This is a genomic window from Streptomyces sp. UF-297 (genome assembly GCF_058245575.1).
This window is the reverse complement of the sequence record NZ_JBSIBZ010000009.1, coordinates 54701-112371: the sequence shown is the minus strand read 5'-3', so window position 1 is coordinate 112371 and position 57671 is coordinate 54701. Positions and strand designations below refer to the sequence as shown.

47 protein-coding genes (2 of these 47 running past the window's edge) are annotated in these 57671 nt (G+C 73.4%); 22 read left to right on the top strand and 25 right to left on the bottom strand.

The window, feature by feature from the left end; translation table 11 throughout:
* On the bottom strand, positions 1–38 hold the 5' portion of the coding sequence (locus AC4IJH_RS08235; RefSeq protein ID WP_490850891.1) for a ferritin-like domain-containing protein. Its footprint begins 1072 nt before the window's first position; 38 of the gene's 1110 nt are visible here — the first part of the coding sequence; the start codon lies at positions 36–38; its stop codon lies beyond the left edge, outside the window.
* 176 nt (positions 39–214) lie between these two features.
* Here AC4IJH_RS08235 and AC4IJH_RS08230 point away from each other — a divergent pair, with 176 nt between their 5' ends.
* From AC4IJH_RS08230 to AC4IJH_RS08205, 6 genes are all read left to right on the top strand, one after another.
* Positions 215–1147, top strand: coding sequence for an AurF N-oxygenase family protein (locus AC4IJH_RS08230; protein ID WP_490850890.1), 933 nt, complete (start codon positions 215–217; stop codon positions 1145–1147).
* Between the two features lie 71 nt (positions 1148–1218).
* Entirely contained in the window at positions 1219–1974 is a 756-nt protein-coding gene (locus tag AC4IJH_RS08225) for a TetR/AcrR family transcriptional regulator (protein ID WP_490850889.1), read from the top strand.
* 54 nt (positions 1975–2028) lie between these two features.
* The gene (locus AC4IJH_RS08220) at positions 2029–2292 is read left to right on the top strand and encodes a DUF8847 domain-containing protein (protein WP_490850888.1); all 264 of its coding nucleotides are present in this window, start codon (positions 2029–2031) and stop codon (positions 2290–2292) included.
* A gap of 210 nt (positions 2293–2502) precedes the next feature.
* Positions 2503–3633, top strand: coding sequence for a chitinase (locus AC4IJH_RS08215; RefSeq protein ID WP_490850887.1), 1131 nt, complete (start codon positions 2503–2505; stop codon positions 3631–3633).
* A gap of 194 nt (positions 3634–3827) precedes the next feature.
* On the top strand, positions 3828–4943 hold the full coding sequence (locus AC4IJH_RS08210) for a C40 family peptidase (protein ID WP_490850886.1): 1116 nt from the start codon (positions 3828–3830) through the stop codon (positions 4941–4943).
* Positions 4944–5093: 150 nt separating this feature from the next.
* A complete protein-coding gene (locus AC4IJH_RS08205; protein ID WP_490850885.1) occupies positions 5094–6641 on the top strand; it encodes an alpha/beta hydrolase in 1548 nt (515 codons plus the stop codon).
* Here the strand turns inward: AC4IJH_RS08205 and AC4IJH_RS08200 are convergent.
* From AC4IJH_RS08200 to AC4IJH_RS08180, 5 genes are read right to left on the bottom strand one after another with little or no spacing between them, the layout of a single operon-like run.
* Positions 6631–7863 (bottom strand): styrene monooxygenase/indole monooxygenase family protein, encoded by a 1233-nt coding sequence (locus tag AC4IJH_RS08200; protein ID WP_490850884.1) that lies wholly within the window; start codon positions 7861–7863, stop codon positions 6631–6633. The two genes, AC4IJH_RS08205 and AC4IJH_RS08200, sit on opposite strands and share 11 nt — an antisense overlap.
* A gap of 41 nt (positions 7864–7904) precedes the next feature.
* Positions 7905–8603 carry a GTP-binding protein gene (locus AC4IJH_RS08195; RefSeq protein ID WP_490850883.1) on the bottom strand — a complete coding sequence of 233 codons (699 nt, stop codon included), beginning with the start codon at positions 8601–8603 and terminating at the stop codon, positions 7905–7907.
* Positions 8584–8991: a DUF742 domain-containing protein gene (locus AC4IJH_RS08190; RefSeq protein ID WP_490850882.1), complete on the bottom strand. Its 408-nt coding sequence runs from the start codon at positions 8989–8991 to the stop codon at positions 8584–8586. The genes AC4IJH_RS08195 and AC4IJH_RS08190 overlap by 20 nt, the downstream gene beginning before the upstream one ends.
* Positions 8988–9479, bottom strand: a complete 492-nt coding sequence (locus tag AC4IJH_RS08185) for a roadblock/LC7 domain-containing protein (protein ID WP_490850881.1) — start codon at positions 9477–9479, stop codon at positions 8988–8990. Before AC4IJH_RS08185 ends, AC4IJH_RS08190 begins: the two co-directional genes overlap by 4 nt.
* Complete coding sequence (locus AC4IJH_RS08180) at positions 9476–12511, bottom strand: sensor histidine kinase (protein WP_490850880.1); 3036 nt, start codon at positions 12509–12511, stop codon at positions 9476–9478. Before AC4IJH_RS08180 ends, AC4IJH_RS08185 begins: the two co-directional genes overlap by 4 nt.
* Before the next feature lie 635 nt (positions 12512–13146).
* Here AC4IJH_RS08180 and AC4IJH_RS08175 point away from each other — a divergent pair.
* Positions 13147–13992, top strand: a complete 846-nt coding sequence (locus AC4IJH_RS08175; RefSeq protein WP_490850879.1) for a hypothetical protein — start codon at positions 13147–13149, stop codon at positions 13990–13992.
* 33 nt (positions 13993–14025) lie between these two features.
* On the opposite strand, the gene AC4IJH_RS08170 is transcribed toward AC4IJH_RS08175, so the two are convergent.
* Positions 14026–14517: a MarR family winged helix-turn-helix transcriptional regulator gene (locus tag AC4IJH_RS08170; protein WP_490850878.1), complete on the bottom strand. Its 492-nt coding sequence runs from the start codon at positions 14515–14517 to the stop codon at positions 14026–14028.
* 275 nt (positions 14518–14792) lie between these two features.
* On the opposite strand from AC4IJH_RS08170, the gene AC4IJH_RS08165 reads away from it, so the two are divergent.
* Positions 14793–15644 carry a lysozyme gene (locus AC4IJH_RS08165; protein ID WP_490850877.1) on the top strand — a complete coding sequence of 284 codons (852 nt, stop codon included), beginning with the start codon at positions 14793–14795 and terminating at the stop codon, positions 15642–15644.
* A gap of 63 nt (positions 15645–15707) precedes the next feature.
* Here AC4IJH_RS08165 and lon read toward each other — a convergent pair whose 3' ends face one another.
* Complete coding sequence (gene lon / locus AC4IJH_RS08160; protein ID WP_490850876.1) at positions 15708–18122, bottom strand: endopeptidase La; 2415 nt, start codon at positions 18120–18122, stop codon at positions 15708–15710.
* A 135-nt stretch (positions 18123–18257) separates the two neighbouring features.
* The gene (locus tag AC4IJH_RS08155; RefSeq protein ID WP_490850875.1) at positions 18258–19034 is read right to left on the bottom strand and encodes a rhomboid-like protein; all 777 of its coding nucleotides are present in this window, start codon (positions 19032–19034) and stop codon (positions 18258–18260) included.
* A gap of 163 nt (positions 19035–19197) precedes the next feature.
* Here AC4IJH_RS08155 and AC4IJH_RS08150 point away from each other — a divergent pair, with 163 nt between their 5' ends.
* From AC4IJH_RS08150 to AC4IJH_RS08135, 4 genes are all read left to right on the top strand, one after another.
* The gene (locus AC4IJH_RS08150; RefSeq protein ID WP_490850874.1) at positions 19198–19950 is read left to right on the top strand and encodes a spermidine synthase family protein; all 753 of its coding nucleotides are present in this window, start codon (positions 19198–19200) and stop codon (positions 19948–19950) included.
* 103 nt (positions 19951–20053) lie between these two features.
* Positions 20054–20794, top strand: a complete 741-nt coding sequence (locus AC4IJH_RS08145; protein WP_490850873.1) for a response regulator transcription factor — start codon at positions 20054–20056, stop codon at positions 20792–20794.
* Positions 20791–21915, top strand: a complete 1125-nt coding sequence (locus AC4IJH_RS08140; protein ID WP_490850872.1) for a sensor histidine kinase — start codon at positions 20791–20793, stop codon at positions 21913–21915. Before AC4IJH_RS08145 ends, AC4IJH_RS08140 begins: the two co-directional genes overlap by 4 nt.
* Before the next feature lie 272 nt (positions 21916–22187).
* Entirely contained in the window at positions 22188–25982 is a 3795-nt protein-coding gene (locus AC4IJH_RS08135; protein WP_490850871.1) for a multifunctional oxoglutarate decarboxylase/oxoglutarate dehydrogenase thiamine pyrophosphate-binding subunit/dihydrolipoyllysine-residue succinyltransferase subunit, read from the top strand.
* An 84-nt stretch (positions 25983–26066) separates the two neighbouring features.
* Here AC4IJH_RS08135 and fxsT read toward each other — a convergent pair whose 3' ends face one another.
* The 7 genes from fxsT to AC4IJH_RS08100 all read right to left on the bottom strand — a co-directional run bounded on the left by fxsT (position 26067) and on the right by AC4IJH_RS08100 (position 38145).
* Positions 26067–29069 carry an FxSxx-COOH system tetratricopeptide repeat protein gene (gene fxsT / locus AC4IJH_RS08130; protein ID WP_490850870.1) on the bottom strand — a complete coding sequence of 1001 codons (3003 nt, stop codon included), beginning with the start codon at positions 29067–29069 and terminating at the stop codon, positions 26067–26069.
* 93 nt (positions 29070–29162) lie between these two features.
* Positions 29163–30338 (bottom strand): FxsB family cyclophane-forming radical SAM/SPASM peptide maturase, encoded by a 1176-nt coding sequence (locus tag AC4IJH_RS08125; protein WP_490850869.1) that lies wholly within the window; start codon positions 30336–30338, stop codon positions 29163–29165.
* A gap of 230 nt (positions 30339–30568) precedes the next feature.
* A complete protein-coding gene (locus AC4IJH_RS08120) occupies positions 30569–30832 on the bottom strand; it encodes a YxD-tail cyclophane-containing RiPP peptide (RefSeq protein WP_490850868.1) in 264 nt (87 codons plus the stop codon).
* An 89-nt stretch (positions 30833–30921) separates the two neighbouring features.
* Positions 30922–34272, bottom strand: a complete 3351-nt coding sequence (locus AC4IJH_RS08115) for an SAV_2336 N-terminal domain-related protein (protein ID WP_490850867.1) — start codon at positions 34270–34272, stop codon at positions 30922–30924.
* A 5-nt stretch (positions 34273–34277) separates the two neighbouring features.
* Entirely contained in the window at positions 34278–35318 is a 1041-nt protein-coding gene (locus AC4IJH_RS08110) for an AAA family ATPase (protein WP_490850866.1), read from the bottom strand.
* Positions 35319–35503: 185 nt separating this feature from the next.
* Positions 35504–37690, bottom strand: a complete 2187-nt coding sequence (locus tag AC4IJH_RS08105; RefSeq protein WP_490850865.1) for a VMAP-C domain-containing protein — start codon at positions 37688–37690, stop codon at positions 35504–35506.
* Positions 37690–38145 carry a CU044_2847 family protein gene (locus AC4IJH_RS08100; RefSeq protein WP_490850864.1) on the bottom strand — a complete coding sequence of 152 codons (456 nt, stop codon included), beginning with the start codon at positions 38143–38145 and terminating at the stop codon, positions 37690–37692. The genes AC4IJH_RS08105 and AC4IJH_RS08100 overlap by 1 nt, the downstream gene beginning before the upstream one ends.
* A gap of 152 nt (positions 38146–38297) precedes the next feature.
* On the opposite strand from AC4IJH_RS08100, the gene AC4IJH_RS08095 reads away from it, so the two are divergent.
* The 4 genes from AC4IJH_RS08095 (at position 38298) to AC4IJH_RS08080 (ending at position 41716) form a co-directional block, all read left to right on the top strand.
* On the top strand, positions 38298–38477 hold the full coding sequence (locus AC4IJH_RS08095) for a DUF6104 family protein (protein ID WP_004937694.1): 180 nt from the start codon (positions 38298–38300) through the stop codon (positions 38475–38477).
* A gap of 137 nt (positions 38478–38614) precedes the next feature.
* Positions 38615–39553, top strand: coding sequence for a DUF4097 family beta strand repeat-containing protein (locus tag AC4IJH_RS08090; protein WP_490850863.1), 939 nt, complete (start codon positions 38615–38617; stop codon positions 39551–39553).
* A 3-nt stretch (positions 39554–39556) separates the two neighbouring features.
* Positions 39557–40654 carry a PadR family transcriptional regulator gene (locus AC4IJH_RS08085; RefSeq protein ID WP_490850862.1) on the top strand — a complete coding sequence of 366 codons (1098 nt, stop codon included), beginning with the start codon at positions 39557–39559 and terminating at the stop codon, positions 40652–40654.
* Positions 40655–40834: 180 nt separating this feature from the next.
* The gene (locus AC4IJH_RS08080; protein ID WP_490850861.1) at positions 40835–41716 is read left to right on the top strand and encodes an SCO6745 family protein; all 882 of its coding nucleotides are present in this window, start codon (positions 40835–40837) and stop codon (positions 41714–41716) included.
* Between the two features lie 129 nt (positions 41717–41845).
* On the opposite strand, the gene AC4IJH_RS08075 is transcribed toward AC4IJH_RS08080, so the two are convergent.
* Both AC4IJH_RS08075 and AC4IJH_RS08070 read right to left on the bottom strand, forming a co-directional pair.
* The gene (locus tag AC4IJH_RS08075; protein ID WP_490850860.1) at positions 41846–42388 is read right to left on the bottom strand and encodes a Clp protease N-terminal domain-containing protein; all 543 of its coding nucleotides are present in this window, start codon (positions 42386–42388) and stop codon (positions 41846–41848) included.
* On the bottom strand, positions 42388–42597 hold the full coding sequence (locus AC4IJH_RS08070) for a helix-turn-helix domain-containing protein (protein WP_069865957.1): 210 nt from the start codon (positions 42595–42597) through the stop codon (positions 42388–42390). The genes AC4IJH_RS08075 and AC4IJH_RS08070 overlap by 1 nt, the downstream gene beginning before the upstream one ends.
* Before the next feature lie 143 nt (positions 42598–42740).
* On the opposite strand from AC4IJH_RS08070, the gene AC4IJH_RS08065 reads away from it, so the two are divergent.
* Positions 42741–43439 (top strand): antibiotic biosynthesis monooxygenase, encoded by a 699-nt coding sequence (locus AC4IJH_RS08065; protein WP_490850859.1) that lies wholly within the window; start codon positions 42741–42743, stop codon positions 43437–43439.
* Positions 43440–43482: 43 nt separating this feature from the next.
* Here the strand turns inward: AC4IJH_RS08065 and AC4IJH_RS08060 are convergent, their stop codons facing one another.
* The 6 genes from AC4IJH_RS08060 to AC4IJH_RS08035 form a co-directional block, all read right to left on the bottom strand.
* Positions 43483–44352, bottom strand: coding sequence for a hypothetical protein (locus tag AC4IJH_RS08060; RefSeq protein WP_490850858.1), 870 nt, complete (start codon positions 44350–44352; stop codon positions 43483–43485).
* 334 nt (positions 44353–44686) lie between these two features.
* A complete protein-coding gene (locus AC4IJH_RS08055) occupies positions 44687–45313 on the bottom strand; it encodes a HutD/Ves family protein (RefSeq protein WP_490850857.1) in 627 nt (208 codons plus the stop codon).
* Positions 45314–45343: 30 nt separating this feature from the next.
* The gene (locus AC4IJH_RS08050) at positions 45344–48106 is read right to left on the bottom strand and encodes an ABC transporter substrate-binding protein (RefSeq protein WP_490850856.1); all 2763 of its coding nucleotides are present in this window, start codon (positions 48104–48106) and stop codon (positions 45344–45346) included.
* A 287-nt stretch (positions 48107–48393) separates the two neighbouring features.
* Positions 48394–49356 carry a zinc-binding dehydrogenase gene (locus AC4IJH_RS08045; RefSeq protein WP_490850855.1) on the bottom strand — a complete coding sequence of 321 codons (963 nt, stop codon included), beginning with the start codon at positions 49354–49356 and terminating at the stop codon, positions 48394–48396.
* A gap of 75 nt (positions 49357–49431) precedes the next feature.
* A complete protein-coding gene (locus tag AC4IJH_RS08040) occupies positions 49432–50997 on the bottom strand; it encodes an alkaline phosphatase D family protein (RefSeq protein WP_490850854.1) in 1566 nt (521 codons plus the stop codon).
* Positions 50994–51617, bottom strand: a complete 624-nt coding sequence (locus AC4IJH_RS08035) for a phosphoesterase (RefSeq protein WP_490850853.1) — start codon at positions 51615–51617, stop codon at positions 50994–50996. The genes AC4IJH_RS08040 and AC4IJH_RS08035 overlap by 4 nt, the downstream gene beginning before the upstream one ends.
* Before the next feature lie 223 nt (positions 51618–51840).
* On the opposite strand from AC4IJH_RS08035, the gene AC4IJH_RS08030 reads away from it, so the two are divergent.
* Positions 51841–52773, top strand: coding sequence for an ATP-grasp domain-containing protein (locus AC4IJH_RS08030; RefSeq protein ID WP_490850852.1), 933 nt, complete (start codon positions 51841–51843; stop codon positions 52771–52773).
* On the top strand, positions 52770–53564 hold the full coding sequence (locus tag AC4IJH_RS08025; RefSeq protein ID WP_490850851.1) for an ATP-grasp domain-containing protein: 795 nt from the start codon (positions 52770–52772) through the stop codon (positions 53562–53564). The genes AC4IJH_RS08030 and AC4IJH_RS08025 overlap by 4 nt, the downstream gene beginning before the upstream one ends.
* 89 nt (positions 53565–53653) lie before the next feature.
* On the opposite strand, the gene AC4IJH_RS08020 is transcribed toward AC4IJH_RS08025, so the two are convergent.
* A complete protein-coding gene (locus AC4IJH_RS08020) occupies positions 53654–54877 on the bottom strand; it encodes an NAD(P)-dependent malic enzyme (protein ID WP_490850850.1) in 1224 nt (407 codons plus the stop codon).
* Positions 54878–55420: 543 nt separating this feature from the next.
* Here AC4IJH_RS08020 and AC4IJH_RS08015 point away from each other — a divergent pair.
* The 3 genes in view from AC4IJH_RS08015 to AC4IJH_RS08005 are tightly spaced (at most 59 nt apart) and all read left to right on the top strand, a layout consistent with a single transcriptional unit that may run on beyond the window.
* Positions 55421–56395, top strand: coding sequence for an ABC transporter substrate-binding protein (locus AC4IJH_RS08015; protein WP_490850849.1), 975 nt, complete (start codon positions 55421–55423; stop codon positions 56393–56395).
* 59 nt (positions 56396–56454) lie between these two features.
* Positions 56455–57396, top strand: a complete 942-nt coding sequence (locus AC4IJH_RS08010) for an amino acid ABC transporter permease (RefSeq protein ID WP_490850848.1) — start codon at positions 56455–56457, stop codon at positions 57394–57396.
* Between the two features lie 59 nt (positions 57397–57455).
* Positions 57456–57671 carry the start of an amino acid ABC transporter ATP-binding protein gene (locus AC4IJH_RS08005; RefSeq protein WP_490850931.1) on the top strand. Its footprint extends 537 nt past the window's final position, so only the first 216 of its 753 coding nucleotides appear in the window; the start codon lies at positions 57456–57458; the stop codon falls past the right edge of the window.

The window sequence follows — 57671 nt, the reverse complement described above, 5'->3', positions numbered from 1 at the left end:
TCCTTGGGGCCGTTGGCGTACAGATCGAGGACCGGCATGGACGCCTCCTTGGGTCGATGTCACGTCAAACCCCGGGCCGGGGGCGGTCGTTGGCAGGCTCACACGTCACTTACCAGCGGGTCAATAACTCGTGCGCAGGGGATTGACGTCCTTACTGACACGCAGTCTCATAAGATGTGACCGCGGGTAACCCACTAGCGAGGTAACCACAGCCATGACGACCGCGACGACCCAGCACACCGCCCTGCGGGACGCGCTCGGGCTGCTCAAGGACCGGGAGCAGGTGGCCGAGCGGCTGCTCGAATCCTCCGCCAGGCACTCCTTCGACCCGGACACGGAGCTCGACTGGGACGCCCCCGCCGAAGAGGGCAAGTGGTACTGGCCCCCCGAGCTCCTCTCCCTCTACGACACTCCCCTGTGGCACCGCATGTCGCAGGAGCAGCGCATCGAACTCTCCCGGCACGAGGCCGCGTCGCTGGCCTCGCTGGGCATCTGGTTCGAGATCATCCTGATGCAGCTGCTGGTACGGCACATCTACGACAAGCCGCTGACCAGCGCGCACGTGCGGTACGCGCTCACCGAGATCGCGGACGAGTGCCGGCACTCCAAGATGTTCGCGCGCATGATCCACAAGGGCGGGGCGCCCGAGTACCCCGTCTCGCGCCTGAACCACAACCTCGCCCGCATCCTCAAGACCGTCTCCACCACGCCCGGTTCGTTCGCCTGCACCCTGCTGGGCGAGGAGATCCTGGACTGGATGCAGCGGCTGACCTTCCCCGACGAGCGGGTGCAGACCATCGTGCGCGGTGTGACCCGTATCCACGTCGTGGAGGAGGCCCGCCATGTGCGCTACGCCCGCGAGGAGCTGCGCCGCCAGATGATCACCGCGCCTTTGTGGGAGCGGGAGTTGACCCGCCTCAGCTGCGGCGAGGCGGCCCGCGTCTTTTCCATCGCCTTCGTCAACCCGCAGGTCTACACGAACGTCGGCCTGGACAGGCGCGAGGCGATGGCCCAGGTCAAGGCCAGCGGCCACCGCCGCGAGGTGATGCAGTCCGGCGCCAAGCGGCTCACCGACTTCCTGGACGAGATCGGTGTGATGCGCGGGGCGGGCCGCAGGCTCTGGAAGAGCTCGGGGCTGCTGGCGTAGCGGGTGCTCCGCGAACACCTGGTCCAGGCCTGCCCGCCGGACCGTACACCCGGCCGGTTACGCTGCTGTTCATGAACGGCAGCGGCACCGCCCCAGCAGTCCCCCGCCCGGCGTACCGGCGGCTCAGCGTCCAGGAGCGGCGCTCCCAGCTCATCACCGCGGCGCTCGGTCAGTTCTCCCACCGCCCGCCCGAGGACGTCTCGTTGGACGATGTCGCCAGCGCCGCCGAGGTCTCGCGGCCGCTGGTCTACCGCTACTTCCCGGGCGGCAAACAGCAGTTGTACGAGGCGGCGCTGCGCAGCGCCGCCGACATATTGGAGCGCTGCTTCGCCGAGCCCGAAACCGGGCCGCTCACCCAGCGCCTGGGCAACGCCCTGGACCGCTATCTGGCCTTCGTCGACGAGCACGACACCGGCTTCACGGCGCTGCTCCAGGGCGGCAGCGTCGTCGAGACGGCGCGCACCAGCGCGATCGTGGACGAGGTACGGCGCGCGGCCGCCGGGCAGATCCTGCTCCACCTGGGCGTCGCCGAGCCGGGCCCGCGGCTGCGGATGACGATCCGTACCTGGATCACCGCCGTCGAGGCCGCCTCCCTGATCTGGCTGGACGAGTCGCCCTCCCGCGAGGAGCGCCACCCCGCCCCCCGGGAGCTGCGCGACTGGCTGGTGGACCACTTCGTCGCGCTGCTGACCGCGACCGCCGCCACCGATCCGCAGACCGCGAAGGCCGCCAGGGCCGCGCTGGCCATGGAGCGCGCCGACGGCCCGGCCGGCCTGCTGGCCCGGCGCATCCTGCCCGTCGTCAGCGACGCCGCGCACCTGCTGTGACCTGCGGGCTCCCTTTTCGCGGGGCCCGAGGAAGCACAATGTGACACTGGTGGGGTGAGAAGCGAGAACACCCCGTTCGTCGGCGGGCCGCTGGACGGACGCGTGCTGCCGGTGCTCGTCGGTGCCACCGGCCAGCCGCCGAAGACCTACGAGATCCCGGTCCCCAACGACGACGGGCGCCCCCCGACGGTGCACGTCTACCGCCGGGAGCCCGGGCGGGTGGGGCGGCTGGGGCTGCCACGGGGCTGGAAGTACGCCTACGCCCCCGAGGGCGAGCCCTCCCGCGGCCCCAAGTGGCCCTGGAGGAAGCGCCGTTGACGGACGCCACCGCTCTCTCTTCTTTCGCCCATCTTTGTTCCAACTCTGGTCCGGACCATTGACAGCACTGGTCTAGGCCTGTTTGCTGCCTGGCCAGGGGGAGCCGTCCCCGCGCCTCCCTGGCAGGCCCCACACCCCGCAGGGACGGCCCCTCCATCCATCGACACGCATGTACGCCCCCTCCGTACCGCCGTCGACAAGGAGCCCCCCATGCGCCGTCGCCTGCCCCGCCACAGACGCCCCCTGCTGACCGCCCTCGCGGCCGCCGCGGCCCTGGCCGCCGCCGCGCTGCCGGCCTCCCCCGCCCAGGCCCGCCCCTCGGCCCTTCCCGACCACGCCCTGGTCGGCTATCTGCACACCAGCTTCGCCAACGGCTCCGGCTACACGCGCCTGGCGGACGTCCCCGACAGCTGGGACATCATCGACCTCGCCTTCGGCGAACCCACCTCCGCCACCTCGGGCGACATCCGCTTCTCGCTGTGCCCCGCCTCCCAGTGCCCGGGGGTGGAGAGCGAGGAGGAGTTCAAGGCGGCGGTCAAGGCCAAGCAGGCGGCCGGCAAGAAGGTGCTGATCTCCATCGGCGGCCAGAACGGACAGGTCCAGCTGACCACCACCACGGCCCGCGACGCCTTCGTCCGCTCGGTCGGCGCGATCATCGACCGCTACGGGCTCGACGGGCTGGACATCGACTTCGAGGGCCACTCGCTGTCCCTGGCCAAGGGCGACACCGACTTCAAGAACCCCAAGACCCCCTCGATCGTCCACCTCATCTCGGCCGTCAGGGCCCTCAAGGCCAAGTACGGCGCGGGCTTCACGCTCACCATGGCCCCGGAGACCTTCTTCGTCCAACTCGGCTACCAGTACTACGGGTCGGGCCCCTGGGGCGGCCAGGACCCGCGCGCCGGCGCCTACCTCCCCGTCATCCACGCCCTGCGCGAGGACCTGACCCTGCTGCACGTCCAGGACTACAACTCCGGCCCGATCATGGGCCTGGACGACCGCTACCACTCCATGGGCGGCGCCGACTTCCACATCGCCATGACCGACATGCTGCTGACCGGCTTCCCCGTCGCGGGCAACAGGGCCGACCTCTTCCCGCCGCTGCCGCCCGAGAAGGTCGCCATCGGCCTGCCCGCCTCCTCGCACGCGGGCAACGGCCACACCCCGCCCGCCGAGGTGAACAAGGCGCTGGACTGCCTCACCAGGAAGACCCGCTGCGGCGACTACGCCACCCACGGCACCTGGCCCGCGCTGCGCGGCCTGATGACCTGGTCGGTGAACTGGGACCGCTTCGGCGGCTGGGAGTTCCAGAAGAACTTCGACACGTACTTCGGGACCTGAGACACCCTCACCCGCCCCTCCCGGCAAGGCCCCAGGGGGCGTCACCGGGGCCGAACGGGTGACCCTGTTGCCCCGCTTCGCCCACTCCCCCGGCGAAGATACGACCGCCGTGGCACGATCCGAACCGTCTGAAGGTCGGCGCGGTTGTCGGAGGTGGGTCGGTGTCGGGACGTTTTCCACGGTCGGTGTGCACGGTGGCCCTACTGAGCGCGGTCGCGCTGGCGGTGCCCTCGCCCGCCGCGCTGGCAGCCCCCGCCGACCCCGCGCCCGCCGTACCGCTGAGCCGGCTGCTGCAGCGGCTCCAGGAGCTGTACCGCACGGCGGAGGAGGCCACCGAGGCGTACAACGCCACCGAGGAGGACCTCAAGGCGGCGCAGAAGCAGTCGGAGGAACTCAACTCCCGCCTGGCCAGGGCCCGTACACGGCTCGCCGACGGGCAGGCGGACGCCGGGCGGCTGGCCCGTATGCAGTACCAGGGCGCGGGTTCGGCCGCGCTCTCCTCCTACCTGCGCCTCCTGCTCGCCAAGGACCCGCAGGAGGCGATGGACCAGGGGCATCTGCTCAAGGAGGCGGCCGAGGACCAGGCCGCCACCGTCGCCCGGCTCAAGGGCGGCGCCAAGCAGGCCGGGGTGCTGGCCAAGCAGGCGCGGGCCGCGCTGGACAACCAGCAGGCGCTCAGCGACCGGCGCAAGAAGCAGCGTGACGCGGTGGAGGCGCAGCTCAAGCAGGTCGAGGCGATGCTGGCCTCGCTCTCGGACGAGCAGCTGGCCGAGCTGAGCCGGCTGGAGCAGCAGGACATGGACGCGGCCCAGCGCGCGCTGCTGGCCTCCGGCGCGCTCAGCGGCGCGCGGGCGCCGTCCTCCAGCGGCGACCGGGCCATCTCCTACGGCCTGGAGCAGGTCGGCAAGCCGTACGTGTGGGGCGCGGAGGGGCCCCACTCCTTCGACTGCTCGGGGCTGACCTCCCAGGCCTGGTCGCACGCCGGGCGGGCGATCCCGCGCACCAGCCAGGAGCAGTGGAAGCGGCTGCCGCGGGTGCCGCTGCACCAGCTGCGCCCCGGCGACCTGGTGATCTACTTCCCCGGCGCGACGCATGTGGCGATGTACCTCGGCGACGGCATGGTGGTCCAGGCCCCCCGCCCCGGCGCCAAGGTGAAGGTCTCCCCCATCGCGGCCAACCCCCTGCTGGGCGCCGTACGCCCCGACGTCGGCGACCGCGCCCTGCGCTCGTACGTCCCACCGAAACTGCCGCGCGGCGCCGTGGCGGGCTCCGACACGGGCTACAGCTCGGCGGCGGCGCCGGGCCGCTGACCGGGGCTGCGCCCCGGGCCCCTCGCCGGGTGCGGGGGCACGACCGGGCGGGCACCACTGCCACCCGCAAAGGTGGCACCAGTGGGATGGTGCCCGCCCCGGCCGCCGGATGATCATCGATCCCCTGACCGACTGTCCAGGGGAGGACCGATGTTCACAGCCCGAAAGCGCCGGACGGCGCGCACCGTCGGCGGCGCGCTGACGCTGGCGTTCGCGGCCACGGCACTGCCGGCGACGGCGCACGCCGCGCCCACCGCGCCACCGCCCCCGGCCCGCTACACGCACCAGAGGCTCAGCTGGCACCCCTGCGCGGGCGCATCGGCGCTGGAGTGCGCCGAGATGACCGTGCCGCGCGACTGGCACCGCCCGCAGGCGGGCAAGGACCTCACCATCGCCGTGTCCCGGCACCGGGCCACCGTCCCCGGACGGCGCCAGGGCGTGCTGATGACGGCCGCAGGGGGGCCGGGCGGCAAGGGCCTGCTGCGGCCCAAGGACTTCGCCGAGCGGTCCCCCGCCGTTGCCGCCGCCTACGACGTCGTCAGCTTCGACCAGCGCGGGACCGGCGAGAGCACCCGGCCGGCGTGCGAGAGCGAGCAGGAGTTCGCGGACTTCTTCGCCGGTGACCACCGCGACCGCTCGCCCTCGGCGATCCGCCGCGTAGTGGACCGCTCCCGGCACTACGTCCGCGCCTGTCAGCGGCGCAGCGGGGATCTGCTGCCGTACCTCACCACCGAACAGACGGTGCGGGACATGGACCTGTACCGCTCGCTCCTGGGCGAGAAGAAGATCGCCTATTACGGGGCGTCCTACGCGACGATGATCGGCGCCTACTACGCGAGCGTGTTCCCCGAGCGCGTGAACCGCCTCGTCCTGGACAGCAACATCGCCTTCGCCGGGACCTGGGAGGAGCACGAGAAGGGCCAGCCGCGCAGCTTCCAGCGCCGCTTCGAGCAGGACTTCCTGCCCTGGCTGGCCAAGAACGACGCGGTCTACCACTACGGCCGCACCCCCGCTAAGACCAAGGCCACCTGGGAGCGGCGGCGGGCCGCGCTGAGCGCACACCCGCAGGACATCGGCCCCAAGAAGGTCGACGCCGACCAGCTGGACAGCAGCACGATGAAGGCGATCTACAAGGCCGGGGAGGGCTTCGCCCCGCTGGCGACGGCGCTGTCGGCGCTGGAGCACTGGGACCGTGCGACGCCAAAGGAGAAGGCCACGGCGAACATGGTCTTCCAGGGCTACCTGACGGCCGGCTTCGCCGCCGAGTACTTCGCGGTCACCTGCAACGACACCCCCTGGGCCCGGGACATGGACCACTGGGTGCGCCACTCCGCCGAGGACGCCGCGGCCCATCCGCTGGTCGGCGCGCGGGAGTTGGCGTTCGCCTCGGTGTGCGCCGCCTGGCCGCCCTCGGGCGCGCCGCGGGTGAGGGTGACCGGCAAGGGCCTGCCGGCCACCCTCATGCTCAACTCGCTGCACGACCCGACGACGTACTACGAAGGCGCGCTGCGGGCCCACCAGAAGCTGCGGGGCTCGCGGCTGGTCACCGTGGCGGGCGGCGACCACGGCACGTACCGCGACGGCAGCCCCTGCGTGGACGGCATCGTGGACCGCTATCTGCTGACCGGCCGGGCCCCGGCGCACGACACGGCGTGCGGCACCGGGGCGGCCGGGAGCCAAGGAACCGTCACTGCGTGAGCGAGGCGAGGTAGGCGGCCGTCTTCTCCGGCTCGTAGAAGAAGTTCTCGAAGTCACCCGGGTCGTTGAAGCCGTTGGCGAACCGGTCGGCCGCGGGCTGGAGTTGACCGGCCGCGCCGATGAGGTTCAGTACGTGCTCCGGCGGCGGGGAGAGCATGGCGTTGGTCCACTTGGTGACGTACTGGGCGGTGTTCCAGTAGCGGTCGAAGGCCGACTGCATCCACGCGGCGTCGAAGGGCGCGTCGCCGTGGCCGACGATCGAGGAGAGGTAGGAAGCGGCGCACTTGGCGGCGGAGTTGGAACCCTGCCCGGTGATCGGGTCGTTGGCGACCACGACGTCGGCGACGCCCAGTACCAGGCCGCCGGAGGGGAGGCGGCCGATGGGGTTGCGCACGGTGGGGGCGTAGCGCCCGGCCAGCGTGCCGTTGGCGTCGGTGAGTTCGACCTTGGTGGCGCGCGCGTACTCCCAGGGCAGGAACTTCTCCAGCAGCTCCAGGGTCGTGGCCAGGTGCTCGTTGGGGTCCTTGATGCCCTGGAAGACGTCCAGCGGGCCGCCGGGCACGCCCTCCCAGAAGAGGATGTCGGCCCGGCCGGAGGTGGTGAGGGTGGGCATCACGAACAGCTCGCCCACGCCGGGTACGAGGTTGCAGCGCACCGCGTCGAACTCGGGGTGCTCGGGCCGCGGGCCCAGGCCGTGCACATAGGCGACCGACAGGGCGCGCTGCGGGGCGTCGAAGGGCGAACGGGCCGCGTCCCGGCCGAACATGGACACCAGCTCGCCCTTGCCCGCCGCCACCATCGTCAGGTCGTAGCGGCTGGCGAAGAAGTCCAGGTCGGAGACGGCGGCGCCGTGGATGACGAGCTGGCCGCCGCGCTGCGCGAAGGTCTCCATCCAGCCGGCCATCTTCACCCGCTGGTCCACGGACTGGGCGTAGCCGCTGAGCTTGCCGCACCAGTCCACCGCGCGGGAGGAGTCGGGGGCTGCCACCGAGACGCCCAGGCCCTCGATGCGCGGGGCCTGGCTCTCCCAGAAGTTGATCTGCAGATCGCGCTCGTGCTGGAGAGCGGTGTGGAACATGCACTGCGTGGACATGACCCGGCCGGAGCGGATCTCGTCGGCGGTGCGGTTGGACATGAGGGTGACCTCGTAGCCCTTGGACTGCAGCCCGAGGGCGAGCTGGAGGCCGGACTGGCCGGCTCCGACGATGAGTATCTTCCGCATGGTTGTGCTCTCTTTTCCCTGGTACGGAGGGGGGCGGCAGGCTATTCGGGGGTCGCGTCCAGGGCGTGCCCGACGAGTTCGAGGAGCGACTCTATGACCGTGATCCGCTTGCGCGCGTCCATCACCACGACGGGCACATGGGCCGGCACGGACAGCGCGTCGCGCACATCCGCCACGTCGTAGCGCTCGGTCCCCTCGAAGTGGTTGACCGCGACGATGTACGGCAGCCCGCAGCTCTCGAAGTAGTCCAGCGCGGGGAAACAGTCCTCCAGGCGCCGGGTGTCGGCCATCACGACCGCGCCGATCGCACCGCGCACCAGGTCGTCCCACATGAACCAGAAACGCTTCTGCCCGGGCGTGCCGAACAGATAGAGCACCAGGTCGGACTCCAGCGTGATCCGCCCGAAGTCCATCGCGACCGTGGTCGTGGTCTTCTCCGGCGTCGCCGAGAGGTCGTCGGTGCCCTCGCTCGCCTGCGTCATCACCGCTTCGGTCTGCAGCGGGGTGATCTCGGAGACCGAGCCGACGAAGGTCGTCTTGCCGACGCCGAAGCCGCCCGCCACCACGATCTTGGTGGCGATGGGGGCGCGCGTACGGTCCATCTGCCAGCTCTGCAGCCCTTCCTCGGCAGCCGTCTCCCCCGGGCCCGCCACACCGTCCGTCGCGCGCACGCCCGTTGGGGCCGAGGCGCCCGAGGACGTGCCGAACAGCGATTCCGTATCAGAGCCTGCGAAGTCCACCCAGCACCCTTTCCAGCAGCGCGCGGTCGGGCCGGCCGGTGCCGTGACCGGTGCCGTAGACCCGTATCTTTCCCTGGTCGGCGAGGTCGCTGAGCAGCACCCGCACCACGCCGAGCGGCATCTTGAGCAGCGCGGATATCTCCGCGACCGAGCGCATCCTGCGGCACAGCTCGACGATCGCCCGCATTTCCGGCATCACCCGCTCGCCCCAGTTGCCGGACGTGAGCTCGCGGCGCTCCTCGGGGGCGTCCAGCGCCGCCACGAAGGTCTCCACGAGCAGCACATGGCCGAAGCGGGTCCGGCCGCCGGTGAGGGAGTACGGGCGCACGCGCGAGGGTTTGCGGTCCCCGCCGCGTATCGGAAGTTTGGACGCGGGGCTGCTGCTCACTGGGCACTCTCCATGGATTTGCGCAGCTCACTGCGGAGTTCGGGGGTCAGGACATGGCCGGCCCGGCCCACGAAGAGCGCCATGTGGTAGGCGATGACGCTCATGTCGCAGTCGGGTGTGGCGTGCACACCGAGCAGCGAGCCGTCGCTGATCGCCGTCACGAACAGCGAGCCCTCGTCCATCGCGACCATGGTCTGCTTGACCGCTCCGCCGTCCATCAGCTGCGCCGCGCCGCAGGTCAGGCTGCCCAGGCCGGAGACGATGGTGGCGAGGTCCGCGCTGGACCCCCGGGGCCCGCCCTCCTGGCCGGCCGCGGCGGCGGCCTGCTCCACCCGCTCGGGGTCGGAGGACAGCAGCAGCAGTCCGTCGGAGGAGACGACGGCGACCGAGCGGATGCCCGGCACCTCCTCGACCAGGTTGGTCAGCAGCCAGTGCAGATTGCGTGCCTGGCTGCTCAGTCCGTAAGCGGTGGGCGCTTGCGCCTTCAATCGCGTGCCTCCTCGACAACGTGTCTCTCTCCCGGCGCCCCCGCTCCGTCGGTGTCCGTCTGTGGGTCGGTCTGCTGTGGGGTGGACGGCCCCCCGTGCGACGTGCTCTGCCCGGTCACTTCGCCCGTACGCCCGGCGATCTCGGCCTCGACGTCGCGGCGGCCCTTGCGGGCGCCCGACTGGAAGCCGCCGAGCCTGCGCCGCAGTTCCTCCGCGTCCACGCCGCCGGCCCTGCGCGGCGCCACGGCCTGCCGCTGGGGTACGAGCCGGGGCGTGCGCTTGGGCAGGGGGGCGGCGCGGCGCGCGGCGCCCGCGGCCTCGTCGGCGGGCGGCTCGGTGCCGGCGCCGGAGGGCGAGGCGGGTGGCGCCGTGGCGCCGTGGGCGTGCGCGCGTATGCCGCCGGGCGCCTCGTCCTGCTCGCCCGCGCCCGCCGCCTCCCGCGACGGCTCGCGCGTGCCCGTGGGTGCGTCCGCAGCCGTGGCGTGGGCGTCCACGGGCGTGCCCGGCATCCGCCGCGCGGGCAGCCCGGCGGGCGGGCGTACCCCCTCCTGCGGGCGGGCGTGCCGCCCGGCGGGGGGCGTATCGAGCCCTGCGGAGCCGGCGGCGGGCCGGGTGTGCTCGCCGGGTGCGGGCTCACCCGTGTGGTCGGTGCCGGGTGCGTACGGCCCCAAGGACAGCGGCCCGTACGCGTCCGGCTCCGGCTCGTCCAAGGGCTGCGCGCCCAGTCCCGCGGCGTCGATGGCCCGCTCGGCGGCGGCCACGAAGGGGTCGGCCTGCGCGGGGTCGGCGGGGTACGGGATCGCGGCGGGCGGCAGCGCGTCGGCGGGCACGGCGTCGGCCGGGCCGGGGTCGGCGGGTCCGGCCTCGTACCCGCCCGTTCCCTGAGCGCCCGCTGCGGGCCCGGCGCTCTCGACGAGGGCGCCGCTGCCCGGCTCCACGCGGACCGTACGGATGGGCAGCGTGTTGGAGTTGGCCTCCGCCACCGAGCCGGGCAGGGTCTGCGGGGCCAGGCGCTCGCCGGGAACGGCGGCCGGGTCCGCGGCGGGTGCCGGGCGGGTGGGCAGGATGGCGGCGGGCAGCACGACGACGGCCGTGATGCCGCCCTGCTGCTGGTCGCGCAGCTGGACGCGGACGCCGTGCCGGGCGGCCAGCCGCACCACGACGTACAGGCCCAGGCCCAGCGCGTCCTCGGCGCTGCCCAGGGTGTCGGAGGCGGCGGAGGCGGCCGGGTCCGCGAGACGGGCGTTCAGCTCCGCCAGGCGGTCGGGGGTCATCCCGATGCCCTCGTCCTGGACGGAGAGCATCAGCTCGCCGCTCTCCAGCAGCCAGCCCGACAGCTCGACATGGGCGTCGGGCGGGGAGAAGGCCGTGGCGTTCTCCAGGAGTTCGGCCAGCAGGTGGCTGATGTCGTCGGCGGCGAACCCGGCGACCTGGGAGTGCGGCGGCAGCGACTGGATGCGCACGCGCTCGTAGCGCTCGATCTCGCTCATGGCGGCGCGCAGCACGTCCAGCAGCGCCACCGGTCCCGAGTGGCTGGTGCCGTGCTCGGCGCCCGCGAGCACCAGCATGTTCTCGCTGTTGCGGCGCATCCGCGCGGCGAAGTGGTCGAGCTTGAAGAGGGTTTCCAGGCGCTCGGGGTCCTGCTCGCGCTCCTCCAGCGACTCGATGACGGTCAGCTGCCGCTCGACCAGGCCCAGGGTGCGCAGCGAGAGGTTGACGAAGCGGCCGTGCACGCCGGTGCGCAGCGCGGCCAGCCGCTCGGTGAGTTCGGCGCTCTCCTTGCGCAGCGCGGTGCGCTCCTCCTGGAGCACCTCGCGCTCGGCGACCAGCCGCTGGCGGCCGCCCACCAGGCGGGTGCGCTCGCCCTCCAGTTCGGCGGCGCGGCGGCTCAACTGGCCGGCCTTTGCGTGGAGTTCGTTGACGTACCGGACGGTTTCGGCGTATTCGTCGTCGCGGCCCTTGAAGGAGACGGGCGCCTCGGCGGCCGGGTCGGCACACACCCGCCGGGCGCCGAGCCGCAGCACGGCCAGCGGCCGGGTCATGGAGCGGGCGGCCCCGACGCTGATGCCGACGGCGAGCAGCAGGCAGACGGCGAGCAGCGCGATACGGATCTCCAGCGCGCTCACGTCGTCGTCGCGCAGCGTGCCCAGGCGCTCGATGTCGGCGGTGGCCATGGAGGACTCGACGCTGCGCATCAGGGCCAGCCGGGAGGTGAGCGTGGTGCGCACCCGGTCCTGGCTCAAGGTCAGGTCCGCCGCGTCCAGGCGCGGCTGGTCGGTCAGGCGGGCCAGGTAGCGCTCGGCGGCGGTGACATCCGTGCCGTTGACGGTGCGTACGTAGCGCTCGCGGGCCTCGGGCCCGGCGTCCTGCTCGAAGTCGGCGAGGGCGGCCTGTTCGCGTACCGAGGCCTTCTGGGCGGCGGCGGTCAGCTGGGGCTGCGGGCCGCCGCCGGCCAGCGCGGCCAGCAGCCGGCCGCGGGCGGCGGAGGCCTGGTCGGTGGCGCGGCCCAGGGCGGGCAGCGCGCGGACGTCGGGGGCGATGGCGTCGGCGCGGGCGGGCAGGCCGCGCGCGATGTCCTCGCCTATGGCGCCCAGCGCCTGGACGGCCTGGGTGTACGCCTCGAAGATCTCGGTGGTCTGGCCCTGTCCGGACAGCGCCTTCTGGCGGACCTGGGGCAGGGCGTTGAGGAGTTTCTCGGCGGCGGCGTAGGCGGGGGTGGCGCCGGAGGCGTCGTGCGACTCGGCGCGCAGTTCGCCGATCTGACGGTCCACCCGGGCGCGCTGGGAGCGCAGCGAGCCCTCGTCGGCGCCCGCCGTCCGCCCGGCCGCGGCCTTGACGGCGTGCTCGGCCACCGCGTCGCGCTCGTCGGCCAGGGAGTGGGACAGGGACACGGCGCGGGCGTTCAACTCGGCGAGGTCGACCAGCCGCTGGGAGTCGTGGAGGTCCTGCACGGACGAGACGACGGCGGGGGCTCCGGCGCCCAGGACGGCGACGGCGACCACGGCGACCGCGCCCACCAGGCGGTTGCGCACGCGTGCGCGGGCCCGCGGCACGGGCGCGCCGGCAGGGGAACCGGCATGGGAAGGGGCATGGGAAGGGGCATGGGAAGGGGCACCCGAAGGATCCGGACCCGTAGCCGAACCGGCCGGTGTCACCGGCTCCACCGCGCCGCCCCGAAGCCGCTTCTTCCGCACCGCTGCTCGCAATCCTGTCTCGCCTGCCCACGCCGTGGCCTTGCGGACCCGGCCCGTCCCCCGCCCCTTGCCCGCGGGCGGGCCCGCGCGCGGAGCGGTGGTGGAAACAGCCCGGTAGTACGCGTCGCGACGAGTGCCTTGGCCCCACCCCATGATCCGGACAACGACCATTCCACCGGCGCCGCGCAGCGGCTCGGCAACGCATGCCCGGCCACTCGAATGAGTGAACATCAATCGGAAGTTGACCATCAACTTCCGTCCCGGCCCGCAACCCCGTGCAACCCCCGCACGGGTTTGGAGAACCGTACGCCTCCTGGAAAGATGCGCGCCCGCACCTTCCCGGGGCCCCCGAGCGGCCGCCACGCGCACTCGTAGGCCGCCTCGCGCGAATCGAAACCCGCCCCCGCGCCCGGACCGTGCCATCCGCTCCGCGCCCACCGGATGTTTCCGGCCACTGCGGCAGACTTGATCCCATGCGCGTCGAACTGGCCACCGAGCCCGGATCCCCCCAACGCCCCAATGAGGACTACGCGTCCGTGGCCGTACCTGCGTCGGGCCGGGGCGGGGTCCTGGTCCTGCTGGACGGCGTGACCCCGCCGGAGGGTGACTACGGATGCGTGCACGGCGTGCCGTGGTTCACCGCCCGGCTCGGCGGCGCGCTGCTCGAACTGTCCGGTTCACTCCGGGATATGACGCTCCCTGAGATCCTGTCGGCCGCCATCTCCCGTACGGCGGACGCCCACCGCGCCACCTGTGACCTTTCTCACCTCCGCACTCCCCAGGCAACCGTTGTCCTCGCGCGCTGGTCCGGGGGGTCGCTGGAGTACCTGGTGCTGTCCGACTCCACCCTCCTGATCGAGGAGGCCGACGGCACGGTCACCCCGGTCCTGGACTCCCGCCTGGACGAACTGCCGCCCTGGGTAGGGGACCGGCGCGCGGCGGTACGGGCGCTGCCGCAGGGCTCGCCGGAACGGGCCGCCGCCGCCCGGGAGTACGGACGCGCGGTGGAGTTGCTGCGCAACGCCGAGGGCGGCTTCTTCACCGCCGCCGCCGACCCGTCGGTGGCGGCGCGCGCCGTCACCGGCACCCGCCCGCTGTCCGGCCTGCGCTCCCTGGCCGCGCTCACCGACGGCGCCGCCCGCTGGGTCGAGGTCTTCGGCGAGGGCACCTGGACCGACTGCGTCGCCCTCCTGCGCAAGGAGGGCCCCCAGTTCCTCATCGACCGCGTCCGCGCCGCCGAGTCGGCCGACCCCGACGGCACGGCCTTCAGGCGCGGCAAGTGCCACGACGACGCGGCCGTGGTGTTCGTGGCGCCGTGAGAGCCGCGGGGCACTGCCCCTCGTCGCCCCTCGTCACCCCTCGTCGGTGTCCTGTTCGCCGTTCAACCGGTGCAGCAGCCGGGCCAGTTCGGCCACCTCCTGACGGTCCCAGGCGGCCAGACTGCGGGCGTAGCGGGCGCGGCGGGCGGTGCGTACGCGCGTGAAGCGGTCGCGGCCCTCGTCGGTGAGGCGGACCAGTACGGCCCGGCCGTCGGCGGGGTCCGGGTCGCGGTCGATCAGACCGAGCTCGCACAGCGCGCGCAGCTGCCGGCTCATCGTGGCCTTGCCGACGCCGAAGTACCCGGCCAGCTCGGTGGCCCGCTGCTGCCCGGCGTCGGCCAGGCGCATCAGGAGGCCGTACGCCGCCGGCTCCAGGTCGGGGTGCACCTCGCGGGCCAGCTCGCCCGACGAGGCGCGGGCGCGGCGCAGAAAGACCGCCAGCTCCCGCTCCAGGGACAGGAACACCTGGTCCACACCACTGGGCCCGCCCGCCGTCGCCATGCCGTCGGCTCCGGTGTTGTGCACGTCAGCGCCCTTTCCTGGTTTTCGGACCGTTTTCTTTCCCGACCGTGAAAGTTTCCTTCGGCCGCGGCCGAAGCCGCAGCTCGTCCAGTATTTCGCAGGATTAGACCAACGGCAGCCTCCCGGCCCCCTTTTGCCACGGCGGTCTACGCGCGTACCGTCATGGCTGACATGGTCACACCAACATCGGTCGCCGCGGTCACCCAGGCGCGGCGCCGGTCATGACATGTCGGCAGATCCCCCCTCAGGTCATTCACCGAGATCCTCGGAGGCACGCAATGCCCGTGCACAGATCCGGCTCGGCCCGCCGCCCGCGCCCCCTGGCAGCCGCCGCGGGAGCGCTCCTGGCGGCTCTCTCCCTCGTCCTGGGCCTGTCCGGCCCGTCCTTCGCCGCGGCCTCCAAGAGGGCGCCCGAGCCGGCCCACCCCCACCTCGACTGGGCCGGCTCGCAGATCGCCCGTCATGAAGGAGCGGCGCCGGGCCCGACGCCACCGCCGCTCGCGGCCTCCGTCGAGGGCGTGGACGTCTCCAGCCACCAGGGCAACGTCGCCTGGCAGACACTGTGGAACTCCGGCGTGCGCTTCGCCTACGTCAAGGCGACGGAGTCCACCAGCTACCGCAACCCCTCCTTCGCCCAGCAGTACAACGGCTCGTACAACGTCGGCATGATCCGCGGGGCGTACCACTTCGCGACGCCCGACACCTCCAGCGGCGCCGCCCAGGCCAACTACTTCGTCGACCACGGCGGCGGCTGGTCGCGCGACGGCAGGACCCTGCCGGGCGCGCTCGACATGGAGTACAACCCCTACGGCTCGGTCTGCTACGGCATGAGCGCGAGCGGCCTGGTCAACTGGATGAAGGACTTCTTCGCCACCTACAAGGCGCGCACCGGCCGCGACGCCGTCATCTACACCTCCACCAACTGGTGGAAGCAGTGCACCGGCAACTACTCCGGCTTCGGCTCGGTCAACCCGCTGTGGATCCCCCGCTACGGCTCCTCGGTCGGCGAACTCCCGGCGGGCTGGGGCTTCCACACCATCTGGCAGTACACCTCCACGGGCCCGACGGTGGGCGACCACAACCGCTTCAACGGCGCCTACGACCGCCTCCAGGCGCTCGCCAACGGGTGAGCCGGCCGGACGGGCGCGGCGGGGCCCCGGCACGAGTCGTGCCGGGGCCTTGCCGCGGGCGGCTCACGCCGCGACCGGGACCTCCGCGACGGCGGGCGTCAGCGCCAGCTCCAGCACCTGGCGCACATCGGCCACCGGGTGGACCTCGAGCTTGTGGAGGATCTCGGCGGGGACGTCGTCCAGGTCCGGCTCGTTGCGCTTGGGAATGATCACGGTGGTGATCCCGGCGCGGTGGGCGGCGAGCAGCTTCTGCTTGACGCCCCCGACGGGCAGCACCCGCCCGGTCAGCGACACCTCGCCGGTCATCGCCACCTCCGGCCGCACCTGGCGCCCGCTGAGCAGCGAGGCCAGCGCGGTCGTCATCGTGACGCCCGCGCTCGGGCCGTCCTTGGGGACCGCGCCCGCCGGTACGTGCAGATGGACGCCGCGCTCCTTCAAGTCGCCGACCGGCAGCTCCAGTTCGGCGCCGTGCGAGCGCAGGAAGGAGAGCGCGATGTGCGCGGACTCCTTCATCACGTCGCCGAGCTGGCCGGTGAGCTGGAGCCCCGAGGCGCCGGTCTCCGGGTCGGCGAGCGAGGCCTCCACGTACAGCACGTCGCCGCCCGCTCCGGTGACGGCGAGGCCGGTGACCACGCCGGGCACGGCCGTGCGCCGCTCGGCCGGGTCCTGCGCCGACTCGGGTACGTGGTGCGGCCGCCCGATCAGGGCGCGCAGATCGTCCTCGCCGACCGCGAACGGCAGCTCCCGCTCGCCCAGTTCGTGCTGGGCGGCGACCTTGCGCAGCAGCCGGGCGACGGACCGCTCCAGGTTGCGCACGCCCGCCTCGCGGGTGTACTCGCCCGCCAGCTTGCGCAGCGCGCCCTCCCCGAGCGTGACCTCGCCCGCCTCCAGGCCCGCGCGGTCCAGCTGCCGGGGCAGCAGGTGGTCGCGGGCGATGGTGACCTTCTCGTCCTCGGTGTAGCCGTCCAGGCGGACCAGCTCCATGCGGTCCAGCAGCGGCTCCGGGATGGCCTCCAGGACGTTGGCGGTGGCCAGGAAGACCACGTCGGACAGGTCCAGTTCGACCTCCAGGTAGTGGTCCCTGAAGGTGTGGTTCTGGGCCGGGTCCAGGACCTCCAGCAGGGCGGCCGCCGGGTCGCCGCGGAAGTCGGAGCCCACCTTGTCGATCTCGTCCAGCAGGACGACGGGGTTCATGGACCCGGCTTCCTTGACCGCGCGGACGATCCGGCCGGGCAGCGCGCCCACGTAGGTGCGCCGGTGGCCGCGGATCTCCGCCTCGTCCCGTACGCCGCCGAGCGCGACGCGGACGAACCTGCGGCCCATCGCGCGGGCCACGGACTCGCCGAGCGAGGTCTTGCCGACGCCGGGCGGACCCACCAGCGCGAGCACCGCGCCCCCGCGCCGCCCGCCGACCAGGCCGAGGCCGCGCTCCGTGCGCCGCTTCCTGACCGCCAGGTACTCGGTGATCCGCTCCTTGACGTCGTCCAGGCCCGCGTGGTCCGCGTCCAGGACCTCCCGGGCGCCGGCGATGTCGTAGGAGTCCTCGGTGCGCTCGTTCCAGGGGAGTTCCAGGACGGTGTCCAGCCAGGTGCGGATCCATGAGCCCTCGGGGCTCTGGTCGCTGGACCGCTCCAGCTTGTCGACCTCCTTCAGGGCGGCCTTGCGCACGTCCTCGGGCAGGTCGGCGGCCTCGACGCGGGCGCGGTAGTCCCCGCCCTCGTCCTCCGGGTCGCCATTGAGGTCGGCCAGCTCCTTGCGCACGGCCTCCAGCTGGCGCCGCAGCAGGAACTCGCGCTGCTGCTTGTCGACGCCCTCCTGGACGTCCTTGGCGATGGACTCGGCCACGTCCTGCTCGGCGAGGTGCTCGCGCAGCTGCTCGGTGGCGAGCCGGAGCCGGGCCACCGGGTCGGCCGTCTCCAGCAGCTCGACCTTCTGCGCGACGCTCAAGAACGGCGAGTAGCCGGAGTTGTCGGCGAGCTGGGAGACGTCGTCGATCTGCTGGACGCGGTCCACGACCTGCCAGGCGCCGCGCTTCTTGAGCCAGCTGGTGGCCAGCGCCTTGTACTCCTTGACCAGTTCGGCCACCGCGCCGGGCAGGCCCACCGTCCCGTCGGACGTGACGGGGGCCGCCTCCTCGACGGCGGTGCCCTCCACCCACAGGGCGGCACCCGGCCCGGTCGTCCCGGAGCCGATCTTCACCCGGCCCAGACCGCGGATCAGCGCCCCGGGATCGCCGTCGGAGAGCCTGCCGACCTGCTCGATACGGCCGAGCGTGCCGGTGCCCGCGTACGTGCCCTCCACCCGCGGCACCAGCAGCACCCGTGGCTTGTCACCCGGCGACGCGGCGGCCTGTGCGGCCTCCACCGCGGCGCGCACCTCGGGATCGGACAGGTCCAGCGGCACGACCATCCCCGGCAGGACGACCTCGTCGTCCAGGGGCAGCACGGGCAGAGTGAGCGGTACGGACGTCGAAGCCATGATCTCCCCTTCGGCATGCAAGTTGAGCTGTACCCACTCAATGCTGCTGAGCCCTCTGGTGTTCCCCAGCCGTGTTCGCTGTGAGCGATCACCCGGCCACCCGCGTCCGATGCGTACGGACTGTGCCGACAGGCCCTAGCCGCGCCGGGCGGGCGAGCGGCGGATCAGCGGGCGGCTCAGGGTGCCCAGGAGAAGGGAGATCGTGTGGCCCCAGCCGCTGGTCTCCTGCGGGGCCACGAGGATGCCGGAGACGGCCACGGTGAAGGCGAGGGCCAGTACGGCGCGGCGGATCCAGGGCGGGAGCAGGCCCGTGAGGGCGCCGGTGCAGGCCATCACGCCGAAGCTGATGCCGTAGTCCGGCTGCCGCAGGGCGGACTCGGGCAGCTCGCCGAGGGCGACGGCGAGGCCGACCGGGATCTCGGTGGCGAGGGTGGCCAGCACGTGGACGCCGAAGAAGACCGCGGCGGTGCGCAGGGCTCCCAGGTGCCGCTCCAGAGCCCCCAGCACGAAGGGGAAGACCAGCGCGTACCCCGAGAACAGACCGCCGGCGATCCACAGGGCGCTGGCGAAGAGCACCAGCAGCGGCGTGCTGGTGAGGTGCTCGACGTCGGTGCTGGAGCCCCGCTGCAGCGCCTCGACCAGGGCCGCATCGCCGTACTGGGCGAACAGCGAGGTGGCGAGGAGGACGAGGGCGTAGACGAAGGTGAAGGGCGTGCCGGTGGGGGTGGGCAGCAGCCGCCAGGGGCGCAGCCGGGCGGGCGCGGGCGAGGCCGCGGGCGGGTCCGCCGCCGCGGGCACGGCGTTCGCCGCCACCGGCCCGCCGGTGGCGCGCTGGGCGGGAATCCCGGCGGTGGAGGGCAACCGCGGCGCTTCGGCCGGACCGCCCTCGGCCGCAGGAGCACCCTGTGTCACTGTCGCAACGCCCTCTCTGCCGGTTGTGCCGTTCGTGCCGTCAAGGCTGCACGACGCACCAATGAACCAGCTGTGCCCGTGACCCGTGTCACCGGGGTGGCCACGGCGCCGCGCGGCGGCAAACCGCTGGACCCGGCACGGGCCGTTGGCCAGGATGGCGCGCATGTCCACCGCAGCCGCATCCCCGAACTCCGCGCCCCACGCCCCGCGCTCGGCCGGCCCGGCCCACGACACCTCATCTCCCCGCACCCTCGACCGCCGCGAGGGCCCGTACGGCGAAGTGGTCCTGCGCCGGCGCGGCGGGGCCGACGGGATCTACGAGATCATCGCCAACGGCTGTTTCCTGATGGACACTTCGGACGGCACCTCCGAGCGCGTGCTGATCGACGCCGCGCTCGCCGCGCTGCCCTCCTACCGGGCGCGGCCCTCCGTACTGATCGGCGGGCTGGGCGTCGGCTTCTCCCTGGCCCGCGCCGCCGCCGAGCCGCGCTGGGGCCGCATCGCGGTCGTCGAGCGCGAGGAGGCGGTCATCGACTGGCACCGCCGCGGCCCGCTGGCGGCGATCTCCCAGGAGGCGCTCGCCGATCCGCGGACCGAGATCCTGCACACCGACCTGGTCGAGTACGTCCGCTGCGGCGCCGGCCCCGGCACCTTCGACGCCCTGTGCCTGGACATCGACAACGGGCCGGACTGGACCGTCACCGAGGGCAACGACAGCCTCTATTCCCCCGCGGGCCTGGCCGCCTGCCGGGAGCGGCTGACCACCGGCGGCGTGCTGGCCGTCTGGTCGGCCCGGCCGTCGTCCGCATTCGAACTCGCCCTCCAAAATGCCGGGTTCTGCGAGGTACGCACCGAAGAGATCCCCGTTGTCCGAGGCGTCCCCGACGTGGTGCACCTCGCGCGCAAGGGCGCGTAGCCGCCGGTCACATCGTGCCCTTACGCTGCTGCCAGCAAGACGCGACCAGGCACTACGCGACGCAGTGCGCGACCAGGCACACGGGGACATGCAGGGGCGGGCGATGGACCAGACTCAGACCACCCAGGGCGGCGCCGCCGCGGCCACGCCCGGCGCCCAGCGCCGGGTCCTCGTCGTCGAGGACGACCCGACGATCGTGGACGCCATCGCGGCCAGGCTCCGCGCCGAGGGCTTCCAGGTGCAGACGGCGGGCGACGGCCCCGCGGCGGTGGACACCGCCGAGGCCTGGCAGCCCGACCTGCTGGTGCTGGATGTGATGCTGCCGGGCTTCGACGGCCTGGAGGTGTGCCGCAGGGTGCAGGCCCAGCGCCCGGTGCCGGTGATGATGCTGACCGCGCGGGACGACGAGACCGACATGCTGGTCGGCCTCGGCGTCGGCGCCGACGACTACATGACCAAGCCGTTCTCCATGCGGGAGCTGGCCGCCCGGGTGCATGTGCTGCTGCGCCGCGTGGAGCGCGCCACCCAGGCCGCGCACACCCCGCGCAGCGGCATCCTGCGCCTGGGCGAGCTGGAGATCGACCACGCCCAGCGCCGGGTGCGGGTGCGCGGCGAGGACGTCCATCTGACGCCCACCGAGTTCGACCTGCTGGTGTGTCTGGCCAACACCCCGCGCGCGGTGCTCTCCCGCGAGCAGCTGCTGGCGGAGGTGTGGGACTGGGCGGACGCCTCCGGTACGCGCACGGTCGACAGCCACATCAAGGCCCTGCGCCGCAAGATCGGCGCCGAGCGCATCCGTACGGTCCACGGTGTCGGATACGCCCTGGAGAGCCCGACCGCATGACCCGGTTCAGGGCGCCGGCGCGCGGGGTGTGGGAGCGGTTCTGGGAGCGGACCTGGGAAGGCCTGCGCCCGCTGGACCCCTACCGCTCCGTGAAGGCGGCCCTGGGCGCCCTGGTCGTCGTCTCGGTGATCATCACGACGCTGCTGGTCTTCGTCGCGATCCACTCCGCGACCGAGCTGCGCGTCATCACGGTCTTCTCGATCATCGCCTCGCTGCTGGTCACCCAGTTCGTCGCGAACAGCCTGACCGCGCCGCTGGGCGAGATGACGGATGTGACGCGGGCGATGGCCGACGGCGACTACACCCGGCGGGTGCGCTCGGGGCGGCGCGACGAGTTCGGCGACCTGGCCGAGGCCTTCAACCGCATGGCCGCCGACCTGGAGGCGGTGGACACCCACCGCAAGGAGCTGGTCGCCAATGTCTCCCACGAGCTGCGCACCCCGATCGCGGCGCTGCGGGCCGTGCTGGAGAACGTCGTCGACGGCGTCTCCGACCCCGACCCGGAGACGATGCGCACGGCGCTGAAGCAGACCGAGCGCCTGGGCCGCCTGGTGGAGCACCTCCTGGACCTGTCCCGCCTGGACAACGGCGTGGTACCGCTGCACGCCCGGCGCTTCGAGGTCTGGCCGTATCTGTCGGGGGTGCTCAAGGAGGCCAACATGAGCCGCGGCGCCGCCACCCTGGCGGGATCGGGCACCCACACCCGTACGGACGTCCACCTCCACCTGGACGTCTCCCCGCCGGAGCTGACCGCGCACGCGGACGCCGAGCGCCTGCACCAGGTCGTGGCCAACCTGATCGACAACGCCATCAAGCACTCCCCGAGGCACGGCCGGGTCACCGTCCGCGCGCGCCGCGGCGAGGCGCCCGAGAGCCTGGAGCTGGAGGTGCAGGACGAGGGCCCCGGCATCCCCGCCTCCGAGCGCTACCGGGTCTTCGAGCGCTTCAACCGCGGCGGCCCGGCCCCCTCGGGCCCGGGTTCGGACGGCGGTACGGGCCTGGGTCTGGCGATCGCCCGCTGGGCGGTGGATCTGCACGGCGGGCGGATAGGCGTGGCCGAATCCCCCCGCGGCTGCCGCATCCGCGTCACCCTCCCGGGGGTCGAGCCGGCGCGCGGCTGACCTGACACGTTGACCCGGCTTCACCGGCACGTCCCCCGTTCGTTGACGTAGGGTCGGTGGCGGGAACACTCATCGGGGTGCGCCGCGGCGCTGAGCCCTACCCGTACGCAGGCAAACTCCGTGTGTTTCCCGCCAAGTCATGCCCTGAAACCCTCCGGGGAATGTGACGTGCGCGACGAAGGCCCTCCCGGACTGCACCAAAGGTCCCAAGAGGCGTAGCCTTTATTCCCGCTGTCCACCACCTTAGGAAGCGGAAGAGGGCGGTTGCCGCCGTGTCGCCACAGTCCCCCAATTCGAGCATCTCGACCGACCAAGACGGGCAGGGGAAGAAGAACCCCGCCGCAGCCTTCGGTCCCAATGAGTGGCTCGTCGACGAGATCTACCAGCAGTACCTCCAGGACCCGAACTCGGTAGACCGAGCCTGGTGGGACTTCTTCGCCGACTACAAGCCAGGAGCCGCGGGATCCGCGGGCGCCCCTGCGGACGGGGAGACCCCCGCCGCCCCGGCACCCCAGACCGCCCCGGCCGCCCCCGCTGCCGCGAGCGCTCCCGCAGGCTCCTCGACGCAGCAGGCGGCCCCGGCCAAGCCCGCGGCGTCGCAGCCCGCAGCCCCGGCCAAGCCGGCCGCGAGCGCTCCGGCGCCCGCCAAGGCCGCGCCGGCCAAGCCCGCCGCCAAGGCCGCCGATGCCACGGCTCCGGCCGGGCCGGAGCTGGTGACCCTGCGCGGCCCCTCGGCCGCCGTTGCCAAGAACATGAACGCCTCGCTGGAGCTGCCCACGGCCACGTCCGTGCGCGCGGTGCCGGTGAAGCTGCTGTTCGACAACCGCATCGTCATCAACAACCACCTCAAGCGCGCCCGGGGCGGGAAGGTCTCCTTCACCCACCTCATCGGCTACGCGATGGTGCAGGCCCTGAAGGCCATGCCGTCGATGAACCACTCCTTCACGGAGAAGGACGGCAAGCCCACCCTGGTCAAGCCCGAGCACATCAACCTCGGGCTCGCCATCGACCTGGTCAAGCCCAACGGCGACCGCCAGCTCGTGGTCGCGGCCATCAAGAAGGCCGAGACGCTCAGCTTCTTCGAGTTCTGGCAGGCGTACGAGGACATCGTCCGCCGCGCCCGCAACAACAAGCTGACGATGGAGGACTTCACCGGCGTCACCGCGTCGCTGACCAACCCCGGCGGCATCGGCACCGTCCACTCCGTGCCGCGTCTGATGCCCGGTCAGGGTCTGATCATCGGCGTCGGCGCGATGGACTACCCCGCGGAGTTCCAGGGCACCTCGCAGGACACCCTGAACAAGCTGGGCATCGCCAAGGTCATGACGCTGACCAGCACGTACGACCACCGTGTGATCCAGGGCGCCGCCTCCGGCGAGTTCCTGCGCATCATGCACCAGCTGCTGCTGGGCGAGAACGAGTTCTTCGACGACATCTTCAAGTCGCTGAGGATTCCCTACGAGCCCGTCCGCTGGCTGCGGGACATCGACGCCTCGCACGACGACGACGTCACCAAGGCCGCCCGGGTCTTCGACCTGATCCACTCCTACCGGGTGCGCGGCCACGTCATGGCCGACACCGACCCGCTGGAGTACAAGCAGCGCAAGCACCCCGACCTGGACATCACCGAGCACGGCCTCACCCTGTGGGACCTGGAGCGGGAGTTCGCGGTCGGCGGCTTCTCCGGCAAGTCCATGATGAAGCTGCGCGACATCCTGGGCGTGCTGCGCGACTCGTACTGCCGCACCACCGGCATCGAGTTCATGCACATCCAGGACCCCAAGCAGCGCAAGTGGATCCAGGACCGCGTGGAGCGCCCGCACTCGGCGCCCGAGCGCGAGGAGCAGCTGCGCATCCTGCGCCGGCTGAACTCCGCCGAGGCCTTCGAGACGTTCCTGCAGACCAAGTACGTCGGCCAGAAGCGCTTCTCGCTGGAGGGCGGCGAGTCCGTCATCCCGCTGCTGGACGCGGTCATCGACGCCGCTGCCGAGGCCCGCCTGGACGAGGCCGTCATCGGCATGGCCCACCGCGGCCGCCTCAACGTCCTCGCCAACATCGTCGGCAAGTCCTACGCGCAGATCTTCCGGGAGTTCGAGGGCAACCTCGACCCGAAGTCGATGCACGGCTCCGGCGACGTGAAGTACCACCTGGGCGCCGAGGGCACCTTCACCGGTCTGGACGGCGAGCAGATCAAGGTCTCGCTGGCCGCCAACCCCTCCCACCTGGAGGCGGTCGACCCGGTCCTGGAGGGCATCGCCCGCGCCAAGCAGGACATCATCAACAAGGGCGGTACGGACTTCACGGTCCTGCCCATCGCCCTGCACGGTGACGCGGCCTTCGCCGGCCAGGGCGTCGTGGCCGAGACGCTGAACATGTCGCAGCTGCGCGGCTACCGCACCGGCGGCACGGTCCACATCGTCATCAACAACCAGGTCGGCTTCACCGCCGCGCCGGAGGCCTCGCGCTCCTCCATGTACGCCACCGACGTGGCGCGCATGATCGAGGCGCCGATCTTCCACGTCAACGGTGACGACCCGGAGGCCGTGGTGCGCGTCGCGCGCCTGGCCTTCGAGTTCCGCCAGGCGTTCAACAAGGACGTCGTCATCGACCTGATCTGCTACCGCCGCCGCGGTCACAACGAGTCGGACAACCCGGCCTTCACCCAGCCGCTGATGTACGACCTGATCGACAAGAAGCGCTCGGTGCGCAAGCTCTACACCGAGTCCCTCATCGGTCGCGGCGACATCACCCTGGAAGAGGCCGAGCAGGCGCTGCAGGACTTCCAGGGCCAGCTGGAGAAGGTCTTCACCGAGGTCCGCGAGGCCACCACGGCCCCCGCGGCGGCCGAAGTCCCGCAGCCGCAGGCAGAGTTCCCGGTGGCGCTGGAGACGGCGATCTCCCAGGAGGTCGTCAAGCGGATCGCCGAGTCCCAGGTCAACATCCCCGACCGGGTCACCGTCCACCCGCGTCTGCTGCCGCAGCTGCAGCGCCGCGCGGCGATGGTCGAGGACGACACGATCGACTGGGGCATGGGCGAGACCCTGGCCATCGGCTCGCTGCTGCTGGAGGGCACCCCGGTCCGTCTCTCGGGCCAGGACTCCCGCCGCGGCACCTTCGGCCAGCGCCACGCGGTGCTCATCGACCGGGAGACCGGCGAGGACTTCACCCCGCTGCTCTACCTCTCCGAGGACCAGGCCCGCTACAACGTCTACGACTCGCTGCTGAGCGAGTACGCGGCGATGGGCTTCGAGTACGGCTACTCGCTGGCCCGCCCGGAGTCGCTGGTCATGTGGGAGGCGCAGTTCGGCGACTTCGTCAACGGCGCGCAGACCATCGTGGACGAGTTCATCTCCTCCGCGGAGCAGAAGTGGGGCCAGACCTCCGGCGTCACCCTGCTGCTGCCGCACGGCTACGAGGGCCAGGGCCCGGACCACTCCTCGGCCCGTATCGAGCGCTTCCTGCAGCTGTGCGCGCAGAACAACATGACCGTCGCCATGCCGACGCTCCCCTCCAACTACTTCCACCTGCTGCGCTGGCAGGTGCACAACCCGCACCACAAGCCGCTGATCGTCTTCACCCCGAAGTCGATGCTGCGTCTGAAGGCCGCGGCCTCGAAGGTGGAGGAGTTCACCACGGGCGGCTTCCGTCCGGTCATCGGTGACGCGACGGTGGACGCGAGCGCGGTGCGCAAGGTCGTCTTCTGCTCCGGCAAGCTCTTCTACGACCTGGAGGCGGAGCGCGAGAAGCGCGGCGCCACCGACACGGCGATCGTCCGCATCGAGCGCCTGTACCCGCTGCCCGGCAAGGAGCTCCAGGCGGAGATCGCCAAGTTCCCGAACGCCGAGAAGTACCTGTGGGCCCAGGAGGAGCCGGCGAACCAGGGCCCCTGGCCCTTCCTCGGTCTCAACCTGATCGACCACCTGGACCTGGCGGTCGGCGCCGACGTCCCGCACGGTGAGCGCCTGCGCCGCATCTCGCGGCCGCACAGCTCCTCCCCGGCGGTCGGCTCGGCCAAGCGCCACCAGGCCGAGCAGGCCCAGCTGGTCGCCGAGGTCTTCGACGCGTGACCGGCGCCCGGTAGCCGACCGGCAGCACGCCGAAGGGCCCGTCCCCGCTTTCCGCGGGGGCGGGCCCTTTCGCGTGGGCCGGGCTCAGACCGGCTGGGGCTCGAAGTCCCAGTACGGGCGGTTGCGGCGGCGGGCGGAGAGGGTGTGCGGGTGCTGGGCGCCGAGGAGTTCGGTCAGGCGCTGGACGGCCTCCTGCTCCACCTTGGCGGCCTCCTGGCCGCGGCGCAGCGCCCGCAGGTCGTCCGCGAGGGCGCTCATGGCGGACAGGGTCAGCGGGTGGCTGTCGCCCAGGGCCCGCTTGGCGCGCTCCAGGGTGTCGCGGCTCAGGGCCGCGGCGCCCTCCTCGTCGTCCACGCGGTTGCGGGCGCCGGCGGCGTTCAGCGCGCAGCCCAGCGTCCAGGGGTGGTCGGCGCCCATGGCGCGGGACATGCCGTTGAAGGCCCGCTCGGCCAGCGCCAGCGCCTCGTCGCGCTCGCCGAACTCCCAGCGCACCAGGCCGGTGTTGCCGAGCGTGCCCAGGGCGTACGGGTGGGACTCGCCCACCAGGCCCCGGTAGCGCTCGGCGACCTCGTCGGCCAGGTCGCGGGCGTGGCCCAGGTCGCCGTGCTCGCGCAGGAAGGTGGCCTGGTCGGCCTGGACCATGAGGGTGTCCGGGTCGCGCGGCCCCAGGATCCGCCGGCAGCGCCCGACCACGTCGCGCATCAGCTCCTCGGCCCTGGCCAGCTCTCCGGAGCGGCGCAGGCACAGGGCGAGGTTGTGGTCGGCGCGCAGGGTCTGCGGGTTGTGCCGGCCCATCACCTGGTGGTGCAGCCGTACGTTCAGCTCCTGGCGGGAGGTGGCGTCGGTGTAGCGGCCCAGCAGCCGCAGCATGTGGGCGTAGGCCCGGCCGGAGCCCAGCGTGAGGCGGTGGCGGGCGCGCAGTTCGCGCTCCCGGATCTCCAGCACCTCGCGGTGGATCTCCAGCGACTCCTCGTAGCGGCCCAGGAGCCCCACCGCCAGGCCGAGGTTGTTGCGGGAGGACAGGGCGCGCGGGGACTCGGGACCCAGCAGTTCGCTGTAGCACCGCCACACGCGCTCGAACAGGTCGTGCGCCTGCTGGTAGGAGCCCAGCGCCATCAGCGTGCCGCCCAGGCCCGCCTGGGCCCGCAGCAGCTCGGCGTCGGAGGGGCCGCGCTCGGCGGCGAGCAGGTCCACGACCGCGCTGCCGACGGCCTCGGCCTCGCGGTAGCGGCCCAGGCTGCGCAGCATTCCGGCGTGCTGGTGGGTCACCGAGAGCACCGTGCGCGAGGTGGCGGGCAGCCTCGTACGCCAGCGGGAGATGAACTGCTCGCACAGCCGCAGGCCGGTGCGGTACTCGCCGCGCACCCTCAGGTACTCGTTGCAGTTGATCAGCAGGGAGTGCACGTCCGGGTCGGAGCTGTCCAGCACACCGGCCAGCTCCAGGTGCGGGATCATCTCGGCGTAGCGGTCCCAGTCGCGGGTGTCGAAGCGGTTCTTGGGGTCGGCGGAGACCAGCACCCGGCAGGCGGTGGCGGACATCGCCTCGCGCTCGTCCTCGGTCATGTCGCTGCGCAGGAAGCGGTGGTAGAGCCGGTGCATCTGGGCGGTCTCCACGGCCGGCTCCTGGGCCTGGGAGGTCTGGTACTCCAGGCGTACGGCGGTGGACTCGGTGAGCCGGCGCAGCGCGGTGTTCCAGCTGATGGGCTCGGCCGCGAGGTCGGCGAGGTGCTCGGGCAGGTCGCCGCGGCGGGCCTTGGCGAGCATGGGGACGGGGATGGCGTCGGGGGCGAAGCAGGCGAAGAGCTTGAGCAGTTCGACCGCCGCCGGGCTGCGCTCGCGCAGCGTGTTGAGCGTTATGGCCCAACTGGTCTGGAAGGCCATGGGGTAGTCGGAGGAGATCCGGATGCCGACCAGGCTGGGCTCGCCGCGGCGGATCAGGTCGATGTACTCCATGGGCGGCATGGGGTTGGCGTCCAGCCACGCGGCGGTCTGGGCCAGCAGCAGCGGGAGGTCCTGGACGGCGTCGGCCAGCAGGTCCGCTTCCTTGGGCGTGAGCCGGGCGGCCCGGCGCCGGGCGTAGGCCACGGACTCCACGCGGGTGAAGGGCAGCACCTCGATCTCCTGGGCGCTGCCGGAGCCTGACCAGTCGCGGGTCAGGGTGGTGATCAGGACGTGGCCGCGGCCGTCGGGGACCAGGTCCTCGATCTGCTCCATGTCGTCCGCGCTGTCGAAGATCAGCAGCCAGCGGCGGTAGGGGCGGCCGGTGCGCAGCGCCTCGTGGACGGCGCGGATGCGGTCGCCGATCTCCTGGCCGACGGGCAGGTTGAGCCGGGTGGCCAGCTCGGCGAGCTGCTCGCGGGCGGCGCCGCGGTTGGTGGCGCTGATCCACCACACCACGTCGTAGTCGTTGCCGAAGCGGTGGGCGTACTCGGCGGCGATCTGGCTCTTGCCGACGCCGGAGATGCCGTACAGGGCGATCCGGGTCTCGCGCGGCGGGCCGGAGGCGGAGGAGGCGTCGGCGAGCTTGCCGTGCAGGTCCTCCAGGACGTTGTCGCGCCCGGTGAAGCGGTTGTTGCGGCGTGGGATGTTCCACACCTCGGGCGGGTCGTTGGGAAAGCGCGGTGCGTTGAGGGCCGGATCGCGCACGGGGCGTCGGACGGGGTCCATGCCCAGGCGGCGCAGGACTCGGCGGCCCGCTTCGACGGCGTCCAGGTCCCGCAGGTCGGCGGGGCGCAGCACGGCGGCGGTGGTGGGCAGCTTCTGGGAGGCGACGCTGACGGCGGCGAACCGGTCGGCGTTGACGGCGACGACTTCCTGCAACGCGGCGGACCACTCCTCGGCCGTCTTGGGGCCCAGCCGGAAGTACCAGTCGTCCAGCACCATCAGCAGCCGCCCCTCGGCGGCCAGCAGGCCGGTGAGTTCCTCGGTGAGAGGGCTGGCGGCGGACGGGTCCCAGCGCAGCATCGTCGTGCCGTGGCCCAGCTGCTCCAGCTGGTGCGAGATCCAGGCGGCCCACGGCCGGTTGAATCCGGCGTAGCTGATGGTGATGTGCTCGTTGGAGCCGGTGGTACTGGACTGTTCGGCCATGCGACCGTCTCCCTGATAAGCGGTGGATCGAGCGTGCCGGGGGCGGCTGTTCGGCACGATAGCCCAAGTGTGCCCCCATCCGGCGACACTGCGTCAGGTCATGTTGGGGGCAGGCAAGTTGGCCTTGAGCGCTGTCTTGAGGCGGTCGGCGATGTGCCGGATCAGGCGCTCCAGATCGGCGCAGTACACGGACGGGTTACCGAATCCGCTTCCGCCGGCGCGGTAGCGATGCGCGTAGTTGCCGCCGCCGCAGACCTCCACCAGGGCGCAGGTACGGCACTGCGCGGCCAGCCCGTCCTTGCCCCGCTGGCGGGCGATGACGCCCGGGTGGGCCAGGGCCTGGTCGAAGGTGTGGGCGAAGACGTCCAGGCCGGTGGCGGCGGCGCCTTCGTAGGCGGACTTGAGGGAGTCGACCTGTTCGATGGCGCCGTCGGTGTCCACCACGAGGACGACCACCGGGGAGAGCCCCACGGCTTCGGTCGCGCCGGGGCGGCCCAGCAGCAGGCCGATGATCTCGGTGAAGAGCCGTACCGCGGGGGCCGGGCGGCTCTCCCACCACCACAGGTCGAAGACGGTGCACAGCCAGTCCCCGTACGGCGTGCGGCCTGCCGCGCCCCCGGGGAGCGGGGGCGGGCTGGACCAGTTGGCGTGCGGGAGGAGGAAGTCCAGCGTCGGGGGGCCCAGCGAGCGCAGGGAGCGGTAGACCAGGGCCGGGTCGGAGGTGATGTCGATGGTGCACAGGATGCCGGCGAAGACGTCGGGGCGGCGGGTCAGCAGCCGTGCGGCGCGGGAGACCGCGGGCCAGGAAGGGCGCCCCGCGTGGTCGATGCGGCGGCGGTTCAGGCCCGGGGTGCCGCCGTCCAGGCTCAGGCCCACCCAGAAGCCGGCGCCGGCCAGCTCGTCGAGGACCCGCTCGGTCAGCAGGGTGCCGTTGGTCTGTACGCCGAAGCTGACCGCGCAGTCGGCGGGCAGCGCGGCGCGCAGGGCGGCGGCCTGGTCCAGCAGCGGTCCCGGCCCCGCCAGCAGCGGTTCGCCGCCGTGCATGTTGACGCGGATCGCGCGCAGGCCGTGGGCGCGTACGTGCTCGGCGATGCGCAGCGCCGTCTGATGCGCGGTGCGCTGCGGTAAGCGCACCGGACGGTCGCGCCAACTACCGTCGGGGCTGGTGTAGATGTAGCAGTACGTGCAGGCGAGGTTGCAGCGGCTGTGCATCTTCAGGACGAACTGCCGGATGGGGAAGGCGGCTGCCCGACCAATCTCGTGTACCACGACAGCGCCCCCTGACTTCACCGGCGTCCGGGATGGTCAACTCCCGCTCATCTCGGGGCAGCTGGCCGCCCCACGCCCGCCCCGGACACGGGGGACGAGCAGACGCACCGCCATCTGATGCATGGCTCGAGCCCCGAACAGGGAACCGATTCACTGCACAACTGGCCGGATTGCGCGCCCGATTGGCCAAGAAGGGCCGATCGCGAACGGTCCGCGAACAGCGGCGGGCATCACTGGTCGGGCGGGTCGACCGCTTCGTCGTAACCGGCCACGGCTTCGTTCGCGAAGAAGGACTCGTCCTCGAAGTAGGCCACGGCCTCCTTCGTGCAGGGCCAGTTGCGCAGCAGCAGCGCGGCCACATCGCCCAGCACCGGGTGGGCCGTGCCCACCGCCACGGCGGCCACGTCGACACCGCGGAAGTCGGGCAGCGGCTCGGCCGACGGGCGGACCGGGTCGGCGGCCGGAGCCGGGGCGGTGCGGGGGGTAGTCGGCACGCTGCTCTCCTCTGGGCCGGATGGAGGGGCGTTTTCCCGAACTCCCGTCCACGGAAACACCTTTGACCGTCGGGCTCGGTCCGGCCGGCTCAGCCGCCCGCGTCCAGCGCCCGCATCCGCTCTCTGGTCCGCAGCGCCTCGGGCCCCTCCTGCTCGGCGGCGCGCTGCCACAGCTCCCAGCTCGCGCGGTAGGCCTGCAGCGCCGCCTGGCGGCCCGCGGTGACCTCCAGGACCTCGCCGCGGCGGTGCTGGGCGCGGGCGGCCAGCAGCAGGTCGCCCGCCGTCAGGGCCGCGGCGGCGGCGCGGCGGTAGGCGGAGGCGGCGCGGTCGTGGCGCTCGCGGGCGGCGAAGCGGCGGTCCAGCAGGATCTGTACGTCGCCGACCTCCAGCCAGGCCGCGGCGGCCACGGCCGTGTCCTCGGTGCCGCGCGCGGCCAGCTCCAGGACCCAGTCGGCCTCGTGGAGGTCGGCCAGCGAAGGCTGGCGTTCGTGGCGCAGCCGCAGCGCCCGGCCGAACAGCAGGCGGTGGCCGCCCAGCGCGGGGTCCTGCGGGGCGACCCGGGCCAGCGCCTCGCGCAGGACGTGCACCGCTTCGTTGGCGAGGCGTTTGCCCTGCTCCGCCGCGGGCTCCAGGCGGGCGCGGTCCAGCAGCGCCGCGCCCCGCTCGGCGAGCAGGGTGCTGTGCTCGGCGGAGTCCGGCGCGGTCAGCCTGAGGGCGGCGGCGAGCGCGTCGACGGCCCGGTCCAGGGCGGCCGCGTCGCCGGTGCGGGCGTGCGCCGCGCGGTGGGCGGCCGCCGTACGGGCCAGGCAGTCGGCCTCCAGGGCGGGTTCGGCCAGTGCGTGGGCGAGGGAGGTGGCCTGGGCGAGGGTGTCCAGGACGATGGGCAGCCCGGCTCCCTCGGCGCTCAGGCCGTGGGCCTCGGCGAGGTCCAGGAGGGTGTGGCACACCGCGCGGTCCGCCGCGCCGCCGCGGCGGCGCAGCAGCACGACGGCGGCGCCCAGGTCGGCGGCGGCCCGTACCGCCAGGGAGCCGCGCGCCCGGTGCGGTCCGGAATCCGGCGCGGCCCGGCGGGCCTGGTCCAGCAGGACGCCGCCGCGGGCGGCGTGGATCTCGCCGGGGACCTCCTCGCCCGAGGGCCAGTGCTCCAGCAGGGCGATCAGGGCGGACTCGGCCTCCTCCAGGGGATCCTGGGCGCGCGGGCGCCGCCCCGGGCCCGGCCCCTGGGGGGCGGCGGCGTCGAGGGCGGCGAGGCGGCGCAGCACCTCCGTACGCAGCACCACGCTCTCCACCAGGCGCGCGTCGGGCAGGTCCATCAGGCGGCAGGCGGCGTCCAGTTGGCGTACCGCGTCCTCCAGGGCGGCCTGCTCGCCCGGTGCGGACCCGGCGGCGCGGCGCTCCTGGGCGCGGGCGTGGCGGACCCGGGCGAGCACGATCAGGGACCTGGTGCGCTCCGCGTCGGCCTCGCCGGGGCCCGGCGGGTGCGTGGGGGCGTCCGCGGTGTCCGTGCCCGCGGCCGTGGCCGCCTGGACGGCCGCGCGCTCGGCCTCCACCAGCGCGTCGGGCTGACGCCACTGCGCCCAGGCGTGCAGCAGGGCCCTGGCCAGGTCGGCGCCGGCCAGCGGTTCGTGCTGCACCCCGGCGCGCAGCAGCCGCAGCGCCTCGACCAGGTCCCGTACGGCGCCTTCCTGTTCGTAGTGCCACAGCAGCTCTGCGCCGCCCGCCGCGGGCGAGGCCCCGGGCGGCAGGGAGCGCTTGCGCACCGGCTCGCGCAGGGCGGGCTCGAAGCGGCGCAGGACGCGCTCGGAGATGCGGGCGAAGGGCTCGGGCACGGCGCGCTGGCCGGTCTCCGGTTCGCGGCCGCTGCCGGAGAGCATCGCGACGGCCACCGCGGGGAAGTTGCGGGCGCTGCGGCCGAAGGTGCGCTCGATGTAGAGGGAGCAGTGCTTGAGCACCAGGGCCGCCTCGCCCGCGCTCAGCCGGCTCAGCAGCTCGTCGCGTACGCCGGGCAGGAAGCCGTACCAGGGCCCGGAGGCGTCGGCGTCGTGGCCCGACGGCAGCTCGGGCGCGGGCAGTTGCTCGACCAGGCCGCTGAGCAGCACCTCGGCCAGCTCGGCGGGGCCGGTCTGGGGCAGCATGGCGCGCTGTACGAGCTGGATGACCGGCAGGGCGAGCGGTACGGCCGAGAGGTGGACGGCCAGGTGGCGCGCGGCGGGTGAGGCGCTCTGCTCGAACTGGCGGACCATGCGGGCGGGTTCGAGGCGCTCGGGCTCCTCGGCGGGGCGGACCTCCAGGCCGTGGTCGCTGCGCAGGAAGGCGGCGGCGCCGCGCAGCGAGAGCCCGGAGTCGGCGGCGGCCAGCGCCGCCCAGGCGCCGAGGGCGGCGGGGGTGGCGGAGAGGACCGGCACCACCCGCTCCTTGGCCCCGCCGGACGTCGCGGCGGCGGCGCGCCGCGCCCCGCGCCGGCGGCGGGCGAGCTGGAAGTCCAGGGCGCGGTAGGGGCCTTGGTGGCGTACCAGGGTCCCGGCCAGGGCGGGCAGGAGGGTCCGGCCCCACATGCGCTGGGGCAGCGGCTGGACGACGGCGGCCGGGGCGTCGGCCACCCAGCGGTACAGCAGCCGCTGCATCCGGCCGTCGCGCCACAGCGGTCCCGCGCAGTCGCTGATGACGAGGGTGAGGTGGTGTCCTGTGGGGTCGTGGAGCTGGTCGGCGCGGCGCAGCGGGTCGTCGTGTCCCGGCCCGGCCGCGACGCCGACCTGGCTGCCGTAGGGGTGGAGGTAATGGACCGTCACATCACGGAAGGCGCCGAGGCGTTCGCAGACCTGGCGCAGGTTGTGCAGCATCTGCTCCCACACGGCCATCGAGGAGGAGCCGTCCATCAGCAGGCGCAGGCCCGTCTCACGGCGGTGCACCCCGCGCATCACCGGGATGATCATCTCGGCGTGGGCGGAGAGTTCGGCGGTGGCGGTCTCGTCCAGCTCCCTGCGTACGGGCGCGGACGGCGGGTGGTAGCGCCGCACGGGGCGCAGGGCGCGCTGCAGGGGGAGCAGGCCGGGGAAGGCGGAGGCGATGGGGACGCCGACCTCGCCCAGCCGGCGGCGGTCGGGGTCCAGGGCGCGGCCGTCCTGGGCGGGCAGCAGTTCCACGGCGGGGCGCCGGGGGGTGTCGCGCGCGGGGTCGCGGCTGGAGGGGGTGGACGGCGTGGCGTCAGCGGTGGCCGGGCCCTGCCCCTCCCCGACGGTGAATGTGGCCGGTTTTCGCCCCTGTGGGTGGGCCGGGTCCGCGGTGCCGGCGGGCGGTGGGGCGCCCTCGGGGCCACTCGGTGTGATCCATTGGGCCAGCCACAGGGTGTCGGCCAGCCCGCGGGCGTCGGCGGGCAGGCCCGCCGCGCGCAGCCGCTGGACGAGCTGGTCGAGAGGGGTGGCGCCGGGCCCGGTGGGCACCGCGCTCACCTCGTCCGATCGAGAGGACGCAGCAGTTCGGCCGTCAGGCGCCGTCGGGTCTCCTCCTCGTCCTCGTCCGTCCAACCGGCTTTCTGGGTGAGGTGGATGGCGTTGAACAGCTGGTCGACGGCGCGCACATCACCCGGCTCGCGGTCCAGGAAGCGGTCGATGACCGACTCGTAGCGCTCGGCGGCATCCTCTCCGAAGTGGGCCCGCACCATGCCCGCCAGGCGCTCCTTGCCCGGGGTGGGGATGTTCAGATGGATGCAGCGGCGCAGCAGGGGGGCGGGGAAGTCGCGCTCGCCGTTGCTGGTCAGGACGATGAAGGGGAAGGCCCGGCAGCGCACCCGGCCGCCCCGCACACTCACGCGGGTGCCGTCGTCGGTCATGACCTGGACCTCGGCGGCGGAGCCCGCCAGCCGCTCCAGCTCCGGGAGGGTGAACTCGCCCTCCTCCAGGACGTTGAGCAGGTCGTTGGGGAGGTCGATGTCGCTCTTGTCCAGCTCGTCCACCAGCAGGACGCGGGGCCTGGCGGCGGGCAGCAGGGCCGTGCCGAGGGGGCCGAGGCGGATGTAGCGGCCGATGCCGCCGCCCGGCTCCGGCTCCTGGTCCGCGGCGCCGGGGCCGGCGGCCGCGGCGCGGGCTATCTGCAGGTCCTGCAGGCGCCCGATGGCGTCGTACTGGTAGAGCCCGTCACGCAGTGAACTGCGGCTGACGATGGGCCAGTTCAGCACCCTGCCCAGGCCCAGCTCGTAGGCGACGGAGTGTGCCAGGGTGCTCTTTCCGCTGCCCGGGGCGCCGGTGACCAGCAGCGGACGGCGCAGATACAGCGCGGCGTTGACCAGCTCGCGCTCGGTCTCGCCCGGCCGGTGGTAGCTGGCCTCCCTGCGGCGTACTCCCAGCCTGCGCTCGGAGGCGTGATCGAGGGCTGCGGGCGGCGGCACCAGGGGGCCGCCGTCGAAATCCCGCCATGGCGGTGGCGGCGGCAGGTGCTCGATTCCGTCGTGCGGAGCCCCCGCGCCACGGTAGATGAGCCAGTCGCTCACGTCGGAACTCCTCGTCGCCGGCCGGGCAGAGGGCGGAGCGAAGGGTCACCGGGGCGTCCCGGGACGCGATGGATCGAGCGACCCCCGGCCTCTCCCCCACGCCCGCCACAGACAATCTCCCACGACGCTATGACAGTACCCAGCCGTACGGAAGCGCGCGGGGCTGTTTCAAGTCTCCGGGTACGTCAACGCGGCGACAAGTGCGCGTGCCGGCCGAAGAGTTGGGGGATGGGGTTGCCCGGGTCGTCGTAGAGCAGGACGAGTTCGCGGGCCCAGGCGACGTCGCCCTCCTCGGCCCTTCCCCGCAGGTTGCGCACGAGCTCGGGGAGGCGGGTGACTCCTCCGGGCCCGGCCAGTAACTCCCTGACCCTGCGGTGGAAGACCTCGCAGACCTCGTTGCAGTCCTCGTCCCCGTGGCCGCCGGAGTGCCACAGGCCGACCGGGTAGCCCACGTCCAGGGCGCGGCCCACGACCTCCCTCCCGACGCCGTCGGCGACGGTGCGGCACAGCACCGGCACCGCGCCCTCGCTGCCGCGCTCCAGCACCGCCCAGATGCCCGCGGCGCCGGCGCGTTCGCGCGGCGGGATGCGCAGCGGTCTCAACTCCTGTGCCGCGGTGAGGTTCTGCCAGCGTTCGAGCCAGTAGGCGTCCACCTCGTGGCGGCGCCCCTGGTCGCGCAGGATGACCGTACGCATCGTGCCCACCGCGCGCAGCCGGGCGGCCCGCCGGGTGGAGGCGGCCACCGGCCAGGCGGCGGCCGGGGTGTGCCAGAACCCCTCGGGGACGGCGACCTCCAGGCGCACCCGGGCGCCCGCCTGGTCGTCGGTGTGGCGCAGCCGGGCGCCGAGCCGCCGCAGCACCTGGGCCTCGGCCTGCTCGAAGGGCAGCCCGCCGTCGCTCTCGTGGAGGTCCACGCACAGCCAGTGGCCCTGCCCGTAGCCCTCGCTGACCCGCCAGTTGAACAGCGGGCGCCCCTCGGCGTCGTAGAACAGCGGCTCGAACTCCACCAGCAGCGAGTCGGGGCGCCGGCGCACCGCCCCGATGCGCTCGCGGTCCTTGGCGCCCAGGACGACCGCGCGGGAGGTGACGAATTCGGCCAGCCGCGCGGCGGCCTTCTCGCGCTCCGCGCCGGCGCCCGCGCCGGTGAAGGCCAGCGGCCCCCTCGCTACGGCGTGTTCGGGGTCGGGCCGCTCCGGCTCCCCCGCCAAAGCCGCCTCCGCGCGCGCCTCGTCGGCCGCGTACTGCGCCGCGATGCGCAGGTAGTGCACGAAGTTGCACAGCTCCGCATAGGCGTCGCTGGCCTGGTAGAGCGCGCCGTGCCCGTCGCGCCAGGTGCGCAGTGAGAAGGCCCCGGCCCGGCCGCCCAGGCCCAGCACCTCGCCGACCGCCGCCTCGACGGCGTACGGGTCGCGGGGCGCGGGGAGTTCGGCCAGCAGGCTCAGCGCCTGCAGGCGCTCTCGCAGCTCCCACCCCCGCTCGCGCCCCGCCATGATCGAGCGCTGTACGTCGAACCAGGTGTCCTCGCCGCCCTGCCCGAGCTGCTGCTGTTCCCAGTGCCAGCGGTCGTGGGCGCTCAGCAGCGCGTGGTACGGGTCGGGGCCGAGCCCTTCGGCGCCCGGCAGCAGGTGCTGCGGGCCCAGGGCGCGCAGCGCGGCGAACGGCACCGCGAGCACCACCCGGTCCTCGCGGTGGCGGCTCTTGACGATGCCGACCACCTCGCCGCGGTCGCAGTCCAGCAGCGGCCCTCCGGAGGCGCCGGGGGTCACCCGGACATCGCTGCCGAAGTGCAGTCCGCGGCTGTCGCGGGAGCTGAAGCGGACCGCGATGAACGGGTCGACGGGCTCGGCGCCGCGGCCCTGCGCAGCGCGCTCGTCGTACCCGCGGAAGATGTAGGCGTCCTCCAGGAGCGTGGCGGGCTGGTCGCCGAACCACGCGCAGGCGTGCGCCGGGCAGGGGTGCAGCAGCCGGACCAGGGCGAGGTCGGGGCGCACCTCGGCGCCGCCGACGTCGCGGGCGGCGCCGGCGGCGGCCACGACGGTGACCTCGGGGGCGTCGGCGGCGGCCTGCGGGGGCGGCGCCGGGCGCGAGAGGTCGTACTCCAGGCGCGCGGGCACCGTGCGCCCCTCGACCACCACGCCCACCTCGCCGTCCGGGCCCGCCCCGCGCCGCCGCCCGTCCTCGCTGACGAAGACATGCGCACAGGTCAGCACCCAGCCGGGGGCGATGAGCACCCCGCTGCCCCACAGCCGCCCGTCCGGCGATCCGGGCGCGGCGCGCAGCCCTACGGTGGCGTGCCCTGCGAGGTCCAGGAGCTGGGCGTACGCCTGCCTGTCGACGCGGCCGGCACGGCGGCGGTCCTCGGGGGGCGTCATCAGCGCTCCGCGGAGCCGGGGCCCGGCCGGCCCTGCGCCCCTGGCCCGCCGTCCGCGCCGGGGCGGCCACCGGGCCCCGGGGTCCCGGCCGCCGACGGCAGGGGCTCCTCGCGGCGCCAGGTCAGCGTCAGCGAGAGGTTGGCCTTGGCCTCGCCGTCGGCGAGCAGGGCGACCGCCTTGCCGGGCTTGGCCGAGACCTCCACGCCGAAGGTGACGCTGGTCTCGTGCGGGGCGACCCGCTCGGTGGCGGCGCGGACGCTGGCGGCGACCCCGCCGACCAGGTCCTTGAGCCCCTCGACGCGGGTGGTCAGGGCCTCCCACGCGCCGACGTCCTCGTAGTCGCCGATCCCGTCTTCCTCGTATCCGTCCGCGGATCCTGGGCCCTCCAGCCGGGAGACCCGGGCCCACACTTCGGTTCCGTCGGGCAGCTCGATGCGCTGGGCACGATCGGGCATAACGGCCTCCTGCTCCCCCTCGGCGGCAACTACCCATTACCGCAGGACCGTTGACAGCTGATCAGATTAGCCCCCGCCCGCGTGTGACGCGAGAGGTGGCGGTGCCTGCCTATCCTGGCCGGGAATGTCCCATGACCCCTGCTGGAGAGCACGTGTATTTCACCGACCGCGGCATCGAGGAACTGGAGAACCGGCGTGGCGAGGAGGAGGTCACCCTCGGGTGGGTGGCCGAGCAGCTGCGCACGTTCGTCGATCTGAACCCGGACTTCGAGGTGCCGGTCGAGCGCCTGGCGACCTGGCTGGCGCGCCTGGACGACGAGGACGACGAGTAGGTCCGGGCGGGACGTACGGGGCGGGCGGCGCAGTCCCGCCCCGTATCGCGATCCCCTTGACTTCCCCCATCCGCGATATATCGTGTCTAACGTAGACACGATATGTTGTGATGCCTGCTATCCAGGGGAGGCCAGGAATGTCAGCCGGAAGCGAGTGGTCGCACGGCCCGGTCCAGGTGGACACGCCGCGCGTTCTGGAGATCGACGAGCCTTTCGGCGCCCTCAACGTGCGCGTGGTCAACGGCACGGTCAACGTCGTCGGCACCACCGAGGGCGGCCCGGCCCGCGTGGAGATCGGCGAGCTGTCCGGCCCGCCGCTGACCGTCTCCCTGGAGGACGGCACCCTCACCGTCGCCTATGAGGACCTCCCCTGGAAGGGCTTCCTGAAGTTCCTGGACCGCAAGGGGTGGCAGCGCAGCGCGGTGGTCTCGGTGACCGTCCCGGCCGCCACCCGCGTCGAGGTCGGCGTGGTCGGCGCGAGCGCGGTGATCACCGGGATCTCGGCGCGTACGGACCTGCGCGGCATCTCCGGCGACGGCACCCTGGTGGGGCTGACCGGCCCGGTGCGCGCCGACTCCGTCTCGGGCCGGGTCGAGGCGCAGGCCGTCACCGGCGATCTGCGCTTCAACTCCGTCTCGGGCGATCTGACGGTCATCGAGGGCGCGGGCGGCCGCGTACGCGCCGACTCCGTCAGCGGCGACATGGTGCTGGACCTGGACCCGGCCGCCAAGGGCACGGACATCAGCCTCACCACGGTCTCCGGCGAGGTCGCCATCCGCCTGCCCGACCCGGCCGACGCCCAGGTGGACGCCAACACCGCCAGCGGCACGGTCTCCAACGCCTTCGAGGACCTGCGGGTCAGCGGCCAGTGGGGCGCCAAGCGGATCACCGGCCGGCTCGGCGCGGGCAACGGCAGGCTGAAGGTGACCACCGTCACCGGCGGCCTGGCACTGCTGCGCCGCCCGCCGTCCGCCGACTTCCCCCACTCCCCCCAGGACGGCCCGCACGACGGGCCGCAGTCCGCCCCGGGCAGCGACGCCCCCGCCGACCAGCCCGCCGACAAGAAGGTGCTCTGAGCCATGCCCCCCGTCTTCGCCCACGGCCGTCTGCGCCTGTACCTCCTCAAGCTGCTGGACGAGGCCCCGCGCCACGGCTACGAGATCATCCGCCTCCTGGAGGAGCGCTTCCAGGGCCTGTACGCGCCCTCCGCCGGCACCGTCTACCCGCGGCTGGCCAAGCTGGAGGCCGAGGGCCTGGTCACGCACGCCACCGAAGGCGGCCGCAAGGTCTACTCGATCACCGAGGCGGGCCGGGCCGAACTCGCCGACCGCGGCGGCGAACTGGCCGATCTGGAACTGGAGATCCGCGAGTCGGTCGCGGCGCTGGCCAGCGACATCCGCGAGGACGTGAGCGGGTCGGCGCGGGATCTGCGCCGCGAGATCCGTGAGGCGGCGCAGCAGGCCCGCAAGGCCTCCGGCGGCGAGGACGGCACGGGCGGCGCGAAGGGCGGGCGGGGCGGCGGGACGGGCTTCCCCGACCCCGCGGACTACTTCGAGCACGCCTTCGGCGACAAGGAGGGCTGGCGGCAGGCCAAGGAGGAGTTCCGCCGCGCCAAGGAGGAGTGGAAGGAGCAGGCCCGCCGCGCCAAGGAGGAGAGCCGGCGCGCCAAGCAGGAGGCGCAGCGGGCCCGTAAGCAGGCCCGCGAGGCGCAGGTCTTCGCGCGCGAGGAGGTGCTGCGGGTCGTCAAGCGCGTCCAGGAGCAGGCGCAGGGGCATGTGCGTACCGGCGACTGGGCGGGCGCGGTGCGCGAGGCGCTGTCCGAGGTCTCCCGCGAGGTCGGCCGCTATACGGGCCACAAGGACGCCGACGCCGCCGCGGAGGGCACCGGGCCGGACGGGCGGGAGAGGGGCGAGCGGGTGGACCTCGCCAAGGAGCGGCCGGAGGACTTGGGGCAGGCGGGCGCGCAGGACGCCCCCGAGGCGCCCGCGTGGGCGCGGGAGCCGGCCTCCGGCGAGCCGGGCCGCGACTTCGACCGGCTGCTGGACCGCTTCCGCGACGATCTGCGGGACGCGGCGCGCGATCACGGCGTGTCACCGGAGCAGCTGGAGGAGGCCCGGCGCCGGCTGTCCACGGCCGCCGTCCACATCGGCGCTCTGCTGCGCGACCCGAAGCCGTAGTTACACACAGTGAGCTTGCGGGGGTCTGGATTCACCGCGCGTAATCGGGGAACTCAGACCCTCGCACGGCTTTTCGCCCGCCGCCGGGCCCCGCCGCCCAAAATCGCGGACCTCTCGCCGTGTTCCCGCTTACAGTCAACACGCCCTGTCGGCAAGGATCTTGAAGGCCAAGAGGTTTCGATGTCGGACTATCCCGCGCTGGCTCGCAGGATGTGGCACCTGCTGGAGCCCGTCCACGCCACTCTCTACTTCGCCCCGGAGGCATTCGAGGAGGCCGCCGCCCTCGGTTACGACGTCGAGTCGCGCTGGCCCAGCTACTTCGCCTGGCGCACCGCCCCGCTCGGCACGGCGGGCCCCGAGCTGGTGGCCGCCACGTACTACAGCTTCAGCCCGCGGATGATCGCGCGGTACATACCCAAGATCTGGTCGACGGCGTCCCCCTCCAAGGTGCTGGACGCCCGGATGCAGGCGGTGGACCGGATACTGCACGGCCTGGCGGCCGGCCGGCTCCCGCCCGCGCGGATGGCCGAGGCCGCCCGGCTGGCCCGCCAGGCCGCGCAGAACGCCCAGGTGGCGGCGCGCCCGATGGCCGCGGCCAACCTCGATCTGCCCTGGCCCGAGGAGCCGCATCTGGTGCTGTGGCAGGCCGTCACGGTGCTGCGCGAGCACCGCGGCGACGGGCATCTGGCGGCGCTGCTCACGCACGGCCTGGACCCGTGCGAGGCGCTGGTGTCCTTCGCCGCGATCGGCGCGGCTCCGGAAGCCAACTTCACCGGGCGGGGCTGGACTTCACAGGAGTGGCTCAGCGCCCGCGGCCGGCTCGCGGCGCGCGGCTGGATCGGCCCGGACGGCCGCGCCACCGAGCAGGCCCACGAGGGCCGTGACGCGATCGAGCGCCGCACCGACGAGCTGGCCGCGGGACCCTGGCGCGCCCTGGGCCGCTCCCGCGCCGAACGCCTCGCCCAGCTGCTCGGCCCCCTGCTCCAGGCCGTCTTCGAGGCCCGCATGCTGCCGCAGCAGAGCACCCTGGGCATGGGGGCGGTCCGGGTCCGCTATCCGTGAACCACGGCGGCGGACCCGGGAAGGCCCGGTTCGGCATCGCGCCCCGCCAAGGGGCGCGGGGAACCGCGCGACCGGCCACGGGCGGCCCGCAGGGGACTCGACCCCGCATCCGGGCGCCCGGCCGGGCGCCTAGAGAGCGTCCAGCACCCTCTCGACCTCGCCACGCGTCACCCCGTGTTCGGCCAGTACGGCGCCGGCGACGCCCGGCCCTGCGGTCATCGCCAGGAGCAGGTGCTCGTCGCCGATGTGCCGGTCGCCGCGGCCGAGCGCGATGCGCAGCGACCGCTCCAGGACGGACTTGGCCTCCGGTGCGAACGGGCGGTGCGACCGCTTGCCGCGGCGCCGCACGGGCCCCGCCAGCGCGCCGGGCCCGTGCTCGCGCTCCACCCGGGCGACGATCTCCTCGACGTCGATGCCCAGGCCCGCCAGCGCCTCGGCGTCCGGGGCCGACATCCCGCCCCTGCGCCGTACGGCCGCCAGCGCGTGCTCCACCGAGGCGCGCCGCTCGCGCACCCCGAGCGCGCCCAGCACCCGCGCTCCCGGGGTGTCCGTACGGTCCAGGAGGGCCAGCAGCAGCTCGCCCTCGCCGACGGCCGCGGCGCCGGTGCGGTCCGCGTACCCGCACGAGCCGCGCACGACATCGCGCGCCGCGGCAGTGAACCTCTCGAACATCAACGCCTCCCGTGCTTCTTGTGGACCGCCTGCCTGCTGACGCCGAGTTCGGCGGCGATCTCCTGCCACGACCAGCCCTGCGCGCGGGCGCTGCGCACCTGCACGGCCTCCAGTTGCTCCAGCAGCCGGCGCAGGGCGGCGACGGCGCGCAGCCCGATCCGGGGGTCCCGGTCGCCCGCCCGCTCGGCGAGATCCGTTGCTTCGGTCATAGCTGTCAATCTAGGTTGACACCTCTCCATTGTCAACCATCATTGACACATCGGAGCCGCCATTGACCTCAACCGCGGTTCAGGTGTGAGGCTTCGGGCGTCTGCGGATCAGGGCAGACAGCCGAGAGGAAACGGAGCCGACCATGGCAACAGCAGCCCCCGCCGCCTTCCCCGACGTCCGGCGCGCGGACGCCGGCACGATCCTGATGAGTTCGTGGATCGTGCCCCAGCCGCGGTTCCAGCGCCCGGCGGCGGACGCCGTCATCGAGGAGTGGGAGCGCCAGGAGCGCCCGGACGCGATGCTCTCGCTCACCACGTTCCTGAGCACGGACGGCAGTCAGGTCCTGAACTACGCGCAGTGGACGCACGACGACGCGCACCGCGAGTGGGTCCGTACCCGGCGCCCGGCGGCGATCGGCCGAATCGACGAGTCGATTCCCGGCATCGAACGCCCCGGGGTGGTGCGGCACGCGCTGTACGGCAGCTACGCACCCCGGCCGAGCCCGGACGAGCGCCCCGGCCTGCTGGTCACCCCCGCCTTCGAAACCCAGGGGCCGGGCAGTCAGCGCGCGCTCGCCGACACCGCGCTCGGCCTGCTGGAGCGGATACGGCCGCAGGGACTGCTCGGGGCCCACTTCCACCTGAGCAAGGACGGCCGCCGGGCCGTCAACTACGCGGAGTGGAGCGGCCTCGCGGACTGGCGGCGGTTCGCCGACGGCGACGGCTCCGCCGAGCTGCGCTCCGCGATCGTGGCACTGGACGGCGTCACCGTCGCCCATCCCCGCCTCGCGGCGCCGCACTATGTCCCGCACCGCGGCATCGTGAACGTCCCCGCGCCCTGAGGGAGTTGGGACGGGACGCGTACGGCCGGGGGTGCGGTGGGGGTCAGCGGGTGGCTTCCGGGCCCGCGGCGGAGTAGTGGCGCAGGGCCGTGCGCAGTCGTCCCAACTGGGCCGGGGTGCAGTCCAGTTCGATGGTGTAGCGGCGGCCTCTGAGGCCGGGGCGGGACGGCGGTGCGGTGATCAGGCGGCGGTCGAGGGGGCCGTCGCCGTCCTGGGCGCGGTGGAGGGGGTAGAGGTCGAGGTAGGGGGGCAGGGGGTGGGGTGCTGCGGCGGGGGCGCCGTTCGCAGAGGCCACGGACGGGCGAGGCGCGGGAGGCGGGGTGGGTTCCGGGGCCGCATCCGGGTCGGGCGCCGGCACCGGCCGCGGCCGCGGGTCCGGCTCCCGCTCGGGCTCGGGCTCCAGCTCGGGCTCGGGCTCGGGCTCCGGCTCCGGCTCCGGCTCCGGCTCCGGCTCCGGCGTCACGACATCAGCCGCCGCGATCTGGCCCCAGTACAGGCCCTGTTGGACACGGCGGCCGCGGGCGAGCCAGATGCCCTCGGCGTCCACGGCCAGGGTCTGGCGGGTGAGGGCGCCGCGGGCCGCGGTGCGCAGGAAGGCGGCGATCAGCGCGAGAAAGGCCGCGCACATCACCCCGGCCGCGACACGGGCGCCCGTCGGCGCCGGGCCCTTTGCGGGGCCGCGGGAGTTGACCAGGAAGGGGGCGTCGGTGCCGACGAGCGCGTAGGCGCCGGAGGCGGTGACGACCGCGAGCACCACGGCCACCGCCAGGAGCATCAGCCCCAGCCCGAACGCCCTCTCCAGGCGGCTCCGCCCCGGCCCGCCGCGCGGGCGGCCGCGGCCACGGGCCCGCCGGACCCCGGCCGTCAGGGCGTCGGGGCCGATGGCGGCCGGGAGCTGTGGGGTGCGGGCCATGCCGACCATGATGCCCTCTCCCGGCCGACGCCGCCGTGGCCCAGGAGCCCGAGCAGCAGCGCCGCCACAGCGCCCATGCCCGCCGCCTTGAGGAGCGAGCCGCGCGGGTACTGCCGCTGGACCGTTCGTATCGCCCTTTTCGCCATGCCCAGTTGCCCGCTTTCGTACCCGGTGCGCCATCGCCCGCGCACCGTCGCCGTGCCGTGTCGCCCAGGGGGAGCCGGCGGCGTCCGGCCACCCCGCGCTCCCCGCACTCCACCGGTTTCCCGCCATCATCGGCCATCCCCGCCCCGCCCGGTCACGCGGGGCCCGGCCGGGGTCCGTACCCCCTCGCTCAGCCCGCCGACACGGTGATCAGCGCCGCGACACCGTCCGTCCGCGCCGTGGCCGGCACCCCGCCGGGCAGCAGCACCGCGTCGAACCGCTCCAGCCGCTCCGGCGCGCCACGTCCGCTCCCCTCGGCACAAGACGCCACCTCCGTACGCCCCTCCAGCGCGACGACCAGCACCGACCGCCCCCTCACCGGGTGCGCGGCGCCGGGCAGTTCGCGCTCGCCGCGCAGCAGCTCCACCTCGGCCCGCGCGCGTCCGCGCCGCAGCATCACATTGAGGTTGACCACGGGCCCGTCCAGCAGACGGCAGTCGGTGGCGGCGGATCCGGAGAAGGGGAAGGGGCGGTGGCGCCCGGGGAGGGTGTGCCGGGTGCCGTCCACGGTGAGGTCCAGGCCCGCGCCGTCGACGACCGTCAGGATCCGGTCGATGCCGGGCAGCGGGGAGTACGGGCCGTCCCGCGTCACCTCGGCCAGGCTCACCCGCCAGTCGAAGGTGTCCCACCCGGCGCCCGCCGGGGCCGCGGCCACCTCCCGGGTCACCCCGCCGCCGTTGCTCCAGGCCGTCGCCCGCCGCCCGGCGGCCCGCAGCACCACCGCGCCCGCCGCCGTCCCGCTCATGTCGCTGCCCATGCCCCCAACGTCCCAGAGCGCCCCGCTCCCTCAGGCACCGGGGCAGGCGTAGCCCCCCGCTCCCCACTCCGTGCGGACCCGGCCCTTGGTCAGCGCGCCGCACACCAGCTCGGCGTGCTCGGTACGGCTCGCGCCGTCGCCCGCCCGCATCACGAACACCAGCTTGTCGGGGGTGGCCCGGCCGCCGCCCGCCGCGCCCGCCGAGTCGATCCGCCCGGTCGCGCCGTTGAAGCCGCCCGCGCCCAGGCCCTGGTAGAGCACCGCCTGCACCTGGCTTGCCACCAGCCGCTCCTCGGCGCCGTCCACCGAGGCACGCGCCTCGTCCACGGCCTCGGACAGATAGCGCAGCGCGTCCCAGGCGAGCACCGGATGCCCGTCGGTACGCATCGCCGCGCCCCACTTCAGCCGCTTGGCCTCGCGGTCGTAGGCGCGGGTGAACTGCCCGGCCTCCGCTGCCGCCGCGCCCCCGGCCCGTACCAGCTCGGGGGCGTTGCCGTGGGTGACGTAGAACAGCGTCAGGCCCGCGAAGTGGTCCTGCGGATGCTCGTCCTGGACCAGGGAGTTGGTGACGTCGTCGCCGCCGAGGACGGTGATGCGCGGGCAGCGCTCGCCGATGCGGTCCACCTCCTGGAGGAAGTCGGTGAACTCCCCCGCCCGCGCCGTCCACACCACGGCCGTACGCGGCGCCTTCTCCACCGCCCCGCAGATCTGCCGGGCCAGGTCGGGGGCGCTGGGCGCGAGCGTGCCGCGCGGCGCTCCGGGCACCGGGCGGCTGCCGCGGCTGTCGGCGGGGGTGTAGCGGCGCACCGTGGTCCTCGCCGCACCGTAGGCCCGCTCGAAGTCCGCGGCCAGGTCCTTGCTGTAGATGTCGGTGGGGTCGGCGACCAGCTCGACGCGCTGGGCCCGTTCCTTGCCGCCGCCGACGGTGTTCGCCTGCCGCAGGAAGGCCGCCATGATCTGTGCGGCCCGGGAGTTGGCCGGCGCCGCCTGGTAGTAGTACGGGCCGCGCTCCAGCAGGTCGGCGGCGGTGCCGGAGGTGCCGACCATCGGGATGCCGGCGGCGTCCAGGACGTCGATCGCCTCCAGGGTGCCGGGGCGGCTCTGCCCGAAGCCGACCACGCCCAGGATGGCGGGGTCCTGCCGGGCGAGCTGCGCGATCTGCTCGGCGACCTGCCGGGCGTCCTGGAAGCGGTTGCCGGCGTTCGCGGTCAGCACCCGCAGTGGTACGCGGTCCCCGCCGTCCAGGGCGAGTTCGTTGATCCGGGCCTGGGCGAGCGCCAGGCCGCGCAGCTCGGGCAGGGTGCCGCCGCGCACGGGGTCGTCCGCGCCCTTGCCCCCGCTGAGCGGGCCCAGGTAGACGACCGTGCGGGCGCGGGCCCTGGGGTCGTCGCCGGGCCGGGTGCGCATCTCGGCCTCGACCTTCTGGTTCTGCGCCTCGATCAGGCCGAGCGCCTCCCGTACGCCCTTCTCCCCCGGGCTGTCCCCGAACCCCTTGGCGCCCTCGGCGACGCCCACGCACGCGCCGTCGGTGCCCAGGAACGTCTCGCCCCGGCAGTCGTCCTGGCCGCCGACGCCGGGCAGCGGCAGCCGCAGCACGAAGAGCCCGGCGAGCACCGCCAGGGCAAGGCCCAGCACCCCGGCGTAGCCCGCGAGTTCGGCGCCGGGCCCCAGGCGGTGCACGGGCGGCACCAGGCGGGGGCGGCGGCCCAGCCAGTAGGCGGCCTGCTGGTCGTCCTCGGGGGCGTCGGCGCGTACGGGGACGGCCATGCCGCTGGGCTGCCCCGGCAGCACCCCGCGCTGCTCGACCAGGTCGAGCTCGGCGCCCGCGTGGGCGAGGTCGGCCGGTTCGATGTCCGGCACCCGGGCGGCCAGCGAGCGCGCCCCGGCCGCCACCACCAGGACGGAGGTGCTGCCCAGGTCCTCCGTCGCGGCGCGCAGTTCGCGTACGAAGCGCTGGGTGCGCGAGTCGGCGTGCCCCAGCTCCTCCAGGAGCAGCACGAACCGGGTGCTGCGGCGCCGGCGCCAGGGGCTGAGGCGGTGGTAGCGGGTGGCCGCGTCCAGGTCGGACAGCAGCGCGTGCATCAGCACCCGGTCGGTCTGTTCACCGTCGCGCCCGCCGTCGGTGCCGTCCTCGCGCACCAGGTCCAGGGCGGAGCGGAAGAAGTCGGTGGGCGGGGCGCCGTGCTGCTGGCGGTACCACTGCGCGTACCACCGGCGGCTGCGGCCGTGGCCCAGGATGCGGCGGTTGGAGCGCATCCCGAACAGCCAGCACGGAAGGCGCTGGAAGAGCGGCCCGGCGACGAAGTTCCACAGCAGCTCCACCATGGAGCCGCCGCCCGCCTGGTTGCGCCCGCCCAGCCACCATAAGGTGCGGGCCGGTGCCGACCAGCGGCGGTGGTCGGCGTAGCAGTGGTCGCGCAGGGTGTCGTGGCGCTGTTCGAGGGGCCCCTCCAGGCGCGGGGCGGTGAGCACGGCGTGCAGCAACCGGTAGCCGGGCAGCCGCAGTTGGCCCGTACCGCGCGGCATGGAGTCGGCGAGCTGCAGGGCGACCTGCTCGAACATCTCCAGCTGCGGCGGGTCCTGGGCGGCGGGCGGCAGATAGGCGTGCGGGGCGAGCATCGCGGCGTCGCCGCGCAGCCGGGCGCGCAGCCCCTGCACGATCCGGCGCCCCGCGCCGCCGCCGTCCGGCTCGGCCAGCAGCACGACGGGCACCCGGCTGCGGCTGCGGCGGGACTGCACGACGAGCTTGTCGAAGGCGGCCACGAAGCGGTCCATGCCCGCGTAGGCGGGCATCCGGCCCGGCGTGCGCCGGCCGCCGCCCGGCGGCCCGGACGGGCCCGGCACTGTCCCCGATCCCGGCCCCGCTCCCGTCCCTGCGCCCGGTCCTGGTCCCGATCCTGATGGCATCGCACATCCCCTCCCCCGTTGCCGGTGCTCATTCCCGGAAACGGGGGGAGGCTAATCACGACTCCCGTTGCGGGAGGGATCGTTGGCCCCTGCGTAAACGCCCCCCTCGAAGGCGGTGGCTCATCTGCGGGCCGGTGGGGGCCGGTCGCGCAGTTCCCCGCGCCCCTCCCGCCTCAGTTCGTCAGGACGATCTTGCCGAAGAGTTCGCCGCGGGCCATCCGCTCGAAGCCCTCCCGCGCGCGGTCCAGCGGCAGTGTCGAGTCGATGACGGGGCGCACGCCCGTGGCCGCGCAGAAGCTCAGCAGCTGGGCCAGCTCCTCCTTGGTGCCCATCGTGGAGCCTACGACCTTCAGCTCCAGGAAGAAGATCCGGTTCAGCTCCGTGCGCTCGGGGTTGAAGCCGGTGGTGGCGCCCGAGATGACCAGGGTGCCGCCGGGCTTGAGGGACTTGACCGAGTGCGACCAGGTGGCGGCGCCGACCGTCTCCATGACGGCGTCCACCCGGTGCGGCAGCCGCTCCCCCGTGGCGAACACCGCCTCCGCGCCCAGCTGCCGGGCCCGTTCGCGCTTGGCCGCGTCCCGGCTGGTGGCGAAGACGCGCAGGCCCGCGGCGGCGCCCAGCACGATCGCCGCGGTGGCCACCCCGCCGCCCGCGCCCTGCACCAGCACGCTGTCGCCGGGGCGCACCCCGGCGTTGGTGAACAGCATGCGGTACGCGGTCAGCCACGCCGTCGGCAGACAGGCGGCCTCGGCGAAGGACAGCTCCGCGGGCTTGGGCAGCAGGTTCCACGTCGGTACGGCGACCCGCTCGGCGAACGTCCCCTGGTAGCGCTCGGTGAGGATGGTGCGGGGCTCCTCGGGGCCCACGCCGTGGCCCGTCTGCCCGATGACGGAGTGCACCACGACCTCGTTGCCGTCCTCGTCGACGCCCGCCGCGTCGCAGCCCAGGATCATCGGCAGGACCTTCTCGTCCAGGCCGATCCCGCGCAGCGACCACAGGTCGTGGTGGTTGAGGGAGGCGGCCTTGACGTCGATCACGCTCCAGCCGGGGCGTGCCTCGGGGGCCGGCCGCTCCCCCAGCTCCAGGCCGTCGAGCGGCTGGTCACGGTCGATTCGGGCGGCGTAGGCAGCGAACATGATCGCAGCGTAGGCCGGTGGCGCGGCGCGCGGAACTCCACTGACGTGTGAAACGCGCCGCGCCGCCGGGCGGGTTCAGTCCCTGCGGTACTGGGCCGCGGACCCCTTGGTGGCCGGGTCCTCGTACGACCCGGGTCTGCCGCGGTCCACGTGGAAGGTGGTGAGCGTGGACACCGGCGAGGCGGGGTCGCGCCGGTCCTCGATCACCCGCATGTGGGTGCTCCAGCGCCGCGCGGTGACCTCGTGCACGTCGTAGCCGTAGCGGTTGCCCTCGAAGTACTTCAGGTGGGGGTTGGCGCGGCCCATCAGCGGCCCGTTGGTGGCGTTCCACTGCGCGTCGTAGGCGCCCGAGGTCACCGAGTGGGCGGTGAACTCCGTGCCGATGACGGGCGCGGAGACGTCCTCGAAATCGGGCCGGATGTCGTCCACGAAGGCGGAGTGCCAGTCGCCGGTGAGCACCACCAGGTCCTCGAGGCCGCTGCTGTGGACGTGGCCGAGCACCTCCTTGCGCTCGGCGAGGAAGCCGTCCCACTGGTCGGTGAACATGTACGGGCCGCCGGGCCGGCCGCGCAGCTGGCTGAGCATGATCGAGTTGGCCCAGACGTGCCAGGTGTCGGGGGCGCGCGAAATCCCCTGCCGCAGCCAGGACTTCTGCTCCTGGCCGAGGATGGTCCCGTCGGGCAGGTTCTGCGCCGAGCGGTAGGAGCGCAGGTCCAGCACGGTCAGTTCCAGCAGGCCGCCCCAGGTGCGGCGGCGGTGGATGACCGGGTCGGGCAGCGCCGAGGTGCCCTCGTCGCGGTGCGGCTGGTGCTCGTACCAGGCCTGGTAGGCCGCGGCGCGCCGCCGCATGAAGGACGCCGCACCGCCCGTGCCGCTGTAGTCGTTGACGACCTCGTGGTCGTCCCAGGTCAGGAACCACGGGTGCGCGGCGTGCGCCTCGCGCAGCGAGCGGTCGCCCTTGTAGAGGGCGTAGCGCTTGCGGTAGTCGGCCAGGGTGAGGGTTTCGGGGCCGTTGTGGTCGCGTACGTGGTCGCCGCCGACGGGTCCGTGTTCGTAGATGTAGTCGCCGAGGTGGACGACGAAGTCCAGCTCCTCGCGGGCGATGGCGCGGTGGGCGGCGTAGTAACCGTCGTGGAACGCCTGGCAGTTGGCGGTGGCGAAGCGGGCGGAGGCGACGGTGCCCAGCGGCGCGGTGCGGGTCCGCCCGGTGCGGCTGGTGCGGCCCAGCGCCGTGAACGCGTACCAGTAGTGACGGCCCGCGCCCAGCCCGCCCACCGGTATGTGCACGCTGTGGCCCAGCGTCGCCGAGGCGACGGCCGTGCCGCGGGCCACCACCCGCTTCAGCTCGCGGTCCTCGGCCACCACCCAGCCGACCTCGACGAGTTCGGGCAGCTGCTGCTCCACCGCGAAGGGCTCGGGCGCCAGCCGCGTCCACAGCACGACGCCGTCCGGCACCGGGTCCCCGGAGGCCACGCCCAGGGTGAAGGGCGCCGGGTCGTAGTCGGCGCCCAGCGCCCGGGCCGCCTCCTTGGCCTGGGCCGGGGAGAGCCCGGCGCTCAGCGGCCAGGCCACGTTGACGGCGCCCACGGCCAGCGCGGCCTTCAGTACGTCCCGCCGGTTGAGGCGTATGCCCCCGCTCATGCCACATCTCCCTTATCGGACGGATCGCCCTTGCCCACGACTCCCAGCGCCGGCGCCCCCGCCGTCAGCTCCAGCGAAATCCCGTCCGCGTAGCCGTCGTTGGAGGTGCCGCGCCCGCTGCGGGTGAAGACCAGCAGCAGCCGCGCGCTGCGGGCGCCGGGCGGCACCGCGGCCTGCGCGGTGCGCTCCACCAGCCCCGTACGGCCGCCGCGCTCGGCGGCGGTGACCGGGCCGAGCACCGCCAGCGCCACCGGTGTGCCCCGCCCGTCGCGGAACTCCACCGACAGCCGCGCCCCGTCCTCCTGCCCGGCGAAGCCGCCCAGCCAGGCCCGTACGTGAAAGCGCACCCGGCCCGCGTCCACGGCGCCATGGCCGCTGGGCCCGCCCTCGGGCAGCGCGATGTCCTGGACCAAGGCGGTGCGCCCGGAGGTGCCGCCGGAGAAGAAGCGGCTGCCGCGCGGGGTCGGCCCCGGGTCCGAGGGGGTCGGGTACCCGCCGCCCAGCGCGTAGTCGATCAGCGCGGGGGCGCCCTGCCGGATGCTCCAGCCGACGACCGACTCCACCGGCTTGGCGGTGCCGCCGGGCCCGCTCTCGGCGTCTCCGTTGACCACCAGGTTCATTGGCGCCTCCGTGGGGTGAGGGTGGCGCGATCGCGCCACGCGTCGCGCATCACACCAGCCCCGTGTGAACCCTGGGAAGACGCGAGCGCAACTTTTCCGCCGCACTGCTGAGCCCCCGTCAACCAGGGCCGGGGAGATCACCCCATAGGGGTCCATGACATCCTGTGATGTCACAACTCGCCGGACGGGATCGGCGGACGTCCGGGGGTTACGGGGAAGGTCGATGAGGCTCTGCTTCCTGGTGGAAGAGCACTACCGCCACGACGGCATGCCGATGGAGGTGGTCCGTCAACTGACCGCCTGGGGGCACCGGGTGGACGTGCTGCGGCCCGGCGGTTCGCTGCTGCACATGACCGAGGCGGTACGGGCGGGCACCCATGACGCCTGGGTGCTCAAGACGGTCTCCGGCGGCCCCGGCCTGACCGTGCTGGAGGCCGCGGCCGCGGCCGGGATGACGACGGTCAACGACGCCCGCTCGATACGGGGCGTACGGGACAAGGCGCTGGCCGCGGCGATCGGCCGCAGCCGCGGGCTGCCGGTGCCGCCGACCTACGCGGCGGCGCGGCCCGAGCTGCTGGCCCGGATACCGGAGTCGGAGTACCCGCTGGTGGTCAAGCCCGCCGACGGCAGCTCCGGGCGGGCGGTGCATCTGCTCTCCTCGCCGGACCGGCTCGCCGCGATGGTCCCCGAACTGGCCGGTCAGGGCCTGCTCATCGCCCAGCCCTACGTGCCCAACTCGGGCATCGACCTGAAGGTCTACAGCGTCGGCGGCGAACTGCACGCCACCGAGCGCCGCTCGCCGCTGCACCCCGACCACCCGGTGCGCGAGCGCCGGGTGCCGCTGCCGGCCGAGGTGGCCTCGATCGTGGCCCAGGTCGGCGCGGTGCACGGCCTGGATCTGTACGGCGTGGACGTGCTGCTGGGCCCGGACGGCCCGGTGGTCGTCGATGTGAACGACTTCCCGAGCTTCCGCCAGGTCCCCGACGCGGCGGCGCGGGTGGCCCGGGCCGTACTGGGGCTGGCCCGTACCGGCTGGGCCTCGGGCGCCGCCGAACGGCACGACGCGGTCGGCGGCTCCTCCCCCGCCGCCCGCCCCCACCCCCTGCCGGCCCCGGAGCCGGTGCAGGTCCCCGCGGTGGCGGGTGAGAGCGCATGAGGATCGGCCTGATCACCGCCGACCCCGGCCATCAGCTGCTGGCCGACACCGCCGCGCTGCTCGCTCCCGCGCACCGGGTGGAGACGGTGGACCCGGCAGCGCGGATCTCCGGCCCGCCCGCCGACGTCTATCTGCTCAAGGCCCGTACGCCCCGGGCCCTGTCCCTCGCCCGCGGCCTGGAGCGCCGCGGCGCCCCGGTGGTGAACTCGGCGGCGGCCACCGAGCTGCTCCAGGACCGTACGGCGATGGCCGCACTGGCCCGGCAGGACGGCCTCCCCTTCGCGGCCACCCGCACCGTCGCCACGCTCGCCGAGCTGGCGTCCGGCCCGCCGCCGACCGGGCCCGTGGTGGTCAAGAGCCGCCACAGCAGGCGGCACGACGTTCTCGCGCGCGTCGAGGGCGGCGCGGCGCTGCGCGCCCTGGCCGCGGCCCATCCGCAGGAGCCGGTCGTGGTCCAGGAGTTCGCGCCGAACAGCGGCTGGGACCACAAACTGTGGGCGGTGGGCGACCGCCTCTTCGCGGCCGTGCGCCGCTCGGAGCTCTCCCCCGGCGGGAAGGGCCCGGCCGTGCCGCTCGCCCTGGCCGAGTTGCCGCCCGGCTGGGAGGCGCTGGTACGCCGGGTCGGCGAGCTGTTCGCGCTGGACGTCTACGGCGTGGACCTCCTCGACACGGGCGAGGGCACCCCCCTGATCGTGGACATCAACGCCTTCCCCGGCATCCGGGGCCAGGCAGGCGCCCCCGAGGCCCTGGCGGCACTGGCCCTGCGCCGGGCCTCCGTGGCCGCCCGCTGACGTCCGCACGCCACGGCCCGTACGCGCCCACGGCAACGGAAGGGGCCCGCACCCCAGCAGGATGCGGGCCCGGCCGTGCGGCGGTGCCGTCAGCGGCGCGCCACGCCCTCCGCACGGGCGGCGGCGGCCACGGCGGCGGTGACCGCCGGGGCGACCCGCTCGTCGAAGGGCGAGGGGATGACGCACTCGGCGCTCAGCTCGTCCGAGACGACCGCGGCCAGCGCCTCGGCGGCGGCCAGCTTCATGCCCTCGGTGATACGCGAGGCACGGACCTGGAGCGCGCCGGCGAAGATGCCGGGGAAGGCGAGGACGTTGTTGATCTGGTTCGGGTAGTCGCTGCGCCCGGTGGCGACGACGGCGGCGTACTTGTGCGCGACGTCGGGGTGGATCTCCGGGGTCGGGTTGGCCATCGCGAAGATCAGCGAGTTCTTCGCCATCTTGGAGACCGCCGCCTCGGGCACCGTGCCGCCGGACACCCCGATGAACACGTCCGCGCCGTCCAGCGCGGACTCCAGCGAGCCGGTCAGCCCCGCCTTGTTGGTGAAGCCGGCCACCTCGCGCTTGACGTCGGTGAGGTCACCGCGGTCCTGCGAGACCACACCCTTGCGGTCGCACACCGCGACATCGCCGATGCCGGCCTCGATGAGGATCTTGGCGATGGCCACACCGGCCGCGCCCGCTCCGGAGATGACCGCGCGCAGGTCGCCGAGCGCGCGCTCGGTGAGCCGGGCGGCGTTGCGCAGCGCGGCCAGGGTGACCACGGCCGTGCCGTGCTGGTCGTCGTGGAAGACCGGGATGTCCAGGCGCTCCTGGAGCTTGCGCTCGATCTCGAAGCAGCGGGGCGCGGAGATGTCCTCCAGGTTGACCCCGCCGAAGGAGGGCGCGAGCCGGACGACGGTCTCCACGATCTCGTCGGCGTCGGTGGTGGCGAGCGCGATGGGCACCGCGTCCACGCCGCCGAACTGCTTGAACAAAATGGCCTTGCCCTCCATCACGGGGAGGGAGGCCTCCGGGCCGATGTCGCCCAGGCCCAGCACCGCGGTGCCGTCCGTGACCACGGCGACGACCTGCGACTTCCAGGTGTAGTCGTGGACGAGTTCGGGCTGCTCCGCGATCGCGCTGCAGACCTTGGCGACGCCCGGTGTGTACGCGAGGGACAGGTCGTCCTTGTCCCGCACGGGAACGGTTGCCTGGACGGCCATCTTGCCGCCCCGGTGCAGCGCGAAGGCCGGGTCGAAGAAGTCCTGCTCCGCGCTGTCTCCGTCCGCGCCCGTGGTGCTGTCGCTGCGAGGATTGACGATCTCCGCTGCCACTTGTCTGACCCCTTTATTTGGCATTCGCACATCAGTTGAGGGTGGCCACCCCCTGGTCGGGGGTGGGCGGGCACCGCGTCCGCGCCCTGCGTGGCAAGTGATGGCCGCGCGGGGGGAGGTACGGACGCCGGGCGCGCCGCACACGCGCCCTGAGCCCCGGATGAGGGGTGTAACGAACCTTTCTACCGGACGGGCGCGGGCCCCGACGAGTCGGATTCGTTACCCCCCGGTTCAAGGCTTGGACAATATCGGTGATATGCACGAAAACACAGATCAACAACCCCTGCTGTCCGCATAGCGAGACCGAAGTGCGCGCTCAGTGGTCACTCCGGGGCCGTATCCGGCCGCGACGGTTCCGGATCCCTTGCCGCGCAAGGGATTCAGCCACGCGCACCCGTCCGTTATCCGATTTTGACCTGCGAGGCAGTCCGGATACCGGAGTCCGGATGGCAAGATTCCGTCACCAAACGAGGTCGCGACGCCCGAAGGTGTGTGCCCGGCCCCTGCACGTCGGCTTCTTCCCACACCCGCAGGAGGATCAGCATGACCGCAAGCACCACTCGCCGCACGGCCACCGGCAGGCATGGCAAAGCCGTGGCCGCGGCGGCCGCGGTCGCCGCCTCCCTGGTGCTGCTCAGCGCCTGCGGCGACCAGACGGACGCCGCCATCGCCAAGCGGGAGGCCCAGAAGAACCGGAACACCGACGCCCCGCTGTTCAAGCTGCTCCCCAAGGACATCCAGGACAAGGCGATGATCCAGGTCGGCTCGGACATCACGTACAAGCCGGTGGAGTTCCGTACCAACGGCCGTGTCGTGGGCATCGATCCGGATCTGGCCGAGGCCATGGGCAAGGAGCTGGGCGTCAAGCTCAACTTCAACAACGCCACCTTCGACACCCTCATGGGCGGGCTGAAGTCCAAGCGCTACGACATCGCGATGTCGGCGATGACGGACACCAAGGACCGCCAGGAGGGCGTCGACTCCTCCACCGGCAAGAAGATCGGCCAGGGCGTCGACTTCATCGACTACCTCAACGTCGGTGTCTCCATCTACACCCAGAAGGGCAAGACCAAGGGCATCGACGGCTGGGACGCGCTGTGCGGCAAGAAGGTCGCCGTGCAGCGCGGCACCGTCTCGCACGACCTCGCCAAGACCCAGTCGGACAAGTGCGCCAAGGACGGCGGGCAGGCCATCTCCATCGAGGCGTTCGACAACGACTCCGAGGCGCAGACCCGGCTGCGTACGGCCGGTGTGGACGCGGTCTCCAGCGACTACCCGGTCGCGGCGTACGCGGTGCAGGCCTCCGGCGGCGGCAACGACTTCGAGATGGTCGGCGGTGCCCCGGTCAAGGCGGCCCCGTACGGCATCGCGGTGCCCAAGGACAAGGCGCAGCTGCGGGACGCGCTCAAGGCCGCCATGGAGCGGGCCATCAAGAGCGGCGCGTACGCCGAGGTCCTCAAGAAGTGGAACGTCTCGGACGCCGCGGTCAAGGACGTGCGGATCAACGGCGGTTCCTGACCGCACGCCGCCCCGGCCAGCCCTTCCCGCCCCACGCTGAACGTTGAAAGGCCACAACCGTGTCAGTTGACGTCGACAAGGTGGCCCAGCCGCCCCAGGACGCTCCCCCGCCCATGCCCGAGCCCATCAAGGCCATCCCCGTGCGCCACTACGGCCGCTGGGTGGCGGCCCTGGTGGTCCTCGCGCTGCTCGCCCTGCTCGTACGGGCCTTCGCCTCCGGCAAGGTCAACTGGGGCGCCGTTCCCGACTACTTGTTCAACCCCGACATCCTCAAGGGGCTGCGCAACACCCTGCTGATCACGCTGCTGTCGATGGTGATCGGCATCGTGCTCGGCGTGATCCTGGCGGTGATGCGCCAGTCCAAGAACCCGGTGACCTCGACGGTGGCGTGGTTCTACGTGTGGTTCTTCCGCGGCACCCCGGTCTACGTCCAGCTCTTCCTCTGGTTCAACCTCGGCCTGGTCTTCCAGTACATCGACATCATGCCGATCTACAAGGACGAGTGGTCGGACTTCATGACCCCGTTCCTGTGCGCCCTGCTGGGCCTCGGCCTGAACGAGGCCGCGTACATGGCGGAGATCTGCCGGGCCGGGCTGAACGCGGTGGACGAGGGCCAGACCGAGGCCGCGCACGCGCTGGGCATGAGCCACGGCAAGACGCTGCGCCGGATCATCGTGCCGCAGGCGATGCGGGTGATCGTGCCGCCGACGGGGAACGAGGTCATCAACATGCTCAAGACCTCCTCGCTGGTCATCGCCGTCCAGTACTACGACCTGTTGCAGTCCGCGCAGAACGTGGGACGCGACTCCGGCGTCGTGGTGGAGATGCTGATCCTGGCCGCCATCTGGTACCTCGTCGCCACGACCGTGCTCAGCATCGGCCAGTACTACCTGGAGCGGTACTACGCCCGCGGCTCCAGCCGCGCCCTGCCGCCCACCCCCTTCCAGCGGGCCAAGGCCAGGCTGTCCGGGGGCTTCAACCGCGCCGGAGGTGCCGCATGACCACCGCCAAGTCCACCGCCTCGCCCACCCGTGCGTCCGTTGCGGGGGGTGCGGTCCCCATGGTGCGGGCCGAAGCGGTCCACAAGTCCTTCGGTGCCGCCCACATCCTCAAGGGCATCGACCTCGAAGTGGCCCCCAAGGAGGTCTTCTGCCTGATCGGCCCGTCCGGCTCGGGCAAGTCCACCTTCCTGCGCTGCATCAATCACCTGGAGAAGATCAACGCGGGGCGGCTGTCGGTCGACGGCGAACTGGTCGGCTACCGCGAGCACCACGGC

What these genes read in the sequence shown, in the direction of transcription:
- AC4IJH_RS08230 (WP_490850890.1), top strand. Translation starts at nt 215, where the DNA reads ATGACGACCGCGACGACCCAGCACACCGCCCTGCGGGACGCGCTCGGG.
- AC4IJH_RS08225 (WP_490850889.1), top strand. Translation starts at nt 1,219, where the DNA reads ATGAACGGCAGCGGCACCGCCCCAGCAGTCCCCCGCCCGGCGTACCGG.
- AC4IJH_RS08215 (WP_490850887.1), top strand. Translation starts at nt 2,503, where the DNA reads ATGCGCCGTCGCCTGCCCCGCCACAGACGCCCCCTGCTGACCGCCCTC.
- AC4IJH_RS08205 (WP_490850885.1), top strand. Translation starts at nt 5,094, where the DNA reads ATGTTCACAGCCCGAAAGCGCCGGACGGCGCGCACCGTCGGCGGCGCG.
- AC4IJH_RS08200 (WP_490850884.1), bottom strand. Translation starts at nt 7,863, where the DNA reads ATGCGGAAGATACTCATCGTCGGAGCCGGCCAGTCCGGCCTCCAGCTC.
- AC4IJH_RS08175 (WP_490850879.1), top strand. Translation starts at nt 13,147, where the DNA reads ATGCGCGTCGAACTGGCCACCGAGCCCGGATCCCCCCAACGCCCCAAT.
- AC4IJH_RS08165 (WP_490850877.1), top strand. Translation starts at nt 14,793, where the DNA reads ATGCCCGTGCACAGATCCGGCTCGGCCCGCCGCCCGCGCCCCCTGGCA.
- lon (WP_490850876.1), bottom strand. Translation starts at nt 18,122, where the DNA reads ATGGCTTCGACGTCCGTACCGCTCACTCTGCCCGTGCTGCCCCTGGAC.
- AC4IJH_RS08150 (WP_490850874.1), top strand. Translation starts at nt 19,198, where the DNA reads ATGTCCACCGCAGCCGCATCCCCGAACTCCGCGCCCCACGCCCCGCGC.
- AC4IJH_RS08145 (WP_490850873.1), top strand. Translation starts at nt 20,054, where the DNA reads ATGGACCAGACTCAGACCACCCAGGGCGGCGCCGCCGCGGCCACGCCC.
- AC4IJH_RS08140 (WP_490850872.1), top strand. Translation starts at nt 20,791, where the DNA reads ATGACCCGGTTCAGGGCGCCGGCGCGCGGGGTGTGGGAGCGGTTCTGG.
- fxsT (WP_490850870.1), bottom strand. Translation starts at nt 29,069, where the DNA reads ATGGCCGAACAGTCCAGTACCACCGGCTCCAACGAGCACATCACCATC.
- AC4IJH_RS08105 (WP_490850865.1), bottom strand. Translation starts at nt 37,690, where the DNA reads ATGACGCCCCCCGAGGACCGCCGCCGTGCCGGCCGCGTCGACAGGCAG.
- AC4IJH_RS08100 (WP_490850864.1), bottom strand. Translation starts at nt 38,145, where the DNA reads ATGCCCGATCGTGCCCAGCGCATCGAGCTGCCCGACGGAACCGAAGTG.
- AC4IJH_RS08090 (WP_490850863.1), top strand. Translation starts at nt 38,615, where the DNA reads ATGTCAGCCGGAAGCGAGTGGTCGCACGGCCCGGTCCAGGTGGACACG.
- AC4IJH_RS08085 (WP_490850862.1), top strand. Translation starts at nt 39,557, where the DNA reads ATGCCCCCCGTCTTCGCCCACGGCCGTCTGCGCCTGTACCTCCTCAAG.
- AC4IJH_RS08080 (WP_490850861.1), top strand. Translation starts at nt 40,835, where the DNA reads ATGTCGGACTATCCCGCGCTGGCTCGCAGGATGTGGCACCTGCTGGAG.
- AC4IJH_RS08075 (WP_490850860.1), bottom strand. Translation starts at nt 42,388, where the DNA reads ATGTTCGAGAGGTTCACTGCCGCGGCGCGCGATGTCGTGCGCGGCTCG.
- AC4IJH_RS08070 (WP_069865957.1), bottom strand. Translation starts at nt 42,597, where the DNA reads ATGACCGAAGCAACGGATCTCGCCGAGCGGGCGGGCGACCGGGACCCC.
- AC4IJH_RS08065 (WP_490850859.1), top strand. Translation starts at nt 42,741, where the DNA reads ATGGCAACAGCAGCCCCCGCCGCCTTCCCCGACGTCCGGCGCGCGGAC.
- AC4IJH_RS08060 (WP_490850858.1), bottom strand. Translation starts at nt 44,352, where the DNA reads ATGGCCCGCACCCCACAGCTCCCGGCCGCCATCGGCCCCGACGCCCTG.
- AC4IJH_RS08055 (WP_490850857.1), bottom strand. Translation starts at nt 45,313, where the DNA reads ATGGGCAGCGACATGAGCGGGACGGCGGCGGGCGCGGTGGTGCTGCGG.
- AC4IJH_RS08050 (WP_490850856.1), bottom strand. Translation starts at nt 48,106, where the DNA reads ATGCCCGCCTACGCGGGCATGGACCGCTTCGTGGCCGCCTTCGACAAG.
- AC4IJH_RS08045 (WP_490850855.1), bottom strand. Translation starts at nt 49,356, where the DNA reads ATGTTCGCTGCCTACGCCGCCCGAATCGACCGTGACCAGCCGCTCGAC.
- AC4IJH_RS08040 (WP_490850854.1), bottom strand. Translation starts at nt 50,997, where the DNA reads ATGAGCGGGGGCATACGCCTCAACCGGCGGGACGTACTGAAGGCCGCG.
- AC4IJH_RS08035 (WP_490850853.1), bottom strand. Translation starts at nt 51,617, where the DNA reads ATGAACCTGGTGGTCAACGGAGACGCCGAGAGCGGGCCCGGCGGCACC.
- AC4IJH_RS08030 (WP_490850852.1), top strand. Translation starts at nt 51,841, where the DNA reads ATGAGGCTCTGCTTCCTGGTGGAAGAGCACTACCGCCACGACGGCATG.
- AC4IJH_RS08025 (WP_490850851.1), top strand. Translation starts at nt 52,770, where the DNA reads ATGAGGATCGGCCTGATCACCGCCGACCCCGGCCATCAGCTGCTGGCC.
- AC4IJH_RS08015 (WP_490850849.1), top strand. Translation starts at nt 55,421, where the DNA reads ATGACCGCAAGCACCACTCGCCGCACGGCCACCGGCAGGCATGGCAAA.